The following is a 56,705-nucleotide window of genomic DNA, read 5'->3' on the forward strand; positions in this document are numbered from 1 at the left end:
CGGCGAGCACACCCGACTTGTCGCGGGGATGCAGGGGCAGAACGGTTCCGGGATCGAAGAAGCGCTGCAACCGACCCAGCGGGTCACGGGGATCGGTCGTGGTGTCCGCGTGTGCGGGGGCCATGATGGTCATCGCAAACTCTCCTGATAGGAAGGCGGTCGCTGAGAGCGGCTGCGAATGTCGTTGTCCCAGGCGGGGTCTCGGGTGCGGGATCTACCCCATCCGAGACCCCGCCTGGGTCGCTTGTCTACTGACCGGTGCTTGCTGTAGCTATTGCCAGCTCGCTGGCGTGCGTGTCAGTACCGGCCGAAGGCGAGCGCGACATTGTGCCCACCGAAACCGAAAGAGTTGTTGATCGCGTACTCGATGTCCTGCCGGCGAGCATCGCCGTGCACCACATCGAGATCGATCTCCGGATCCTGGTTGTCCAGGTTCAGCGTGGGCGGAACGATCCCGTCCCGGATGCTGAGAACCGTGAGCACCGACTCGAGCGCGCCGACGGCGCCGATCGAGTGGCCCAGGGCGGACTTCGGCGCGTACACCGAGGCGTGGTTGACACCCGCCTTGTGAATCGCGTTCGCTTCCGCGCTGTCGCCAATGGGAGTGGCGGTCGCGTGAGCGTTCACATGGGTCACGTCCTTGGCGGACAGACCCGCGGTCTGCATCGCGCGCTGCATGGCGCGAGCCGCACCGCTACCTTCCGGATCCGGCGCCACCAGGTGGAAACCGTCGGAGGTGATACCAGCGCCCATCAGGCGGGCGTGGATCGTGGCGCCGCGCGCCTTGGCGTGCTCTTCGGTCTCGATGACCATGAGCGCGCCCGCTTCGCCGAACACGAAGCCGTCGCGGTCCTTGTCGAACGGCCGGGAGGCCGCCTTCGGCGCGTCGTTGCGGGTCGACATGGCCCGCATCATCGAGAACGCCGCGATCGGAATCGAGTCGATGTAGCCCTCGACACCGCCGGTGACCACCATGTCGGCGTCACCCATGACGATCATGCGCCACGCGTTGGCGATGGCCTCCGAACCCGATGAGCACGCCGAGACCGGAGTGACCACTCCCGCCCGGGCCTTGAGTTCGAGACCGACGACGGCAGAAGGACCGTTCGGCATGACCATCTGAACAGCCAGCGGCGAAATCTTGCGATAGCCGCCGTTCTTCAGCTTGTCGACCGAGTCGATGAGCGCATCGCCGCCGCCGAGGCCGGTGCCGATGGCCACACCCAGCCGCAGCGGGTCGACCTCGGGGGAACCGGCGTTCTTCCACACCTCGCGGCCCAAAACCATGGCCAGCCGCTCGACATACGCCATACGGCGGATCTCGACGCGGTCGAGGAGGGAATCCGGCGACACCTTCAGGTGCCCGCCGATGCGAACCGGAAGGCCGTACTCCTCGATGAAATCGTCCTCGAGAGTGTCGATTCCGCTCTCGCCATTGAGGAGGCCCTTCCACGTCGCATCGACGTCACCGGCGATCGACGTGGTCGCCGCCATGCTCGTGACGACGACGTTGGGGAAGTTCCCGTTCAAGGTGGAAGGAGTGGTCACAGTGTCGGTCCTTATTCGCCGTCAGCTGCGAACTTGGCCTTCATCGCCTCGGCGGCCTCGGAGTTCTCGGCCTCGAGCTTCTGGATGTACGCCACCGCGTCGCCGACGGTCTTCAGGCTCGCCAGGTCCTCATCGGGGATCTTGACGCCGTACTTGTCCTCGGTCTGGACGGCGATCTCGACCATCGACAGCGAGTCGATGTCCAGGTCGTCGACGAAGGACTTCTCGATGGTCACCTCGGAGGGCTCGATACCGGTCACCTCTTCGATGATCTTGCCGAGCTCTTCGACGATCTGTTCCTGGGTCAGAGCGGCCACTTTGGTGGCTCCCTTCTTGTTTCCTGTAGTGGGTTGGGATTCTCGGTCCGGGGTCGCGCCGTCGCCGTTGACGGTGCGGGACCGCGAGTCAAGCTAGCTTGCCGACGTGAGTTCGGCGAGCGCGGGGAGGTCCGAAGGAGTCTTCAGCGCCAGATTCGGGGTGCCCTTGAGCTCCCGCTTGGCGATCCCGACCAGGGTTCCGGCCGGCGGCAACTCTGCCACCGCGGAAACACCCGCAGCACGGACGGTTTCGGTGCACAGGTCCCAGCGCACTGGGCTGGTGACCTGGTTCGCCAGCTTATCGATGGCATCCCTGCCCGACGTTACGGCCTTGCCGTCGAAATTCGACAGCAGAACCCGGGTCGGGTCGCTCGGGGCGATCTGTGCGATCGCCTCCGCCACGGCGTCCCGGGCAGGTGCCATGAACGCGGTGTGGAAGGCGCCGGCGACCGGAAGAGTACGAACACGTGCCTTTTCCGGCGGGTTCGCCGCGAGTTCCGCGAGGGCCTCGAGCTTACCCGCGGCCACGATCTGGCCCACCGCATTGCGGTTGGCCGGAACCAGGCCGAGTTCCTCGAGCCGCGCGAGCACGACGGCTTCGTCACCGCCGAGCACCGCGGACATACCGGTCGGCTCGATTGCGCAAGCCTTGGCCATCTCCGCTCCGCGGATGGCGGCCAGGGTCACCGCATCGTCGGCGGAGATGACTCCGGCGACGGCAGCGGCGGCGAATTCGCCGACCGAGTGTCCGGCGACGATGGTATCCGCGGGCAGTGAATCCTGCGGGACTTCCGCGAAAGCCAGAAGGGCAGCCGCGACGACGAGCGGCTGCGTCACAGCCGTGTCGACGATTTCATCCGCTGTCGCTGTGGTGCCCAACCGCAGCAGGTCCAGCCCCGCGGCCTTACCCCACAGCGCGATGCGGTCCGCAGCGCCAGGGAGTTCGAGCCAAGGGGTGAGCATGCCGGGTGTCTGAGAGCCCTGTCCAGGGGCGAACAACGCGATCACGCTCATAAGAAAACACTGTGGTGGCGCTCTCACGAGATGTCGGCGCGAATGAAGCTTGCTCGGCAGTTTTGTGGGGAGTCCACAAACGGCCTAGTGGCTTGCCCCGATCGCCCGGTTCCGGGGACGCGTTACATCCCGTCTTTCGGATCTGTGACAGGAGTGGCGTCTGTGGCCGGAGTAGGTGTTTCGTTACGGGTTCGTGTCAGCCGACCTACTGTGGCTGCGATACGTAACACATACGCATCGCGCGGGTTCATCGGATCACGTCCGGTGATATCGGCGATGCGCTTCAACCGGTAACGGACCGTATTTGGATGAACGTACAGCTGGCGGGCGCAAGTCTCGACGGCTCCGCCGCAGTCCAGATAAGCATCCAGAGTGTCCGAGAGGTCGGCGCTGGCGGCGGCCAACGGTAGCACGAGATGTTCGTTGAGGGCGTCTATCGCGGCCCGGTCACCGAGCAGGGCGCGTTCGGGCAATAACTCGGAGGCATGCACCGGCCGCGGCGCCCCGCGCCAGCCCACCACGGCCTCCATACCGGCCATGGCTTCCACCGAGCTGACATGCGCCGCGGACAGCGTGCGCATGGTCGGCCCGATCACCACCGGGCCGTCCGAGAAGGCCTCGCTCAATAGCTCACCGAGGAACGGCGACGGATACATGGTGTCGCCCAGATGACCGCTCACCACCATCACCAGCCGCGAACCCTGCACCACCGCGAGGGCATTGCGGCCGTGCCGGGTGGCGGCGCTATGTACGGAACTGACAACGGCCACCTGGTCTTTGGGGGGAGTTCCCACCAGGACCGTGGCCGGGGCGGTCGCATCCCAGTTCAAAGTGGCCGCGCGGGACAGCATTTCGGGGCCGGTATCGCCACGCACCACGGCGTCGACGACCAGCGCCTCCAATCGGGTGTCCCAGGCGCCGCGGGACTCCGCGGCCGAGGCGTACACCGAGGCGGCCGCGAAACCGAGCTCCCGCCCGTATCGCAGCACCGCCTCGGTGAGCGCCACCAGCTGCCGGTCGTTGCGCGCCAGCGCCGGCAGCCACTGCTCGAAGAACTCCATGGCCACCCGGACCATGTCCACCGTCTGGCGCAGCGTCAGCCGCCGCGCCAGATCGTCCGGAATCACCTGGAAGGCGTCCAGGGAGAACCGGATATCCGATTCCGGATCCTGCAGCCACTCCAGGAAGTTCACCACCGCCGTCTGCACCAGCATCTGCACGCCCGCGCGTTGCGCGGCATCCAGATTGGCGAAGAACGGCAACCGATCCTGCATCGACGCGACAGCCTCGGTCGACAAGCGACCCGAGAACTGCTTCACCCGCTTGAGGAGAGTGTCCGGAAGCGGATCACGCGTCTGCCGATTCGGGGAGAGCGCGCCGGTCGGCAGGTACACCTCGTTTTCGGAAGTGCCCTCGTTGATCCGGCGCGGCTTCGGCGGTTTACGGTCCACGGTGTTAATCGTGCGTTATGCGTCGCCGCCTTCGGAACCTGGTGCCGCCTTCGGCGCGGCGTTCACATCGTCGATGCGGTAGCGCGCGGCCGCCTCGGCGACCTTGGCGGGAGCGATCTTCCCGAGTTCGGCCAGCCCCGACAGGGCCGCCACCACGATGGACTGCGCATCCACGTTGAACACGCGGCGCGCGGCCGGACGGGTGTCGGAGAAGCCGAAACCGTCCGTGCCCAAGGTGATGTACTTGCCCGGCACCCACTGGCGGATCTGATCCGGCACCGCCCGCACCCAGTCCGAGGCGGCCACGAACGGGCCCTCGGCACCGGACAGCACCTGGGTCACATACGGCTGACCCGGATCCTGTTCGGGGTGGCGCAGTTTCGCGATCTCCAGGGCGAGCGCCTCCTTGCGGAGTTCACCCCAGCCCGGCACCGACCACACATCGGCCTGCACGCCCCACTCCTCGGCGAGCAGCTGCTGCGCGCGCAGGCCGTCCGGCATGGTGACGCCGGAGACCAGGATCTGGGCGCGCACGTCGCCCGCGCCGCCGCGCTTGTAGAGGTAGATGCCCTTGAGCAGGCCCGCCACATCCAGCTGCTCCGGCTCGACCGGCTGCTGCTGGGGCTCGTTGTAGAGGGTGATGTAGTAGAAGATGTCCTCGCCGCCGAACTCGTGGTGCTGCGAGTGCGCCTCGGGATCGGTGCCCGGCAGGGCGTTCTGGAAACCGTGCGCGAGCCCGCCGCCGTACATGCGCCGCAGGCCGTCCCGCACGATGTGCGCGATCTCGAAGGCGAACGACGGATCGTAGGACACCACAGCCGGATTCGTGGACGCCAGCAGCAGCGAATGACCGTCGTTGTGCTGCAGGCCCTCACCGGTCAGCGTGGTGCGGCCGGCGGTGGCGCCGAGCACGAAACCACGCGCCATCTGGTCCGCCGCCGCCCACAGGCCGTCGCCGGTGCGCTGGAAGCCGAACATCGAGTAGAAGATGTACAGCGGGATCATCGGCTCGCCGTGCGTCGAGTACGAGGTGCCGACCGCGGTGAAGCTCGCGGTGGAACCGGCCTCGTTGATGCCCTCGTGCAGGATCTGGCCGACCGACGATTCCTTGTACGCCAGCATGAGTTCCGCGTCGACCGAGGTGTAGAGCTGGCCGTTGCGGTTGTAGATCTTCAGCGACGGGAACCACGAGTCCATACCGAAGGTGCGGGCCTCGTCGGGGATGATCGGCACGATGCGCTTGCCGATCTCCTTGTCGCGCAACAGTTCCTTCATCAAGCGGACGAACGCCATGGTGGTGGCGACGCTCTGCTTGCCGGAACCCTTGCGGACCGAGCGGTAGGGCTCGTCGCCCGGGAGCACCAGCGGCTGTGCGGCCGTGCGGCGTTCGGGCACGAAGCCGCCCAGCTGCTTGCGGCGGTCCAGCATGTACTGGATCTCCGGGGCGTCGGCGCCGGGGGTGTAGTACGGCGGGCGGTACGGGTCGCGCTCCAGCTCGGCGTCGGTGATCGGAATGCGCTGCACGTCGCGGAACGCCTTCAGATCGTCGAGGGTCATCTTCTTCATCTGGTGCGTCGCATTGCGCGCCTCGAAGTGCTTGCCGAGACCGTAGCCCTTGATGGTCTTGGCGAGGATGACCGTCGGTTGTCCCTTGTGCGCCATGGCCGCCGCGTACGCCGCGTAGATCTTGCGGTAATCGTGGCCGCCGCGCTTGAGGTTCCAGATGTCGCCGTCGGAGAGGCCTTTGACGAGTTCCTTGGTGCGCGGGTCGCGGCCGAAGAAGTGCTCGCGGACGTAGGCGCCGTCATTGGCCTTGTACGTCTGGTAGTCGCCGTCGGGGGTGGTGTTCATCAGGTTGACCAGGGCGCCGTCGCGGTCGGCTTGCAGCAGGGCGTCCCACTCGCGGCCCCAGACGACCTTGATGACGTTCCAGCCGGCGCCGCGGAAGAAGGACTCCAGCTCCTGAATGATCTTGCCGTTACCGCGGACCGGGCCGTCGAGGCGCTGCAGGTTGCAGTTGATGACGAAGGTCAGATTGTCCAGGGCCTCGTTGGCGGCCACCTGGATGAGGCCGCGCGATTCCGGCTCGTCCATCTCGCCGTCGCCGAGGAACGCCCACACATGCTGGTCGGACGTGTCCTTGATGCCGCGATCGTGCAGGTAGTGGTTGAACCGGGCCTGGTAGATGGCGTTCATCGGGCCGAGACCCATTGACACCGTGGGGAATTCCCAGAAGTCCGGCATCAGCCGCGGGTGCGGGTAGGAGGACAGGCCGTGGCCGGGGCCGCCGGCGCTGTACTCCTGCCGGAAACCGTCCAGCTGGTCTTCCGTCAAGCGGCCTTCCAGGAAGGCGCGGGCGTACACGCCGGGAGAGGCGTGACCCTGGATATACACCTGGTCACCGCCGCCCGCGTGGTCCTTGCCGCGGAAGAAGTGGTTGAAGCCGACCTCGTACAGCGCCGCTGAGGACGCGTAGGTCGAGATGTGGCCGCCCACACCGACTCCCGGCCGCTGCGCGCGATGCACCATGATCGCGGCGTTCCAGCGGATGTAGGCCCGGAAGCGGCGCTCGGTCTCCTCGTCGCCGGGGAACCAGGGCTCGTTCTCGGTGGGGATGGTGTTGACGTAGTCGGTGGACGTCAGGGCCGGGATCGCGACATGGCGTTCGCCGGCGCGCTCGAGCATGCGCAGCATGAGGTAGCGGGCCCGGCCCGGGCCCTCACGGTCGAGCATCTCGTCGAAGGAGTCGAGCCATTCGCTGGTTTCTTCCGGATCGATGTCCGGCAGGTATGACGCCACCCCCTCGCGGATCACTCGGACCCGGCCCCCTGCCGGGCGCTTGGCCGCCGAGCCATTGGTGGGGTTCGACGAAGAAATCGGGTGCATCAGGTCGGTCAAGACGTTTGCTCCTCGTACAGGGGTGGGGACATCTGATGGCGTCATTACCCCGGGTCACCGCTGGTGGGCGGCATACCCGTAACGATCGGTTCGGGTCGCACCTCACATCCTTGCCGAGGATGCGGCCCAGGTCATCATGTCAGCCGTAAATCCAGTACCGTTCTCCAGGGAACCGGCCGAGGCATGGAACGGGGAGGAACAGTGAAACTGAACCCGCGGGGGTTCGGGGTGATGTGCACGACCGTTGCGCTCGGCATCGGACTCGCGATCGTCGCAGGCTGCTCGAACACGGTCGAGGGTACCCCGACCGCGAATTCGGCTCAGGTGACCTCGTATCGCGCGGACGTCTCCTCCTCCTCGGCGGCGGCTTCCTCTTCCAAAGCGGCAGCGGCGCAGAACAAGGCGATCGCCGACAACTGCGACCCGTTCCGCACCACCACCGGCACGGCCGTGAACAGCTACAACGACTATGTGGACGCCCACGACAAGGGCACCGACGACCAGACCGCGAAACGGGACGCGGCGGCCGGCGCGCTCGAGGACGCGGCCAAGACCGTCGAGAATCAGGTCAACACTTCGGGTTCGGACCTGCCGGCCGATCTGGGGCAGAAGTTCACCGACTACGTGAACGCGGCGCGCACGCTGGCGGCGGAAGTTCGGAAGATGACGCCGGCGGCCGCCGTTGCCCCCTTGAACGACGCCAGTCACAAGGTCAACGACGCCCTGGATGCCGTCCGGACGGCCTGCCCATCCAAGTAAACGGGTCTCAACTACGACATTCTGGGTGCGAATTCGGCCGATCGGCTTGCGCTCGAGGCTTTAACCATGTTCGCTTGCATCTACCTACTGTCGGGAATAAGAGGAGGACACCACCGTGGTCGCCGCGGCGGACGCGCAGAACTACGCTCAGAAGCTTGGCATTTCACATGGCATGGCCGTTCAGGAGCTGGGCTGGGACGAGGATACCGACGACGACTTGCGGGCCAACCTCGAAGAGACGATCGGCTCGGAACTGCTGGACGAAGATACCGACGAGGTTGTCGATGTCGTCCTGCTGTGGTGGCGCGACGGGGATGGTGACCTGGTCGACGAGCTGATGGATGTGATCTCCCCGTTGGCCGACGACGGTGTCGTCTGGGTGCTCACCCCCAAGACCGGTCACCCCGGCCATGTCGATCCGAGCGAGATCGCGGAGTCGGCGGTACCCGCCGGCCTCAATTCGACTACCCCGGTAAGTCTCGGAACCTGGACCGGAACCAAGCTGACCCAGCCCAAGACGCCCTCGAAGCAGCGCTGAACCGCGTCTTCGCTAAGGTTTTCGAGTGGGTGATGCGCGAGTGACTCATGCGTGAGCGCGGTCCGTTCATGTGTGAGCACTGCGTCGTGTCGCTTGCTGCTGCCGACACGATGGAGGTTCCCGCATGCCGTTAGAGGTGGGCACGGTCGCACCGGACTTCACTCTGAAGGACCAGAACAACCAGGAAGTCACCCTCTCGGCGTACCGCGGCGAGAAGAACGTCCTGATCGTCTTCTACCCGCTGGCGTTCACCGGCATCTGCCAAGGCGAACTCTGCCGCGTCCGTGACGAACTCCCCAAGTTCCAGAACGACAACGCAGAGATCCTCGCCATCTCCGTAGGCCCCCCGCCCACCCACAAGATCTGGGCGGCCGAACAGGGCTACACCTTCCCCCTGCTCTCCGACTTCTGGCCGCACGGATCGGTAGCCCAAACCTACGGCGTCTTCAACGAAAAATCCGGCTACCCCAACCGCGGAACCTTCGTAGTAGACAAGGACGGCATCATCCGCTTCTCCGAGATGAACGGCCCCGGCGAGCCCCGTGACCAGGCAGCTTGGGAAAAAGCGTTGGCCACACTAGATTCATAACCCGTCGCCCGCGGATCCCCGGATCTGCAGGCAACATCCGACCCCGGCCCAGCCGGGCAGTCCGGGGCGTATAGCTCAGTGGTAGAGCACTGGTTTTACACACCAGCGGTCGGGGGTTCGAAACCCTCTGCGCCCACCCATCGTCGAAAACCCAGGCTACGCCTGGGTTTTCGGATAGCTGTGGTGACGGCCCGCATCTAGCTTTGGGTATGTCCTAGGTCCCATATACCGATTTCGCGGCGCCAACCCTCCACCGCCCGTTGCAACGGTGCCAGGCGGTCGTAGATGCGGAACAATTCGGTGCGGGCTGTCGAGCTCTCGGTTTGGACTTGCACGATTGCCCCGCGGACCTGGGCGAGCTTGTCGCGGAAAGCGTCCCGCTCGTGGGGTAGGAGTGCGCGATCCTGCGGTTCCATGCCTGAATCGTCCAGGAGTTCGAGGTATCTGCGGGTGATGGTCGAATCGACGTCGGCGCTTATTTCCAGCAATCGTTGTTTGATCGTATCGGCAGGCATCCGCGCGGTATCCCGAACGAACGGGATCTGCCAGATCTCGTTCAAAGCGTCCTCCAGATCGCGGTTCACTCGCCGCCAGCGGATCAGGTCACGGCATGCTCTTGCTGCCTGGCCTTCCGATTCGAGGTTGGCCATGCGGAACAGGAATGCCTCGGCGGCGGCCTGATCGTGCCCGGACAGCTCCTCGATGCGACGCCGCAGCGAGTGCAGGTTTTCGTGGAATCGGCTCGGCGGAGGTTCCAGATATCCCTCGATGTCCGCGGATTCGAAGAGGCGGCCCAAGAGGGTCTCGGTCTCCAGGAGCAGATGATGCGCCTTGGCCGGATCCCGTTGTTGGTGCAGCAGCGGCAGAATCGTGGTCAGTCGCCGGGTGACGTCCGGCTCGGCCTCGGCTACCTCGGCGCTGTGCCCTTCACGCTGTGCCTGTTTCCAGTCGTCCTCGAGTTTGGTGGCGCGCTGTTGCATTTCGGTCCATCCGGGTACCTGCCGGGTGGGTACCTCGATGATTCCGGTGGCGGATCTGTTCAGGCCGGGCAGGTCGACATCGACATGAATGGTCCAATCCGCGGCGAATTCGAAGGCCACTTCCACATGGCTGCCGGGCGGGAGGTCGGCCGGGAGGTCGCGGATCTGCACGAAACCGATCGGGACCAAGCCCTCGTACAGCCTGACCGTCAGTGTCGAACCGGTCGTCGCCGTCTGCAATCGCTGTAGCTCACGATGTGGAATTGTGGTGCCCGCCTTGGCGATCGGCAGTAGTTTGCGGTCGAGTCGTTCGATCGCGAAGTCGTGTGCGAGCGCGTCCTTGACCGAGGTCGCATCGGTGGGGTCTTCTCGCGAGATTGTAATGACCTCGCTGGCGACCTCCACGTCGTCGCGGAGCACCTGGATGGTAAAGGTCGCCCTGTCATCCAGGGGAACGTCGAGGAACTGGAAACTTCCGTCGCCGTCGACCGGCTCGCGTTGGCCGCCGGGCCGCAGCACTACTACAGTTTCGCCGGTTGCTCGCGCGTCCGGAAGCACTCGACCGCCGATATCCACGGTTGTCTCCATCGGGATCGGGCGATCGATTTCCAGTACCTTGCTGCGGCGATCGGTGAGACTTCCGGCCTTCAGTGCGGCACCGATGGCGACCACTAATTCGGGATGGAGACGGCGCGGCGTTTTGCCGAAATGACGCTTCAGCAAGGTGGATACGAGCGGAATGCGTGAGGAACCTCCGACCAGCACCACTTCGTCGAGTTGGTCCGGTTGCACGCGACCCTTACGAAGAGCCGAGTCGCACTGCTCGATCGTGTCCCGGAGATAGGCACCGATCTTGGTCTCGAAATCGGTCCGACGGATGGTCAGATTGATGTTCATCGGCTGCCCGGATCGATCTTCGAGGTTGTCGTCGACGATCTCGGTTTCGGTGTCCTGGGACAGTTCGTGTTTTGCTCGCTCGGCCAGCGACAGCAACCGCGCTTGCCGCTCGCTGTCCTGTGCGTTGCCCGGCTCCGAGGCGAGATCGTAGGCAGGCAGTTTTTCGATCATCCAATCGACGATGGCTTGATCGAAGTCGTACCCGCCGAGATACCTGTCGCCGTCGAAGGACTTGCTGGTGAAGCCCTCCTCGGGGTCCCACAGAACTACCGAGGTGTCGAAGGTTCCGCCACCGAGGTCGTAGACCAGCAATCGGTGTGGGCCCTGCACGGGCTGCTCGTCCAGATATCGGTGTGCCAGTGCGGCGGAGACCGGTTCTATGAGCGTCTCCGCTACCTCCAGCCCGGCGTGCTGACCCGCCTCGGCCGTACTGGTTTTGGCGCTGGCCTCGAAATAGGCCGGCACTGTGATGACGGCGCGATCGATCGTGACACCGAGGGCGTCTTCAGCGGTCTGCCTCAGGTGTCGTAGCAGCATCGTTGATGCCTGTATCGCGGTGAGTTCGGAGTGTCCGGCGCGGACGGTCTGGTCGGTGCCCATGATGCGCTTGAAGAACATGGCGGGCGGGGCGCCCGGTACGCGGGCCTTTCGTTTGGCGGGCGCACCGACCAGCGCTATGCCGTCGTGTCCGACCCAGACCGCGGACGGAGTGGTCAGCGAGAGATCAGGGTTGGTGACGATCAGGACTCCGCCGAGCGGCCGCAGCCGACCACGTTCGATCAGCGCCGCCTTGTCCGGAATATTGGCGTCGGCGGGCACGGCCACGCAGCAATTGGTGGTGCCGAGGTCGATTCCCACGGTCACGGTCATGACAACTCCTCGTCTTCGTCGAGCATGGGGAAGGTGGCTATGGGCGGCAATAGCTTCGGCAAGACCTGATAGTCGACCAGTGCCGTGCGGTATGCCGGTTCGGTCAGGGCGAACTCGGCCAACTCGCGAAGGATCGCCAACTCGTTCGGACCGTCCATTGGTGGTTCGGGTCGGTGCGTGCGCAGCTCTTCCGACAATCTCGCCGAGGCGGAATCGAGTCTTTGCGCTGCCGAATTGATTTGAGCGAGGCTGAGGATCTGGCCGAACAGCGGGAAGCGCTCCGCGCTGCGCCGGATTCGGGTGCGACGGGCCTCGATGCGTGCGCGGGCCGTCGCCCGATCGGAGCCCGGATCCAAGTCCAGTAGGTGAAATGCGGTGCCGTAGTACGGATTTCTATCGTTCCATGCCCAGGGATTCATTGTGGTGTTCACTCCTGCTTTGTCAGGCGGTGCGGGCGTCCATCTCGCGGACCTTCTGTCCCGCCGTTTCGACGGCGCGCTGTAGCTTCGAGGCTTGGTCGTATGGGGAGACCGGAGGTAGCCCGAGCAGTAGTGCCCGGGAGAAATGCGAAGCGGCGGCCAGGAACTCGTCGGCGCATTCGTTGATCCACTGCGGGGTGCCGTCTGCCAAGTCGCCGAGATACCGGCCGGCCACCTGCTGGCGTAGTAGGCCGAGCCAGTATTCGTGCTTCGCCAGTGCCGCCATACATGCTCGGCGATCATCGGTGTGCATCTCGGTCAGTAGTAGGCCGGTTCCGTCGAGACAGCGGAGGGCTGGACGGGTTTGATACTCGACATTGTTGAGTACGGGATGTGCTCGTGCGATCCAGTCCGAATCTGTGGAGAGGCTCTCCAGAAAATCATTGGAGGTTTCCAGCAGCAGTTCGGCGAACCGGAGACTGGTCGGGTCGATCTGCATCCACCGTTGTGCTTCCGTGAGCGCACTATCCCAGTTCTTTTCGCGCGATAGCCGTCCGACCTGTACCGCGGCGGCACCGATCAGGGAGTCGAGTGTCTGGCGTCGCGCCGCGGTGGGAAGCGGCGCGTGGAGGATGATCTCGTAGTGCGTGCGGGCTCGCTGCAGCTGGGTGCCGCGAAGCTGATGAATTCTGGTCGCATGGGGCTCTAGTACCTGAGCGGGAAGCGCCGCGCGGGCCGCGGCAATAACCCCATCGATGTCCCCGACGGCGTCCTTCGCGAGCACCTGAGTCAAGTGTGCGCGCAGACCTGCCCAGAACTCGTTGTCGGCGTGCAGCCGTGCCCAACACGCCAAGGCGTAAGTCCAGTAGTCGAAAGCCCGCTTGTCGTTGTCGGATTCGAGCTGGTAGGCCCGCGCATGCAGCGTAATGGCCAGATGGTGGAGGCTTCGCCAATCGCCCGGACCGAGGCTGTCCTCCGAACGCCATATCAGCTCCGCGGCGGGAGACCATGGATGGCACACACCGTTCTGCTGCAGCGCACCGAAGGCGAGGGAGCCCGGTGTTCGGCTCGGGTGCTGCCGACTGCGCTGGGCGCTGACCTCGGTGATCCGATCGATACTGGTGCGGAGCTTGTCGGCGGAATCTCCGGATATGCCTTCGAGTAGTCGTTTTGCTTCCGACAACCGGGCTCGTACCTGTTGGTCGTCGGAAAGTAGCGCCGCGGCTCGAACCAGCGACCGGTGCGCGGCCACGAGTCGGACGTTGGTGACGGTGCTTCCACTGTTGTTGCCGCCCAATAGTGCCGGTTCGATGTGGGCAACCGCGATCAGCACTACGTATGGATCGACTATCGAGTAGGCGGGCCAGCGATCGCCATAGTGGGAGAACAGTTTGCGCGCTCCAGCGGCGATCATCCGATCATCCGATTCGAGCGCACCGAGGAGGATTCGGGCACTGGCATCGACGGCGAGGTCATCGGCCGAACGAGTGCGTTTGCCTAGAATCCGACGGAGCTCCGCGCTTGCACCGGAGTGATCGTCGGCGCGTAATCGCCGCAAGGCGTTGACGAATATGGTTTGACGCCACAGTCTGGTGTCCTCCGAACCCGAGACCTCCGCAGTTGCAGGGAGACCACGGGCGACACCGACCGCAGTCTGCAGCAACCGCAGGTAGCTGCTGGAGCCGGCCATTTCAGGGCCTGGCTCATTTCGGATCAATGCTCGATAGGACATCAGATCGGGCCACCGCGTCAGGCGTTCTCGCGCCTGGGATGACCCGTACTGCTCGGCTAGTGTGTAGCGCTGGTAGGCGGACGGGGTATCGCCACGCAATATGGCGTAATCACCTAGTGCGCAATACCATTCGGCGCTGGTATCGGGACCCAAAGCGAACAACAGTTGCCACACCGGTGCGCCATCTTGCAGAAACCACTCGAAGTCCCGATCGACCTGTGCGGCGAGATGACGTCGGGCGAGCTGTCGGAATGTCGGTGACGCGGTTGAGGACTCGGCTCGGATCTGTTCGCCCATCCAGACCTGTAAGACGTTGGCGCGCAGCAGTTCGTCCGCGATGGGCCAGGTGGACTCGAAGGCCGCGGGGTCCGGCGAGCGCAACCACTGACCCAGCACATACCGAATTGCGTTGCGAGGCACAACCCGACGTCGGTTCAGGGCACTGAGTAGGTAGATTGCTGCATCCGGGGATTGCGGTGCCATGCTTCGAATGTGCGCCAGCACCGATCTCTTGTGATAGTCGAGCGTTCGGTCGTCGGCGTCGTGCAGGAAACTCGTCAGTGCTGATACCAGTTCCGGACCATCCCCGGGCTCCGCTGTCTCGTCGGCCGGCGCATCGGCAGAACCGGGCGGCAGTGGGTTGCCTTTGCGTAAGCGCCATCGCACCGTATCCCCCAGGCGCGGAGTGACTGTGGACGTCACCCCACGACTGCAGAATAGCCTTCGACCGCCGCCATCGGCAGCCGCTCACCGGTATCCGATTCGCTAGGCCGTTCCGTAGGCGGGCCGCGGCCTCGGGAGGCAGGATTGATGGCATGCCGGAGTCCATGGGTCAGTTGACAATCCGCACCAGCGGCAGCACGGATGACCTATTGCACCTGCTCGAATGGTTCAACGGCGACGACGAGCTGCGAGGGCGAATGATCTTGCCTCGAGAGAACATTCGCCCGGGACAGATGGGTGGAGTCGCCGATGTGCTGGAAGTCGCGGTCGCCGCGGGCGGAATAGGCCCGGCACTGGCCAAGTCGCTGACCGCATGGTTCGCCCACCTGCGGTCGGACTTGTCGGTCACCGTCAAGGTCGATGGGCGTGCCGAGATCACCGTCGACGCCAAACGGATCAAGACACCGGAAATCGCTGCGGCACTGCAGGATATGCTCGGGAAACTGGACAACACGCCATGACCGCCGCCGCGGACCGTAGTGGTTGGCGCGCGGTTTTGATCGGGGTGAGTCGCTACACGGATACCGGCGTTCCCGATATCCCAGCTGCCGGCAACAATGTCGTCGACCTGGCTTCCCTGCTGACCTCACCCACTGGCGCGGGATTGGCTGACGACCACTGCACAGTCCTCGTGGATCCAGAACGGAACTCGCAAGTCGGTGCGGCGCTGGCAGGCTCCGCGAAGAGCGCCGAGGACGTGCTTCTGGTGTACTACACCGGGCACGGCCTGCTGGACCAGCAAGGGCGGCTGTACCTGGCATTGCCAGACAGCAATCCCGACCACCCTGCCTGGAGTTCGGTGCGGTTCGAGACGCTGCGCGAGGAGCTGATCGGAAGCCGGGCCCGGGCACGCATCCTGATCCTCGATTGCTGCTTCTCCGGTCGCGCGTTCGAGGCGATGAGCGGGCAGCCTAGTCTCGTCGATGGCCAGTTGGATATACACGGCACCTACACGATTGCGTCTTCTGCCGGAAACGAACCATCAGTGGCACCGGATGGCGACCGCAACACTGCCTTCACCGCAGCGCTGTTGAGCGCTGCGACCAACGCCGACGTCACACTTGATCAGCTATTTGTGCAAATCGACGAGATCCTGTGTCGGAAGGGTCGTCCCCGTCCCCGGCGGCGAACTGTCAATGCTGCCGGTGGCCTTCATCTTTTCGCCGTGCCGGGTGTTCGGCGTAACCCCGATGGCACTGTCGCCACCACGTCGGACGAGGCCCGCCGTCAGGCTGAGCTGTCGTACCAGCGCGGCCAACGGTGCCTGGATCGCGGAGACCTGCCCGAGGCCGAGCGCTGGTGGCGTCAGGCCGCAGCACAGGGGCACATCGTTGCGATGAATACCCTCGCCAATCTGCTCTCGGAAAAAGGAAAAGCCACCGAATCGCGCAACTGGTATCGGATGGCCGCCGAACAAGGCGATGTCTATGCCGCGATGCGCCTGGCAAGCGCATCGTACGAGGCCCAAGGCTTCCGCGACGCCGAACACTGGTGGCGTCTCGCTGCGGAGACCGGCAACGTCGACGCCATGTACAACCTCGCTGTGGTGCTGGAAAAGGGCTTCCGATTCGACGATGCGCTCGCCTGGTACCGCCGAGCTGCCAAGGCCGACTGCACCGATGCCATGCACAACCTCGCGATTCGACTGCGCAACCTCGGCCAACTTCCTGAAGCCGCAACATGGTGGCGCAAGGCGGGGCACGAACAACCACAGCGAAACAACGAGCAGCCACGCGGCCCGCATCCGTGGTCACGCTGAACTCTTAGCTTGGGCTGCTTCGTTTTTTCGTGTCTTCGCTCCGATTTGGGGTGCGAATCATTTTGGGGTGCTAGGGGTTCGGGCTATTCGGGGGCGGCGAGCAGATCGGTCACCAGGTGGTGGGCGTAGGTGGGGTCGAGGCCGTCGGGGCGGAAGAGGATGCGGTACATGATGGGGGCTACTACGTGGTCGAGGATTGTTTCGACGTTGGGGGTTGGTTCGCCTCGGGTGGTTGCTCGGTTGAGGATGAGGGTTATTTGTTCGGCTGCGTAGGTTGAGCATTGGCCGGCGTTGGTGCTGTCGGGGGAGCCGAGTAGGGCGTCGCGGATGTAGGCGCGGCCTACGGGGGCGGCCATTTCTTCCAGGAATTGTTCGGCCCAGGACTCCAGGTCGGACTTCAGGGTGCCCTTGTCCTGGGGGGCGGTGTCGGGGCGGAGGCGTTCTACGGCTACGTCGGAGAGGAGTTCTTGGAGGTCGCCCCAGCGGCGGTAGATCGTGGAGGGGGTTACGCCGGCGCGGGCGGCTACCAGGGGGACGGTCAGGGCTTCGCGGCCTATCTCCGACTCGAGTTCGTGGATGGCGGCGTGGACCGATGCCTGTACCCGGGCGCTGCGGCCGCCGGGGCGGACCATTGCCTTTCGACTCACGGGACCAGATTAAAGCAAAGATGTTGCTTCAAGCCTTTCCGTGTCATGTCATTGCCAGGGGACGTACGAGGTGGGTTTGCTCATAGGCGTGGCCGACTCGCAGTAGGGCCGGTTCTTCGAATGGGCGGGCCAGCAGTTGCATTCCGATGGGCATGCCGTCGGTGTCGTGGCCTACCGGGATGGACAGGGCGGGGATTCCGGTGATGTTGGCGGGGGCCGATAGCCGTACGTAGGCGTCGGAGACGCCCTCGTTGTTGCCGTCCGGCCAAGTGATCGCATCGGTGCCGGACTGCACGGCGGTGAGAGGGACTGTCGGGGCGGCGATTACGTCGACCTCCTCGAAGACGCGCGCCCAGGCCTGTTGCATGAGGGTGCGTGCGCGCTGGGCGCGGAGATAGTCGCCGGCGGGCATGAGCTCACCGGCTTCGAGGAGGATGCGCACGTCCGGCTGGTACAGCTCGGGGATTGTGCGGAGGGTCTTTTCGTGGAAGGCGGTGGCCTCCGGCACCATCAGGCCCCACTGCGTGGCCTGGATGTACCGCGTCATCGGAATCTCGACCTCGACGAGCTGTGCGCCTTGGCTCTCCAGCTCGGATATCGCACGCCGGACGGTGGTCTCGATCGCCGGGGTGACGTGATCGAAGTAGTAGTTGCGCGGGACGCCGATGCGTAGCCCCTTCAGGTCCGGGCCCGCATCCGGCCGGTAGTTCGTGGCGGGGATGGCTCGGGAGGCTGGGTCGCGGGGGTCGTGGCCGGCCAGGGCGGTGAGGACTATGGCCGCGTCCTGGACGGTGCGGGTGATCGGGCCGACGTGGTCCAAGGACCAGGACAGGGATGTGATGCCGTGGCGGGGGATGAGGCCGTAGGTCGGCTTCAGGCCGACGACGCCGTTGAGTGCGGCGGGTACGCGGATCGATCCGCCGGTGTCGGTGCCGAGGGCGAAGGTCGCGGCGCCTGCGGCGACTGCGACCGCGGATCCACCGCTCGAGCCGCCGGCGACGCGGTTCGGGTTCCAGGCATTGCTGGTTTGCGGGGTGGTCAGGCCGTAGGCGAATTCATGAGTGTGTGTCTTGCCGACCAGGATTGAGCCTGCCGCGGTGAGAGCGGCGGCGACTGTGCTGTCCGCCTCGGCGCGGTGATCGGCGCGGACTCGTGAGCTGGCCGTGGTGGCCTCGCCCGCGACATCGATCAGATCCTTCAGGCCCATCGGAATGCCGTGCAACGGGCCTCGCAGGCGGCTCGCGGTGATTTCTTGCTCGGCTGCGCGCGCTGTCCGGCGAGCCTGCTCGGCGGTGACGGTGACGTAGGCGCCCAGGCGTGAGTCGACCTCCTCGATTCGGTCGAGGACCGAGTCCACCAATTCGACGGGGGACAACTCGCGTTCGCGGATCGCGTCGGCTGCCGCGGTGAGTGTCAGTTCATGCGGTCGCATGGTGGTGCTCCTGTTCGGTGCGGTAGGCGGCAGCGGGCGTGGTGTCGGCGAAGTCCAGCTCGCGCAGGACCGACACGACGGAATGAATGTGGTTGGCGGTGGCGGCCACCGCGGCGTGCCGGTCGGCAGGTAGTGGCAGGCCTGCGCGGTCGGCCCAGCGGGCCGCCTGCGAGGGCGTGAGTTCTGCGGCGGACATGAAAAGTTCTCTCCCGATCGGGGTGGATGTGACCTTGCGATCAGCAAAAGCTAACCATTTGCTTTAGGTGACGTTAGGGCCTACGGTCACTTAAAGCAAACGGATTGCTTTTAGTGAATAGAGGCTCGATGCCCACCGCCACGACGGATGTCACGGCGCACCGACCCGACGCCGGTCGCACCCGCACCACGCAGCGCGCTGTCGCCTTCGGTCTCGCCGCGGCGATCATGACCGCCCTCCTGGCGGCCTCGAGTGTCCCGACTCCGATTTACCCCCTCTACCAGGAACAGTGGGGTCTGACGGCCCTGACTGTCACGGTGGTATTCAGTGCCTACTCCCTGACACTTCTGGCTGCCTTGCTCACCGTCGGAAGGCTGTCGGACTACATGGGAAGGCGCCCGGTTCTGGTCGTCGCGCTGGTCTCGGAGGCGGCAGCCATGCTGCTGCTGGCCGCGTCGGACGGCGCCGGCCTGCTGATCGCCGCGCGAATCCTGCAAGGGGCGGCCACCGGTGCGGCCACCAGCGCTGCGGGCGCGGCTCTCCTCGATCTCGAGGATCCTCGGCGCCCAGGACGGGCCGCTCTGACCAACAGCATCGCCCCGGTCTCGGGAATGGCTGTCGGCGTACTGGTCTCGACCGTTCTCGTCCGCTTCGCGCCCGCCCCCACTGTCACGGTGTACCTGCTCCTGGCTGGGCTTTTCGCTGCGGCGGCGATCGCGGTTGCCTTCACCCCGGAGACCGCCGACCCGCGTGCCGGGGTGCTGCGTTCCTTGATTCCTCGGATATCCGTGCCGTTATCGGCGCGTCGTGCTTTGTTGGCCGCGGGCACCGGCGTCGTCGCGACCTGGGCGCTGGGCGGCTACTACTCGTCGCTCGGACCGGCGCTCGTTCGCCTGGTGGGCCCGGCTGTCCCGCGGGCGTTCGCCGGGATGGTCTTCTTCATCGTCACCGCGGCGGCCGCGCTCACCGTATGGACGCTTCGCCGGACCGCGCCGCTCGATGCCGCGATCGGCGGGAGCCTCATGGTGATTCCCTCTGTCGTACTGAGTCTGCTTGCGCTGCACGGATTCGGTCTGATCTGCGTCTATCTCGGAGCTGCGCTGGCAGGGATCGCCTTCGGCGCCGTTTCCCAAGGCGCGCTGCGCATGATGCTCGCGTCACTCGAGGAACGAGAGCGCGCCGCCACTTTGGCCGCCTATTACGTCCTCAGCTATGTGTCGATGAGCCTGCCCGTCATCGCCGCGGGCGCGGCCATCCGGCACTACGGGCTGTCGACCACATCCCAGACCTATGCCGTGGGTACCGCTGTGCTGGGTATGGCGGCCGTGGCGGTACTCACCGTGTCGCGGCGTGCGGCAATCTTTCGCTGATAATCACTGAGAAACCAAGGGAGACAAAGGCAATGAACACCTCGCTAACCGGCAAGACCACTTCGATCCCCACCTGGACCGTGGGCGAAGTGACCGTCCATCGCATCGACGAGGTTCCCCTGCCGCCCGCGACGGGCGCGTGGCTGCTGCCGGCCGCCACCGCGGATGTGGTCAAGCAGCAGGACTGGCTGTTTCCCGATTTCGCCGACCATGAGGGCGTGTTGCAGCTCGACAGCCACAGCTTCGCCTTCGTTCTGGGCGGGCAGCGCGTCCTGGTCGATACCGGCATCGGTAATGGCAAGGAACGCGCCAATCCGGCCTGGCACAACCTGGAAACCGACTACCTCGAACGTCTCACTGCCGCAGGGTTTTCCCCGGACGCAGTCGATCTGGTCATCCTCACCCACCTGCACACCGACCATGTCGGCTGGAACACGCGGGAACTGAACGGTAAATGGACCCCTACCTTCCCCAATGCCCGCTACCTCACCTCTCGGACCGAGCGGGAGTTCTGGAGCGCGTATGACATGGACGAGGCGCGTCAGCAGATGTTCCGCGACTCCGTGACCCCGGTCGAGCAGGCGGGTCTACTCGATCTCGTCGATGTCCCCGCCGACGGTGTCGAGATCGTCCCCGGCCTGCGTCTGATCCCCGTGCCCGGTCACACCCCCGGCCATATCGCGGTCCAGGTGACCAGCCAGGGGAAGTCGGCGTTGATCACCGGCGACTGCATCCACCATCCCGTTCAGTTCGCCCACCCGTCGATCGGTTCCTGCGTCGACATCGATCCGCGGCAGTCCGAGGCCTCTCGTCGCGCGCTGCTCGCTTCCCTCGCCGACACCGGGACTCTGGTGCTGGGCACTCACTTCCCTGTGCCCACAGCCGGATTCGTGATCGCCGAGGGTGACGCGTACCGGTTCGGTGTGGTTCACGCCGGCGATCGTCAGTAGTCGAGAGCGTGTTCCGGTTGGCAGACATCGAGAGGGGACGGGAGGTATCGGAGGACGGCGTTGAGGAGTGGGCCGATGTCCTCGCTGTCGAGTGCGGGAGTGCACAGGACCGGAACGACGTCCCCCACTCGGGTGAGCCGGCGGATGTGGTGGTGAAGTCGTTCGAGGGGGATCTCGCGCAGGTTGCGGAACGCCGCTGATGCCGAGGGGTCTTGTTCCATCACCGTCCGGACGAGCTCGCGGTAGTGGTGTTCGGCGACTTTCCAATGGCGCCCGTAGAACTCGATGACCGCTGGTTCCAGCGCCCACATCGAGAGCAGGTCGATGACCCCTTCGAATTCGGTGCCCGTACCGATCGGAATCTGCAGTGGCAGGGCGACAGCACCGCGGGTCTCGGTGATGGTGTGCAGGCAGCGGGTGAAATCGGCGGTGAGGTGGGCTGTTTCGGTGATGAGGCAGAGGCGGGCGACCTGGTGGTCGTCGGCGGTGCGGAGGATTGTTTCGAGGCGGGCGGCGTGCTGGCTGGTGGTGTTTCCGAGGATGATCACGCCGTCGGCGACGCGGATGGCGCGTTCCAGTGTCGCGGTGGGTGCGCCGCTGGATAGTTCGGCGATGCGGATCGTGTGGTCGATACGGCTGGTTGCCCGCTGGATGGCGGGTGTCAGACGCGTCGTCTCGCCGGGGTTGCCGATGAGGGTGACGTTGCGGATCGACTGCGGGTCAATGGCTTTGGTGCCCATCGTGGTGTGGTGCTCCAGGTCGGCTGGAGGGTGGCGGCGCATCCTCGATTCGGTTCACCGTACCGCCGGGCGGTGGGCGGTGGAGGGGATTCCGGCCCAAAAGTAGAACGTGTTCCTATATGGTCGGGTGGTGCAGAAAGAACAACGCCCCGCCGTGGCAGGCTGGTTCACTGCGGACGACGGTGTGGTGCGTCTCGTGGGCAGCCGCTGCAGTGCGTGTGGCACACCGTATTTCCCGCGGAACTCACTGGCCTGTCGCAATCCGCAGTGCACGGGTCCGCACGACGGCTCCGAGCTCGACGAGTACCTGTTCTCGACGCGTGGCCGGATCTGGTCGTATGCGGATGCCCGGTACAAGCCGCCCGCGCCCTATGTGTCGGCCGATCCGTTCGAGCCGTATGTCGTTGCGGCGGTGGAGCTCGAGGTCGAACAGATGGTGATTCTCGGGCAGGTCGTGCGCGGGCTGACCGTGGATGACCTGGCCGTCGGCATGCCGGTCGAGCTGACCGTGGGCACCCTGTACGAGGACGACGAGGCGGAGCACACGGTGTGGATGTGGAGGCCGGTCAATGACTGACACGAATGATCGCGACATCGCCGTCCTCGGTGCGGGCATGCACCAATGGGGTAAGTGGGGGCGGAATTTCGTCGAATACGGGCTGGTCGCCGCGCGTGCCGCGCTGGCGGACGCCGGCGTGAACCACCTCGATGTCGGCTACATCGCCGGCGCGGACACCATCCGCAACGGCTATCCCGGGTTCGTCTCGGGTGCGACTTTCGCTCAGGCGCTGGGCTGGTCGGGTGCGCGGATCTCCAGCAGCTACGCCGCCTGCGCGTCCGGTGCCCAGGCCATTGCCAACGCACGTGCGCAGATCCTGGCCGGCCTGACCGATGTGGCGCTGGTGGTCGGCGCGGATGCCGCCCCGAAGGGTTTCTTCCAGCCCGTCGGCGGTGAACGCCGCGACGATCCGGACTGGTTGCGCTTCCATCTGCTCGGCGCCACCAACCCCATCTACTTCGCGCTCTATGCCCGCCGCCGAATGGCATTGCACGGCGCCACGCTCGACGATTTCGCTGCGGTCAAGGTGAAGAACGCCCGCCACGGCCTGAACAACCCCTACGCCCGCTACCGCAAAGAGGTCTCCGTCGAGGAGATCGCCGCCTCCGCCGTAGTCGCGGACCCGCTGCGCCTGCTCGATATCTGCGCCACCAGCGATGGCGGCGCCGCCCTGGTTCTCACCTCGATGGACTACGCCCGCCGCCACGGCATCACCGACCCGGTCCGCATCAGCGCGTTGTCCACAGTCACCCCCACCTTCCCCAAAACCGTCCTGGATCTCCCTGATTTCGCAACGGATTCCGCGGTAGCGGTAGAACCCCCCTCCCGCGCCTTCCGCTCCGCCATCGCCTACGCCGCCTACGAGGAGGCGGGCCTGGGCCCCGAAGACCTCTCCTTCGCCGAAGTCTACGACCTCTCCACCGCTCTGGAACTGGACTGGTACGAGGACATCGGCCTCTGTGAACCGGGCACCGCCGAACACCTATTGCGCAGCGGCGCAACAACATTGGGCGGCCGCATCCCCGTAAACCCCAGCGGCGGCCTGGCCTGCTTCGGCGAAGCCATCCCCGCCCAAGCCATTGCCCAAATCTGCGAACTCACCTGGCAACTCCGCGGCCGAGCCGACGGCCGCCAGGTGGAAAACCCCCGCGCAGGTATAGCGGTGAACCAAGGCCTCTTCGGCCACGGCTCAGCCATAATCGCCACTCGCTGACTCCTGGAGCTACCCAGCTCCCTTCCGAAACCCGGGCAATGCCCGGGTTTCGTTGCGTAATCGCCGATAACCGGTGATTTGCGTAGCCTCCAACCCTGGAGCTCGTCGCGCAGGCGCTGAGTGAATAGCGAGGGTGTGAGGCTGTCCCGGTCGCCCTGATATGGTCAGGTCGATTGCTGGGAGGAAGCTATGGGATTCAAAGTCACTCCGGCGTCGTTGACCGACGCTGCGAATTCCATCGGGAAGCTGGGCGACACCGTCAACGAGGTGAAATCGACGCCGCAGTTGAATGCGAGCCGAGGTGTGGACGGTATGAAAGGGTCGGCCATTGCGGCCGCGCTCGGTGGTGCCGATCCGGCGAGCAGCATGGCCAAGCGGGTCTTGGCCGGCCGGTTCCAGCAATTCTCGAACGCCCTGTCCACCGCGGCGAAGACTTTCCATGATTCCGACGTGCAGGCTGCCGATCGACTATGGGCGATCGGTGATCTGAATTCCGGACAGATCTAGATACCGTGGGAACGCCGACCCGCGACCAGGTGGTGGCCTGGAATCCGCAGTCGCTGGCCGATGTCGCCACCGCCGCCGAGGGCATCATGACCTCGTTCGACACGTTGGCGGACACGATGAACCGCACCATCCATGATCTGGACTGGTCCGGAGCGGCTGCCAAGGCGGCACTCGGTCGTGCCGACAACGAGAAGCAGCAGATCCGGACCGTCGCCACTGCCTATTCCAACCTGGCTGATGCTTGTTCCGGCGCATACGCCGCCATGCAGCCGGGAATCAGTGATTTGCAGTCGAGCATTCGTGCGCTGGAAAACGATCGATTCACCGTCGATCAGGATTTCACCGTTCATGACAGCCTGGGTGACGAACAACGCCGGGAGGATGCGAAGAACGACACCGCCCGGCTACAGAGCATCGCCCGGTCACTGGGCGAGAGTGACGACGCCTGGTCGGCGAAGATCGCCACGGCCGTCGGTGAGATCGAGAAGCTGGCTCCGGTCACGAAGCTGAACAATCCGCTGATCGGGTTGTTGACGGGCGGTATGGGCGGGGCCAACCAGGTACCTGACTCGTTGGATCCGCTGTCCATGATGTTGAAGCTGAACAACGGTGTTCCGGTCACGGTTGACGAACCGGATGGTTCGAAGAAGACGATCACCCCGAATCCGGACGGTACGGTCACCGTCGCGCAGGCGACGCACGGACCGGACGGATCGACGACGACTACATCCAGCACGAATGGCGGACCGGCAACCACCACGGTGATGACTCCCCGGGGAGACGGTTCAGGGATAGTCGACGTCGCGGTAACGGGACCGGACGGCAAGACGCAACGCTTGCAAACCGTGCCGCAGGCAGACGGGCATAACGCCACTTTCGCGGTGAACGGTGACGGGACGCTCGGGGCCAAGATGTCGGAGTCCTATCGTGCGGCCGACGGTGGCGTGATCACCGATATGGTCGGGAAGGACGGTGTTCTCGACCGGTCCTGGCAGCGTCCGGACGGTTTTGTCGCCAACGAGCGCTATCTCATCGGGCCGGACGGTCAGCGGCAGTTGGTGGGTACCTCGAACTCGGCGCGTATGCATTCGGAGTTGCAGGCCGACGGAACGATCAAGACCACATATCCGGATGGTCGCACTGCGCAGACGGCTCAATTGCCGGACGGCCGGGTGGTCACCAAGTTCGAGGACGGTTCGATGCTCTCGTACGATCCGGGTCGTGCGGCGCAGGGCGTGCCGCATCAGTCCATGTGGGACAACGTCAAAGCATTCACCGGTGGTCACTGGGACGGTCTCGTTTCCTCGACGCAGGGCACGGTCGATCAGCATCCGATCGAGACCGGGCTGGGCGGGGCCGCGAGTGCGGGTGGTGAGGCCGCTAACCGAGCTGGTCAGACGATGGCGGGTCGAGCCGCGGCAGCGGCCGGTGAATCGGCGGCGAAACAGATTCTCGCGAATACGATGCTCGACAACGGTACTCCCGGCGCGGGGCGTGCCGCTGTTCAAGCACTCGATGCCTCCACCGATGCGGTGAACGGATACGCCGCCGCCGATGCTTTGAAAGCGGGCGGTAAATGGCTGGGCTGGCCGGCGACAATCGGCATCAATTCCTACGTCAACTGGGATGATTGGGCGCACCACGACAAGCCGATGGGGGAAGCGATCGGCAATGCGATAGGTAGCTCGGCAGGTGGAATGGCGGGCGCGTGGATGGGTGCGAAGATCGGAGCGGTGGCGTGTTCGCCGTTCGCGGAGGTGCCGATCGTGCCGGTGTTGTGTGCTGTCGGTGGCGCTGCGGTCGGCGGGTTTCTCGGTGGTTCGGCCGGGGGCTACGCCGGTGAGCAGCCTTTCAAATGACTTTGGGAGAGAAGGGATCTGGGTTGTCCGATGCCGGAGCGGTCGCCGTGGCTCCACTGTTGCCGTGGCCCGATGCGTGGGGAAGGGCGCGGCCGCGGCCTGTGATGGTTGCCGCGGTTGTCTTCTTCGGTGTGGTGTTTCTGGTTTTTGTTCCCTTCACGGTCGATGCTGTGCGGTCGGGGAATGGGGTACGGGTTCTTTATGGGGTGGTTGCGGCATTGGCGGCGGCTACTTTCGTGGCGATGGCGTTGCCGCAGTTGCGGGTTCGCCGGCCGCAGTTGCCGCGGGATTTCGGAGGGGGTGGTTCGGGGCTGCGGTTGTCGCTCGGGCGGTATCGGCGGCTGATCTTGGCGGCTTGGTTCGTGGCGGGGATTGCGTTTCTGGTTGTTCGGGTGGTTTTGGTTGCCGGGCATTTGTTCGCCTTTGATTACGACGGTCGAACGGGACGAATTGCGCTCGACGTCGTGCAGCTGGTGGTGGCTCTCGCGGCGATCGGGGTGCTCGGTTTTCTGGTGATGCTGACCGTCGGTGGGCGGCGGGCCAACTATGTGGAGCTCGGCACGGTCGGGGTGGTGCGGGTGGCGGGTGCGATCACGAAATCGGTTGCCTGGGAGGACATAGCGGGTGCCTCGCCGCTTGTGGTCAATGAGGTGGCGGTGGTTCGGATCGTGCCGGTGTCCGAGGCGGCGGTGCGGATCGATATCGGTGACGGGAGGGGCCGGCGGTGGCGGCGGCTGCAGGTGCGGCCGCAGATGGAGTTGCCTGCAGCGGTTTTCGGTGTGGACCCTGCGTTGTTGCTGTATTTGGTCGACTTCTACGGGCGGCATCCCGAGGCTCGGCACGAACTGGTTTCGGATGGCGTTGTCGATCGGGTTCGGCGGGGGGATCTGCTCGGCTGATCGGGTTCGACGGGGATGAGTGGCGGGCGGGTCAGAGGCTGACGAAAACGGTCGGGGGACTGATTGGTTCGGCCTTCGGTGTCGGTGGTTTCGGGATTCCGGCGTTGAATTTCTGCAGGTCGCGAGGGCGGCTGGAGGATTCGCTGGAAGGAATGATGATGACCGAGTTCGTGGTGTTGGAGGGTGGGCGGTTGGCTTGTGATGTGGTGGGGGAGGGGGCGTTGGTGGTTTTGTCGCATGGGATGGGGACGTTGCGGCAGGATTTTCGGCATTTGGTGGGGCCGTTGGTGCGGGCGGGGTATCGGGTGGTGAATGTGGATATGCGGGGGCATGGGGAGTCGAGTGGGGGGTGGCCTTCGGTTACCGGGAAGGAGGCCATCAGTCGGGCTGATGTGGCGGGGGATTTGCTGGGGGTGGTGCGGCACTTCGGGGGGCCGGCGGTGATTGTGGGGCATTCGTTGTCGGGTGGGGCGGCGACTATTGCTGCGGCGGAGGCGCCGGAACTGGTGTCGGCGATTGTGGAGGTCGAGCCGTTCACGCTCACTCAGACTGTGCATGTGGGGGCGTTGTTCACGAATCGGCGGTATCGGCGGGGTGGGATTCGGCTCGGTCTCACTTCTGGGTTGAAGTCGCTGGCCTGGTGGCGGCGGTATTTGGACGTCGCTTATCCGACGAAGCCTGCTGATTACGACCAGTACATGGCGGAGCTCGAGCGGGTGTTGCGGCGGCCGGAGCGGTGGGCGGAGTTCATGAAGACGGGGGTGACGACGCCGGCGGATGCGGAGGCTCGGCTGGCGGATGTGCGTTGTCCCGCGCTGGTGATCATGGGGACGGCGGATCCGGATTGGGCGGATCCGGAGGTCGAGGCGAAGGCGATCGTGGCCGCTATGCCGGCGGGAGCGGGGCGGGTGGTGATGGTCGAGAACGGCGGGCATTATCCGCATGCGCAGTTCGCGGATCGTATTGCGGCAGTGGTTGTTCCGTTCCTGGACGAGTATGCGGTGCGATGATGGTGGCATGCCCGCTCCGCGCACCATCGTCTTCGTTGTCTACGAGGGCATGCAGTTGGTCGAATTGGCCGGGCCCATGGATGTTTTCGGGTTCGTCAACGCGGTGACCGAGAAGCCGCTCTATCGGCTGGTGACGGCGTCCCCGCAGGGCCGGCCGATCAAGGCGGACGGCGGGCTGACCCTCTCCGTCGAGCATTCGCTGCAGGAACTGGCCGCCTCGCCCGAGGAGATCGACACGCTGCTGGTGGTCGGCGGCTGGATCAATGGGCCGGTGTCGGCGGAAGTGGTCCGCGAATTGCCCGCGCTGGCCCGCAAGTCCCGCCGGGTGACCTCGGTGTGTTCGGGCGCCCTGCTGCTCGCCGCGGCAGGGCTGCTCGACGGATATCGGGCGACCACTCATTGGGGCACAACGGATCTGCTGGCCCGCACCTATCCTCGCGTCACGGTCGAGCCGGACCGTATCTACGTTCACGACCGCAATCGCTGGACTTCCGCGGGCGTGTCCGCGGGCATCGATCTCGGCTTGGCCCTGGTCGAGGATGATCACGGCCGCGAGCTGGCCCAGGAGATCGCCCGGGCATTCGTCGTCTACACCCGCCGTGCGGGCGGGCAAGCCCAGTTCAGCGCGCAGATGCGCGCGCAACCGGCCCGCACTCCCGCGATCCGCGCGGTCCAGCAATGGCTGCCCGATCACCTCACCGATGACCTGGCGGTCTCGGCCCTGGCGGCCCGCGCCGGCATGAGCGAACGCCATTTCGCCCGTGCCTTCCGTCTCGAAACCGGCACCACCCCGGCTGCTTTCGTCGAGGATCTCCGCATGGAGGCCGCCCGCCGCCTTCTCGAATCGACGGAATTGACCATCACCGCCATAGCCCGAGCGGTCGGCTACCGGCACGGTGAAACCCTCCACCGCGTCTTCACTCGCCGCCTCGCCACCACCCCGGAGCGTTACCGCCAGCACTTCGCGCCTGGTGTTGTGACCGATCCGGACAACCGGCTTCCCGTGAAATCGAGCCGATAGGGCGAAACGATCATCTGAATCGGGGATGTTCCATATGCTCTGGGCGGCGGAGCGGGAGAGTGCTGCGCCTGATATGGCTCGAGATAGAGGAACAGCTTCATGAAACGGATCATTCTCGTCGGCGTTGCTGCGTGCGCCCTGCTCGGTGGGGCCGCGGGAACGGCTGGGGCGCAGGGGATTCCGCTCACCCCCTCGGATGTCGACGTGTCGGCCGGGTCGGCGGAGGCGCTGGGGAATGCGGTGGGGACCGGGTCGGTGAATATCGGGGTGCCGCTCGCGGGGCTCGGCGCGGCCTTCGGTAGTGGGTATGCGAACGGTGTGCTGAGCACTCTGTCCGCGCAATAATCTGTCTGGGACAATTTCCCGGGTCTGCTCACGCCCGTTCCGGTCCGGCGTTACCGTGGTCGCAATGGCCGGATCGGGTGAGAGGAGACGCCATGAGCACGCCGAGTAGGGCTGGGGCCGGGGTGGTTTCGGTGGGGGCGCGGTTCGATATCGGGCCGGCGCAGTATCCGGTGGTGCATCTGGACGCGACCGTCGGGATTCCGATGTCCGACGGGGTCGTGCTGTGCGCGGATCTGACGCGGCCTGCCTTCCGGCGGGCCGAACCGGCGGCAGGGGCGTTTCCGGTGGTCGTGAACTTCACGCCCTACAACCGGTTGGGGAATCGGTATATCGGGCGGATGGCTCGGATCGCACGGTGGATCGGGCGGGCGGTGCGGGGGTCGGATCGGCGGCGGTTCGTCGGACGGGATCTGCTGCATACACCCGCGAGTGGCGCGGTCGATGTGTTCGCGACCAATCGGACGCTGGTGGAGCGCGGGTACGCCGATCTGGTGGTGGATGTGCGAGGGACCGGATCCTCCACTGGCGCTTGGGATTTCTTCAGTCCGCGAGAGCATCGGGACTATGTCGAGGTGATCGACTGGGTGCGGGAGCAGCCTTGGTGCGACGGGCATATCGCCGTGACCGGGATTTCGTACGGGGCCATCGCCGCGCTCGTTGTTGCGGGGGAGCGGCCCGCGGGGCTGGACGCGGTGTTCGCCATTGTCGCCGGGGAGGACCCGGTTCGCGAGCTCGGGCTCACCGGCGGGGTGCCCACGCCGGGAATGGCGGTGTGGATGGCGGTCGTCAATGCGGGGAAGTTCGTGCCTTCGCCGCGCGGGCTGATCCGGAACGGACTGCTGGGGGCGTACCTGCGCGATCGGCTCGGGGACCCGGTCAGCGGGCTGGGGAAGGCGGCGCGCATCGCCGCGACGGAGGGGCATCCCGACCGCTTCCTCAATGATCAATGGGCCGAACGTCTTCCGAAGTTCGAGGACATCGCCGCGCCGACCTGGATCCTCGGGGCGTGGCACGACGTGTACAACCGCTCCAACTTCCGCATGTTCGATCGCCTCGGACTGTCGGGCGGTAAGAAGCAAGTGCTGGTCGACGACGGCTATCACCTCAGCATCGGCGCAGGCTTCGGCGAGCCGGATAATCCGCCCGCACTGGATGAGTTGCAGTGCGCGTGGTTCGACAAGTGGCTCAAGGGAATCGACAACGGAATCGACGATTATGGCCCGGTCACCGTGCGCCGCCAGGGCGGCGGAGGCTGGGTCGCGCGCCCGGAATTCCCCGACCCGGCTGCCACTGTGCGGCGGCTGTACCTGACGGGCGACCCCAGCGGTTCGGCGGCGCACTCGGCTCTCGATGCCGCACTGAGTGATACGGCTCCCGGCGAGGGCATGCGGCTACCGGTGCCGACGGGACGCCGTCGCGCGGCATCCAACAATGCCGCGCTCATGAGCATGGGCGTGACCACGGTGCTGGGCAGGCGGTTCGGTTCCGATGACCGTCTCGCGGAGGCCACCGCGGTCACCTTCACCACCGCGCCCCTGGCAGCCGACCTGATCCTGTCGGGTCCGATGAACCTGCGCCTGTGGGTGGAAGCCGGTGGCACGGAGGCATTTTGGTCTGTCACCGTCACCGATGTCGAACCCGATGGGGCGTCGGCGACGCTCACGCGCGGGGCGTTGCTGTCCTCGCTGCGCGCCGTCGAGGAGAAGGGCAGTACCTATCTCGATGGTGAACTGGTCTTCCCGCTGCATACGCTGCGCGCCGAGTCGGTCCTGCCGGTGACACCGGGCGAGCCGTTCGACATCGATATCGAGATCAACCCCACCGAGGCGGTGCTCCGGGCGGGCCACCGGCTGCGGGTCACGGTTGCGTCGGGAAGCTTCCCGCGCCACTGGCTGCCACCACACCTGAGCCGAAAGATCAACGGGCAGACCATCGTTCTCGATCCGGAGCACCCGAGCTACCTCACCTTCGCGGGAGCGGAAGGCTGATCAACGCGCCGAGAAGGGCGAGGGCGGCCGCGGTAGTGATGGCATCGTGGAAGCCCGGGAGGAAGTCGGCCGTGGTGTTCCGGGGGTTCGCCGCGGTGAAGACCGCGACCGTCAGGGCGATGCCGAAGACGCCGCCGAGCTCTCGCATGGTGCTGTTGGCGCCCGCGGCTTTACCCATCGCCGCCGGTGTGACGGCATTGACCGCGGCGGTTTGGGCCGCGGGGACGGTCATGGCGGTGCCGATGCCCGCGACGATCAGCGGAAATATCAAGGGTGCGTAGGAGATTCCGGGCCGGGCGGTAGCGGCTGTCCAGAACATTCCGACGGCCATGAGGGCGAGACCGGTGACGATGATGGGTCGTTCGCCGAGCCGGTCGGCAAGAGTGCCGGCGAGTGGAGCGCAGAAGAGCAGAGCGAGCGTCCACGGCAGTAGCCGGATGCCGGTTTCCAATGGCGTGTAATGCAGCGCCGCCTGGAGCAGTTGGGGGTAGAAGAACACTGCGGTGAACAGGGCCGCGAAGGTCAGGAAGATCGCGGTATTGCCGATGGTGAAGCCGCGCGCGGTGAAGAGCCGGATCGGCAGCATGGGGTGGGGAGTGCGGGCTTCCCAGCGGGCGAAGGCGAAGCACAGCGCCAGACCGGCTGCCGCACTGAGCAGGACTTCGGGGCTGGTCCAGCCGATGGGATTGCCGCGCACCAGAGCCCAGACGATGCCGAACGAGCCGCCGGTGATCAACGCCGGTCCCGGCAGATCGAGCTTCGTGTCAGGCCCATACGTTTCCGGAATTCTGCTGAGGGACAATGGTATTGCGATCAATCCGATCGGCACGTTGATCCAGAAGATCCATTCCCAGGTAAGTCCCTGAGTGATGGCGCCACCGACGAGCGGTCCGCAGGCGGTGGCCAGTCCGGTCGCCCCCTGCACCGAACCCATTGCGCCGCCACGGCGTCCGGCGGGAAACGCCGCGGCGACAATGGCCACCGCCAGGCTGAGAATCATTGCCGCACCGGCGCCTTGGATCGCGCGGGCCACGATCAACGTCTCGGCGGACCGGTCCAGCCCGCACGCGCCGGAGGCGAACACGAAGATCCCCAGCCCTACCGCGAACATCCGCGTCCGCCCGAATCGGTCGCCGAGTGCCGCGGCCGTCATGAGCAGGGTGGCGAAGCTCAGGTTGTAGGCGTTGACCGTCCATTCCAGGGTGGTCACCCCGGCGTGCAGGTCGCGGTGGATGGTGGGCAGCGCGGTGGCGACGACCAGGGTGTCGAGGGCGGTCATGATCGACGCCAGCGCGGCGAGGACGAGCACCCAGCGTTGGGTGGCGGGTGCGACCGAGGTCGCGGATGTCATTGCTGCAGTTCGGGAATGGGTTGTTCTTCGAGGACGGTGATCTCGCAGTCGTCGGCCCAGTGCAGGTGATGGTGGTCCTGGACCATGGCGAGGGCGTCGTCCATGGTTTCGGCTTGCAGGATGGACATGCCGATGATGCCGCTGTCGGTGGGGTCGATGGTGGTGGGCGTGACGCGGCGGGCGTTGCCGAGGGGGCCGCCGGCATCCACGAGTCCGGCGCCGATGCGGTCGCTCCAATCCGCCCACAGTTGCAGGCCTTTCGCGGCTTCTTCGGGCGTGGCCCGGGCGAATCGTTCGGCGACGGAGAGGGGTGCGCGGTAGAGGACTATGTATCGCTTCATGACCCGAAGATAGGTGACCAAAAGGTCACATGTCAATGGATATGTGACCTCTGGGTCTCGTATAGAGTGGGGGTGTGGAGGAAGACGCGGTGTTCAAGGCGCTGGCCGATCGCACCCGGCGGCATCTGCTGGACGCGCTGTTCGCCCGCGACGGGCAGACCCTGACCGAGCTCGAATCCGATCTGGACATGACCCGATTCAGCGTGAGCAAGCATCTGCGCCAGCTCGAGGAGGCCGGCCTGGTGGTGGCGGTCCGCAGCGGGCGCAAGAAATTGCACTATCTCAATCCCGTGCCCATCCGGCTGATCCACGACCGGTGGATCGACAAGTTCACCGAACAGCGGATCAGCGCCCTGACCGAGTTGAAGAAGGACCTGGAATCGTGAGTCTCGACGACATCCTCGCCCGCGCCCGCCGCGAGACGACACAGATCCACCGCGTCATTATCGCCGCCCATCCCACCCGGATCTGGGAGGCCATCACCGATCCGGAATGGACGGTGCGCTACGGATTCGGCGGACGCAGCGTGATCGAACCGGAGGTGGGCGGGGCCTTCACGGTGTATGCGCCCGCCGGGCCGAAGCCGGTCGGCAGCGAGTTCGAGGTGCTCATCACCGGGACGGTCACCGATTACGACCCGCCGGTGCTGCTGGGTGCGCGCATCCGTTTCGTCGGCGACCCGAATCTGGCCGGAGAGCCGGAAACCTCGCTGCGATACGAGATTCGCGATCGCGGGGACGGCACCTGCGCGCTGACCGTCGTGCACGAGGTGGCGGGCGCGCCGCTCATTTCGATCATCGGCTCCGGCGATCTGGAGTCCGAAGGCTTCGGCGGCGGTTACCCGTTCATGCTGAGCGACCTGAAAACCCTGCTGGAGACGGGACGTTCATTGCCGGTCAGTCGTCCGGCGCGGAAGGACTGAGCGACGCCGACATGGCGGTGGCCTCGAAAGGCCACCGCCACAGTGTGTTCGGCTTACTCGGTGTTCGGTTCGATCAGTTGGCCGGTGCTGCGGCCGGGGCAGCCGGGGCCGGCGGGGTCAGGAGATCGCCGGCGAACTGGAACAGGCCTGCGACGATGATCGGTCCGCCGATGAAGATGGTGCCCGCGACAACGCCGATGGCGGCCGCGGCAGCGCCGGTGACCAGGCAGCCACCGATAGCGCCCGGCACGGTCAGGGTGCCGATGGTGGCGACGGTGGCGCCGGCGCCGAGGATGGCACCGCCCGCGATACAGCCGATGGCCGCGCCGATCACGGTGCCGACCAGGGTGCCCACGGCCACGGCGACGGTGGCCACGCTGGACAGATTGCTCAGCGCCTGGTTGAGGTTGGGGTTGGCGGTGGCGTCGATGTCCTTGATGGTGGGCGCATCCGGGGCCAGCGGCTGACCGGCGGCCGGATCGGTGTTCGGGGTGAGGGTGGCGGTGTCGCCGTCGATGGTGGCGGCGATCGGGTAGGTCTTGCCGTCGCGCTGGTAGCTCAGCGGGAAGGTCGCGACGGTGGCGCCGGTGTTGTCGGCGATCTGGAACTGACCGTCCTTGACGGCCATGGAGCCGGCGTCGGTGGCGAGCACGACGGAGTGGTCGACGACGTTCGCCTTGTAGTGGATGCCGGGCGCAACGTCGGCGGTTACCGTGCTGTTGCCGGTATCGGCCGAGGCGGTGTTCGCGGTGACGGCGGTGATCGACAGTGCGGCGACGGCGATGGTGGCGGTCGCGGCGATATTGCGGAACTTCATCAGGGATCTTTCTTCGGATACTTCGGAATCACAAGGGGGAATGCGAAATTGCCCGGCGCTGAGCGCAGGCGTCGGCGCGCGCAGGCACCACAGATGCGGGGCATACGCCACAGCGGCTTTGCTATTCGCTCGGAATCCCCGCTTTGCGAGGGCGTTGCCGACAGCGCTCGGGGGTACCTGGTTGCCGGCCGCTGCCAATCATGTGGCGGCGATTCCTGGGATGTCAATCCGCGGTCTGAAAGAGTGACGCGCGCCGCAGTCGAGAGCCGAAGCGCACCGCAGCGTCGGCTGTTCGGGGGCGAAAAAGGTTGGCCCGTAAAGGTTCCGCATGAAACCCGTAAATGCGTCGATAGGGATTTGACTTCGGTCGATGGGTGATCGACGCTAGGTCGGGTTGCCCCCGTGTGGAGTGGGGTCTCGGCAGCAAGGAGGTGAGGGACGATATGAAGTCCGGCGACAGTCCGTATCCGAGTCCGGATCGACCACATTCGTACCCAGCTTGCTGCCGCGTCGTGAACGTCTGACATCCCGAATCCAGGTATCTGCCGATGCTGTGCATTCGGTGTCTCCGGGGTGCCCGAATGCGCTGTGGCGGTTCACCTTCAGTAAAAAGGAATCCGCATGCGGACCCGCTTCCATGACAATCTCGACGAGCTCGCCACGCGTCTACACGCGATGTGCGTTCTCGATCGCACCGCGGTCGCCACCGCGACCCAGGCTCTGCTCGACGCCGACCTGGAACAAGCGCAGAACGCGATCACCCTCTGCGGCCGGATCGCCGAAATGCGTGAATGCAACGAGCACGCCGCGGTCACCCTGCTCGCCCTGCAAGCTCCCGTCGCCAGTGAACTGCGCCAAGTGGTTTCGGCTTTGCAGCTGGTCGCCGATCTCGCCCGGATGGGCGGGCTCGCGGGTCATATCGCCCGGGTCGCCCGCATGCGGCATCCCGCGCGTACCGTGCCCGAATCGGTGCGGCCGATCGTCGCGCGCATGGGCGCCGCGGCGATCGCCATGGCCACCAGCGCCGCCGCCGTCCTCGCCTCACGCGATCCGGACGAGGCCACCCACCTGTGCGCTCAGGACGACCTCATGGACGAGCTGCACCGTGGTCTGCTCGATGCCGTGGCCGCCCCCGAGTGGACGGACGGCGTAACTCCCGCGGTGGACCTCGCCCTCCTGGCCGGATATTACGAACGCTTCGCCGATCACGCCGTCCGGGTCGGCCATCGAACCATCTTCATCGCCACCGGCCACTCACCCGACCGTCTGACAACTCGTCTCTCTGCCTGACTCGCCGTAATACGGTCCCGGGCGGGACCGAGCTCACAAGCAGGTAGCGGCCATTTGTGAAAGTGCCGGCCTCTATAACATCGGTGGACATCCAGATCTAGGAAACCCCGAGGACTTGTGTTGACTACCGACCACCTTGACCGCTGGAACGCTCACGAAGCTTCGGCGGAGGCGATGATTCCGATTATTGGGAGGCTGTATCGCGAGAAGGGGGTGACCATCCTGCTGCACAGCCGGTCGCTGGTGAACAAGTCGGTGATCAGCATTCTGCGGACGCACCGGTTCGCACGGCAGATCGAGGGGGAGGAGCTGTCGATCGAGGAGACGCTGCCCTTCCTCGAGGTGCTCGCCGGGCTGGATGTGGGTCCGTGCAAGATCGATCTCGGGCGGCTGGTGATGGCGTATCGCGCCGATGAGCGCGGGCTGTCGGTGCCGGAGTTCACGGCCGCGGTGCTCGCGGATGTCACCGATGGCAACAAGGCGGAGTCGCAGGGTCCGCGGGATGTGGTGCTGTACGGGTTCGGGCGGATCGGCCGGTTGGTGGCCCGGCTGCTCATCGAGAAGACCGGTTCCGGCAATGGCCTGAATCTGCGTGCCGTGGTGGTGCGCAAGGGCGGCGAGGGTGATCTGGCCAAGCGCGCGTCGCTGTTGCGGCGGGATTCGGTGCACGGCAAGTTCAACGGCACCATCAAGGTCGACGCCGGCAATGACACGATCATCGCCAACGGCAATGTGATCCGGTTCATCTACAGCGACGATCCCGCGGCGGTCGACTACACCGAGTTCGGTATCCGCGACGCGATCCTGATCGACAACACCGGTAAATGGCGTGACCGCGAGGGCCTTTCGAAGCACCTGCGGCCGGGCATCGCGAAGGTGGTGCTGACCGCGCCGGGTAAGGGTGATGTCCCGAATATCGTGCACGGCGTCAATCACCTCGGGCTGGATCTGTCCGAGGAGATCTTCTCCTGCGCCTCGTGTACGACGAATGCGATCGTGCCGCCGCTGAAGGCGATGGACGACGAGTTCGGCATCGTGCGCGGTCACGTGGAGACGGTGCATTCGTTCACCAATGACCAGAATCTGCTGGACAACTATCACAAGGCCGATCGCCGCGGCCGTTCCGCGCCGTTCAATCTGGTGCTGACCGAGACGGGTGCGGCGTCCGCGGTCGCGAAGGCGATGCCGTACTTCAAGGCGAAGATCACCGGTAATTCGATTCGCGTTCCCACGCAGGATGTTTCGGTGGCGATCCTGAATCTGCAGCTGGAGCGCGAGACCACGCGGACCGAGGTGCTGGAGTATCTGCGGCAGGTGTCGCTGGCCGGCCCGTTGAGCCGCAATCTCGATTACACCGCGGCCAACGATGTGGTCTCGAGCGATTTCATCGGCTCCCGCGCGGCGTCGATCGTCGACGCCAATGCCGCCATCGTCGATGGCGACACCGCGATCCTGTACCTCTGGTACGACAACGAATTCGGTTATTCGTGCCAGGTTGTGCGGACGGTGCAGTACATCTCGGGCATCGAATATCCGACGTATCCGCAGTTGGGCGTGCCCGACGCGGTGCCCGCGGCGGTCGCCGGGTAGTGCGGACAGCCGTCGTGAGGGCTGCGCCCCCTTCGCACAGCCCTCACGGCGGGATTGCCATCAGAACATGACGGGATCACGGGGGTAAAGGTGCGCGAGGCACGCTGTGTGGAGGGACCTCTGGCCAGTGGTCGATCGGATGTGCGGCGGGATCGGCTCTGCCGCTTGGGCTTCCAGGGTGGCGGGCGTCACAGTTGGACAGGCCGCGGCGCGGCCCGGAGAGTATCGTGCTGGCGGTGAATGCTGGCTACGCTTGCCCGGGGGGAGTCGAGGCCGACCAACTGCTTGCCCCCAACCTCGCTGATTTCGTCCGGACCCATCGCACGATTCCGCGGGGCCCGGATCATCCGCGTGGCTTCAGCCGGCCCGCGCTCGCGGCGCTCTGTGATGTCAGCGCCAGTTATATCGCGCAGATCGAGCAGCGCGAGAAGATGTCGCCCAGTCCGGAAGTGGTGGACGCGATCGCTCGCGCGCTGGAGCTGACTCCGGCCGAGCGGCAGCACATGCACAATCTGGCCGCCCCGAAAACGCCCGGCCCGCGCACGCACGCGCCGTTGCCGGTGGCGCGCATGCGCGAGCGGATCAGTGATGACCTGCGCGCCGCCGCCGGCGATCTGGCTCCGCATCTGTCGGGTTATGTCGACGAGCGGTGGAATGTGTTGTGGGCCAACCGGGATTACGACCGGGCCTATCCGCGACTATTGGAAGTCGAGAACATCCTGGTCTGGTTCTTCCTGGTCCCGGAGTCACGTCGGGTGATGATGGAGTGGGAGGACGAGGCGCGGCTCACGGTGAACTGGTTCCGCTGGCACATGGGCCGCTACCAGAATCCGCAGTGGGCGCTGGATCTGCTCGGCCGGCTCAGTGAATGCGAGGCGTTCCGGGCCATGTACTCGGCCGAACGCGTCGATTTCGAACGGCATCAGCCATTGATGCATCTGCGGGATCCGGACACGCAGCAGCCGTACAGCGTGCGGGTCCGGATCACCGATGTGCCCGGGGTGGATGCGCCTTTCCAGTGGTTCATCGGCCTCCGGCAGCCGTTCAGTGGTCCGGAGAACCTGTTGTCCGAGTGAGGAATTCGCCGATCGCCTGATTGACCGGTTCCGGATCGGTCCAGTTCGCCGCGTGCCCGGAGCCGAGGATGGTGACCACCGGACCGGAGTTCGGCAGCCCGGCCGCGAGCGCCGCGGACTTCTCGGCGGTGCTGGACCCGTCGTGTTCGCCGCGCATGACGAGGGCGGGGCAGGTGATCTCGTGCAGTCGTTCGACGACGGAATCGCGTTCGATCAGATTGTCGGCGGCGCGCTGGATCGCGGGCCGGTCGCTGGCCGCCCACTTCGCCCGCCACGGCGCCTGATCGGCGGCCGTACCGCCGATGAGCTGCGGCGCCAGGTTGTCGGACAGGGCCGAGATCGGCACTTCGGTATTCGTCCAGGCGCCGAACAGCTGGCGGTATTCGTCCTTCTGTTCCTGGGAATTGGCGGCGGCCTCGGTGTCGAGCAGGATGAGCGCGTCGACGCGTTCGGGCGACAGCAGCGCGGCCCGCAGGACCGCGAAGCCGCCCTGCGACATGCCGCCCAGGACAGCGTGTTCGACGCCGGCGGCGTCCATGACGGCGAACAGGTCGCGGGCCGAATCCCAGTAGGTGAACGGCTCGTCCGTCTCGCTGACGGTGCCGCCGTGGCCGCGGGCGTCCCAGCACAGCACCCGGAAGCCGTTGGCCTCCAGGTATTCCACCTGCGGTGCGAACATCGAGAGGTCCATGAAGAACCCGTGTGCGAGCACCACGGTGGGACCGCCGCGTTTACCTGAGTCGGTGTAGAAGGTGCGGGCCCCATCGGTTTTGACGTACGGCATTGCCGTAGCGTAGCCGTGCTCTCACCCGGCTGTCGCGGCCCGGGGTGCACTCTGTGCAGAGGTGCTCACGGGCCGGGACAGGATGGTGAAAACGGCTCCGGCGCAAGTGCGCTCAGAAGTACCAGGGGTAGGGGGTCCAGTCGGGGTCGCGTTTCTGGAGGAAGGCGTCGCGGCCTTCGACGGCTTCGTCGGTCATGTAGGCGAGGCGGGTGGCTTCGCCGGCGAAAAGCTGTTGTCCGACGAGGCCGTCGTCGGTGAGGTTGAAGGCGTATTTGAGCATGCGGATGGCCTGGGGGGATTTGCCGAGGATTTCGGCGGTCCATTCCAGGGCGACGTCTTCGAGTTGTTCATGGTCGACGACGGCGTTGACCGCGCCCATCCGGTGCATTTCCTCGGCGGTGTAGGGGCGGCCGAGGAAGAAGATCTCGCGGGCGTTCTTCTGGCCGACCATTTTGGCGAGGTAGGCGCTGCCGTAGCCGGCGTCGAAGCTGCCGACATCGGCGTCGGTCTGCTTGAAGCGGGCGTGTTCGCGGGAGGCGAGGGTGAGGTCGCACACGACGTGCAGGGAGTGCCCGCCGCCGGCGGCCCAGCCGTTGACCAGGGCGATGACGGGTTTGGGCATGAAGCGGATGAGGCGCTGGACCTCGAGGATGTGCAGGCGTCCGGCGCGGGCGGCATCGATGGTGTCGGGGGTGTCACCGGAGGCGTATTGGTAGCCGTTGCGGCCGCGGATGCGCTGGTCGCCGCCGGAGCAGAAGGCCCAGCCGCCGTCCTTGGGGGAAGGTCCGTTGCCGGTGAGCAGGACCGCGCCCGCATCGGGGGACATGCGGGCGTGGTCGAGGGCCTGGTAGAGCTCGTCGACGGTGTGGGGGCGGAAGGCATTGCGGACTTCGGGGCGGTCGAAGGCGATGCGTACGGTGCCTTGTTCGATGTGCCGGTGATAGGTGATGTCGGTCAGGTTCTCGAACCCGGGCACCGCTTTCCACAGATCTGCTTTGAAGGTCACCGGTCCACCATAGTGACTATGCATCATGTCAGATCGTTGGCCCCCATTTTCTGCACATAATGCGGCGAATAGGGAAACGTTGGCGGGCAGCACTTTTCGAGCTAATCGCGTTCGGGCTGTATCCAATGCGGATGCGCGGCTGCGAGATGCGCGTCGATCACCGCCTCGACCCGTTCCCGCCAGCGCGGATTGTCCAGCGTGGTGTTCTCGTCGTGGAACCACCGGCAGCCCGGCGTCGGGCAGACGAACCGATAGGTGCCGAGGTTGTCGATGCGGCCGCCGGGGCTGATCCGACGCCTGCGGATCTCTCCGGTGTCACCGTGTTCGGCGAATGCCGAAAGTTCGTCTCCCACCGGGATACTCGATCACAGTTCGATACGCGGGCGACACTTACGGACCATCCGGTACCCGATCTTGTGACAAGTCCCACCGCGGAATTCCCTTTTCCGCGTTCGACTTGCGCGATGGCGGGGGTTTACCCCTAAAATTCGTTGCGGGCCGACCCGTATACCCCCCAACGGTGTTGGTCCACTGCACGGTAGCCTTTCGACTTCGGTTGTCAGCTGCCGATGATGTCGATGTCGCCGGGCCAACTCCCCCCTTCGCCCGGCGGCATCGCGCAGATTACGGGGAGTTCGAATCCCGGCCGGCCGCCGAGGAGAAGCAATAATGCGGCGGCGGGAGCTTCGATGTCGCGGCCGTCGCCGGCGGACCAGTCCGCATCGGTCGCCACGAGGCGGTAACCGGCGAACTTCTCGCGGGACTCGAAGGTATCCGCGGTCCAGACCCGTTCGAGGGCCACTCGGGTTGCGGCGGTGGGCATTTCGCGGCGGATGCCGAGGGGGATCGCGATGTCCTGGCCGTGGACCAGCAAGTCCATCAGGCGATCGGCGGGAGTAGTGCCGAGCACGGTCTTGCGCAGCGTGATGCTGTCTCGCAGTTGGTCGAGCAGCTGGGCCGTCGTGGTGTCGCGGGCGTGGCGGATGGCGGTATCGCGAATCATCCTGTGCAGGTTGCCGCGGGCGCGGACCAGTTCGAGCAGAATCGTGCTCGCGCTCGGGTTTCCGGACAACACGATATGCGCGACGACATCGCGGACTCGCCACCCGGTGCAGAGCGAGGGGTGATTCCATTGGTCTTCGGACAGTGTCCGCAGTAGTTCGCCGAGGGTGGTTCGTTCGGTGGCGACGGCTTGCCAGATCTGTTCGGGCGTCATGGTTCGCTACGGTAGGAATTCCACCCGGGTGGAGGTGCAAGGGATTGTGACCGGCGACACACGCGGCAGGCTGATCGGCATCGGAGAACTGTCGCGATCGACCGGGGTACCGGTCCGGACCATCCGGTTCTATTGCGATGAGGGAGTGCTGGGCTCCAGCCGCAGTTCCGTCGGGCATCGGGTGTTCGACCCCGTCACCGCCGTCGGGCAGTTGCTGATGATCCGGCGGCTGCGGGCGCTGGGCATCGGTCTCGATGCGATCGTGGCCGTGCTCAGCGGTGTCTCGACGGTCGCGGAGGTGATCGCGGCCGAACGTGGCGCGCTCGAGGACGAGCTGGCCGCTCTGGCTTGGCGGCGTGCCTCGCTGCTGGCGGTCGAGGACGCAGCGCCGGAGGAGCGGGCCGAGCGCTTGGAAGTGCTTGCCGCGGTGCAGGATCGACATCGCGTGTACGACTCGATGGTGGCTTTCTGGCGCGAGCTGCTCGACCCGTTGTCGCCCGAACTGCTGGACGGCTTCATTCTCATGAACGTGCCGGATCTGACGACCGATCGGGATCCGCGTCATATCGTCGCGTACGCCGAGCTCGCAATGCTGGTCGCCGATCCCGGATTTCGCGCGGTCATGTCACGGCAACTCTGGCGGTCGGACGAAACGCGGATCCGGCACAAGCGGCCACTCCTGACCGGAGTGGCCGAGGCGTGCGAATCCGCCGGTCATCTGATCCTCGCGCGGCAACCGCCCCGGCCGGGGCCCGAACTGGACCGGTTCGTCGACGCGCACGCCGCCGCCCGCGGCATCCGCGATACGCCACGGTTCCGGAGGCAACTGCTCAGCGGCGCAACCGATTCCGATCCCCGCATTCATCGGTATTGGAATCTCACGGGCGAAGTCATCGGGGCCATGACCACGGGCGCCGCGCAGGACTGGCTGTATCGGGCGCTCGAGCAATCGGCCGGGTCGTCCGGTCATCCGCGCGCTTCGGCGCGGCGCTCGTAGCGGGTGCGGGCACGGTCGTGGGCTGCCCGCAGGAGGTCCCTGGCCGGGCCGTCGGTGCGGGCGCCCGGGTTCACGACCGCCAGCCATGCGGCGCTGCCGTAGACGGGGTGCGGGAACAATGTGTCGGGGACGCTCGGGTCGGTGGGGTGGTCGGCGATTTCCTTCGGTGTGTATCCGGTCCGTTCCAGGAAGCCGTCCCGGCCCGCGTTGATGTTGAGGCGGAAGGTGTCCGGGCGGTTCAGCCGCGACAGTGTGTCGTCGGGGTAATCCTTGGTCACGAGGGTGGCGAAGGGCTGGACCGTGGTCGGGACCGCGCCGTCGGGGGCGTAGTAGAAGAACTTGTCGCCCCAGGCGATCTCCGGGGTGCCGTCGCCGGGACCGGGTCGCAGGGTCAGGACGCCGCCGAGGGATTCGATGAAGGTGACGATCTCGTCGATGTTCATGAGTTCCAGCGTTACATTCAAGTTCTCGTGTGGACTTTTCCCCCGAGACAGGAGGTGGAGGCGTGGCAAGTCGCAACTCGGGGCAGCTGCGCACCGTCGATGTCGCGCGGCTGGCCGGGTACTCGGTTCAGCAGATACGCAATCTGGAGCAGGCGGGGGTGCTGCCTCCGGCCGTGCGAACCGATGCGGGGTATCGGGTGTACGACGAGTCCCATGTGCTGTCGGCACGCGCTTATGGAAGTCTCGCCGCCGGCGCGGGTCCGGTCGAGGCCAGGAAGATCATGCGTGCGGCGCAGACGCCGCCGATCTCGGGGATGCTCGCCCTGCTCGACGCGGCCCATGCCCGGCTCGATCAGGAGCGGCGTGATCTGGAATTCGCGAAGACGGCCGCCCGGGTGATCGCGGACGAACCCATCGCGGATGTGCGGCGGTCGGACGATATGAGCATTTCCGAGCTGGCGAATGCGCTCGGCGTGCGGACCTCCGCGTTACGGCATTGGGACGCGGAGGGTTTGGTGATGCCGGGGCGGGGCAGCAGTCGGGCGGTCCGCCGATATACCCCCGACGATGTGCGCGATGCGCGGATCGTGCATCAGCTGCGGTCGGCGGGCTACCGGATCGGTCAATTGCGGGAGTTGATGCCGCAGTTGCGCGGGGCTCGGCGGTGGGAGGCCGTCATGGCGGGGCTGGCCGCCCGGGACACGAGTATCGAAGCGCGGTCCCGGGCCTTGTTCGAGGGCGGCGCGGCGCTCAGTGCCGCGATCGCAGCGTCGAATTCCGATGGGTTGCAGTCTGTTCCGATGTGATGCTGGGTGCAGGCCGATCCGGCGGGGTGGCACGGCAAGCGTCGATAATGATCTTGCGGGCCGCGCGGCCCTCGGGGGTCGGCATGAGTGGGTAGTTGTGCGGAAGGCCCGGCCCCTCGTGATAGTCGACCGGAACGCCCGCGGCCGCGGCCCGTCGGACCAGGGCGCGGGCGTCGACCACGGGTAGTTCGCGGCTGCCGGAGAAGAGGGTGAGCGGCGCCAGCCCTTCGAGCCGGCCGAACAGCGGACTGACGCGCGGGTCCCGGGTGTCGAGGGACCCGGCGTAGAGGCGGCCGATCTCCCGCAGCCCCGCGATCGCGTGCATCGGATCATCCGGTTCGAGCGCGGGCAGCGCCGGATCGGACACGGTGACGTCCAGCCACGGGCAGATCAGCACGATCCGGGACGGTTGCGGACCGCCCTGTTCCAGCAGGGCCTGGGCCGCCGCCAGCGCCAGGGTGCACCCGCGGAATTGCCCATCACCACGGTCTTTCCGGGCCCGCGCTCCTCGATCGTGCGGGCGAGCAGCGCGGCCGTGGTGGCCACCATGCCGGCGGCGTGACCGTGCGGGATGAGCGGATAGATCGGCACCACGCTCTCCGCCGGCACTCCGGTGCCCAGACCGGCGAGGAAAGTCCAATGCGGGCGCACGATTTCGCGAATGAATCCACCGCCGTGCAGAAAGAACACGGTGACCTCGGCCGGCCCGGCATACGGCGCCATCCGGAATACCGGCCAGCCGTCGAATTCTTCGCGGGTGACGGTCGTGGTCTTCCGCAGGGAGGCCGGGGGCCGAACCGGTTCGATGCGCCGATCGCGCTTCTCCAGTGACGCGCGAACCCCGGCCGCACTACCGAGCATCTTCTTCTCGCCACCCGCCGCCAAAAGCGCTGTGACAGCCCTGGTCTGCCAGCTCGGCTTCCCGGCCACTCCCTCGATGGTCATCTCCCGCTCATCTCCTGTGTTCGCGCCCTGTCCCGGCACCTCCGCACCGGACACCGTCAGCCTGGCGAACACGAACGCACGCCGCTTCCACAAACGTGCGCCCTGTGCGTCGGCGGCTATCCGGCCGACGAGCTGCCGGCCGACCCGGACGAACTGCCCGCGGAGCCGGAACCGGTCGAGCCCGGGGCGAAAGTCCAAGTGGTGCAGCCGAAGGTGACGGTGCTGATGTAGGACTTCTCGGGCGTCGCGGAGGTGCCGAGGTTGATGCCGTAGGCGGTGATGCGGGCGTTGGGGTTGGCGGCGGTGATGGTGGCCAGTGAGACCGGCTGGGATTGGCCGCCCGGGGTGCCGGCGATCGGGCGGGTGCTCCACCAGAGGCCGTTTTCCAGGGCGGTGGCGGTGGTCCATTGCCGGGTGGTGGCCGTGCCGTTGCGGTGGGGCTGCCAGACGAGGGTGGTGAAGCCTGTCGGGTCGTCGTCGGTTCGGTTGGCTCCGGTGAGGCGCAGCTGGAAGGCGGGTTCCAGGCCGTGGTCCACGTACATCGTGTAGGCGAGGTTCGGGGTCTGGCGGAGGGGAGTGGCGGTTGGCTGGAAGTACTGGATCTTGGGCGCTACCGGGTTGGTTTCGAATTTCAGTGCGCCCGAACCGGTTCCGGGCGCGGAGTCCGGGCCGTCGACGTAGCGGGGCGCGGCGATTTCGTACGAGCGCCAGCCGCCGGGATTGAACGGGGTGGCGACGGCCGGGCCGCACGGGCCGCTGCCCGCGGAGCTGCCGGCGCTGCCGCTCGAGGAGCCCGCGCTGCCGCTGGAGGAGCCGGCGCTGCCGGACCAGCTACCGGTCGATGCGGCAGCGGAGCCGGGCAGGCCGAACAGCAGGGAGGCGGCGCAGACGGTGACGGCGCCGGAACGGGTGGCTCGAATGGTCATTCGGAGTTCCTCGCTTGCGGAGTGGAATGTCGTGTGGACGACTCCGATTGGACCGTTCGAGCGACGCGGGCCGTAAGGGCCGGCCGGTACCTATCGGCAGGGCCGGGTGGCCGAGCCGGGGGGTCAGTGCAGCAGGTCGTCGAGGGCAGGTGCGACGAGGCCGAAGAGATCGGAGATGGTGGTGAGGGAGGCGGCCTGCAGGGCGGCGGGGGTGAGGACCGTGCCGTCCGGGGCTTCGAGGGCGCGGGTGGCGGTGGCCTCGGCGAGGATGGTGGGGCGGTAGCCGAGGTTGAAAGCGCCCTGGGCGGTGAAGGTTACGCACATATGGGTCATGAAGCCGGCGAGGACGAGGTCCGGTCCGGCGCCCAGGCGCTGCAGGATGGCGTGCAGGTCGGTGTCGTGGAAAGCGTCGGGGAACTCCTTGATTACGGTCGGCTCATCGTCGACCGGGGCGAGTTCCGCACTGATGGAACCGATTTCGGCGCGGATGTCATAGGGGGTGTCCGGTCCGCCGTCATTGATGACGTGGATGACCGGCCGGGACAGTGCGCGGGCGGCGGCCAGCAGGCGGGCGCCGGCGGCGATCGCGGGTTCGGCCTCGGGGAGCGCCATGACGCCTTCGCGGTAGGTGTTCTGGAAGTCGATCAGGATCACGGTGGCGTCGGCCAGCCGGGGGAGCTGGTTGTCGAGGCCGATGACAGTGCGCAGGGTGGTCGAGGCAGTCGTCATTACTGTTCCTTACTGTTTCGGGTTGCGTCAGACAGTGGTGCGGAAGCGGCGGCGGTAAGCGCCGGGGCCGGTGGCCAGTTGGCGGTGGAAGGCGCGGTGCAGGGTTTCCACCGAGCCGAGGCCGACCGTGCGGGCGATCTGGAGCAGGGGATGGTCCGTGGTTTCGAGGAGGCGGCGCGCGGCTTCGACCCGGGCGGCCTCGACGTACACGGCCACCGTGGCGCCCATCTCCTGGCGGAAGACCCGCGTGAAATGCCGTTCGCTCAAGCACATTCGGCCGGCGAGTGCGGCGGTGGACAGGTCGGCGTCGAGGTGTTCGCCTATATAGAGGCGTAATTCGTCGATATCGCGCCGGGCGGGGGCGGGCCGGCTCAGCGGCACGCTGAACTGGCTCTGGCCGCCTTGCCGGCGCAGGTAGACGACCAGCTGCCGGGCGACCGCGAGGGCGAGGTCCTCGCCGTGGTCCTCGGCCACCAGGGCGAGGGACAGGTCGAGGCAGGCGCTGATGCCCGCGCCGGTCCAGACCCGGCCGGAGCGGACGAAGATCGGATCGGGGTCGACCGTGATCTCCGGATGCTCGGCGGCCAGCTGATCGGCGGTGGACCAGTGCGTGGTCGCGGTGCGGCCGTCCAGCAGTCCGGCCGCCGCCAGCAGATGCGCTCCCACGCAGACCGAGGCGAGGCGTCCGGTGCGCGGCGCGATCCGCCGCAGCCAGGTGACCACCTCGTCGTCGATGCGCGCGAGCGGTCCGGCGGGCGAGAGATCCACCGCGCCCGGCACGATCAAGGTGTCGATGGGCCCGTCGAGGTCGTCGAAGGCGAGGTCGGTGAGCAACCGCACACCCGCGGAGGTGGTGACCGGCCCGCTGCCGGGCCCGGCGAGCCGCACGTCGTAGCCGGCCTGTCCGTCGCTCTCCTGGTTGGCCAGCGCGAACACTTCGGCCGGCCCGGTGACGTCGAGCAGGTCGACGTCCGGGAAGACCGCGATGATGACGCGATGGCTGGATGGCATGTCACCTATCCTCTGGCCCGCCGGGCGCGTCCGCAATGACGGATAACTGTCACATCCGGCCATGGCCGGATGTGATGTTCGCCGGCGGCGACCGGCCGGGTTGCCTATCTCTTGACTGGTATTGACCAGGGAAATTAGCATGTTCCGCATAGGGGAATTCTTTTTCCGCATTGTGGAAAACAAATGGGAGGAAATCGTGGGCCATTCGCTTCGGTACGCCGTCAACTGCTCGATCCTGTTCACGGAACTGCCGCTGCTCGAGCGGGCCGGAGCCGCGGCCCGCGCCGGATTCCGGGCCGTCGAATTCTGGTGGCCGTTCGATACCTCGGTCCCCGGCGACGAGCAGGTGGACGAGTTCGTGGCCTCCGTGCGGGACGCCGGCGTCGCCGTGGTGGGCCTCAACTTCGCGGCCGGCGATATGCCCGCCGGCGACCGCGGCCTCACCTCCTGGGTAGGCCGGGAACAGGAATTCCAGGACAGCACCGCCGTCACCGTCGGCATCGCCGAGCAACTGGGCTGCCCGCAGTTCAATGTGCTCTACGGCAACCGGCAACCGGACAGCACGCCGGAACAGCAGGACGAACTGGCCGTGGCGAACTACGCGTTCGCGGCCGAGGCGGTCGCGCGCATCGGCGGCCGGATCCTGGTGGAACCGGTCAGCGGCATCGACAGCTACCCGCTGAAGACCGCCGCCGACGTACTCGCCGTCATCGACCGGGTGCAGCAGTTCTCCGGCGCCGAGAACATCGGACTGCTCGCGGACCTCTACCACCTAGCGGTCAACGGCGACGACGTCGACAAGGTGATCGCCGAGCACACCGGCCGCATCGCCCACGTACAGCTCGCCGACAGCCCCGGCCGCGGCGAACCCGGCACCGGCAAGCTGCCGCTCGAGCGGCAGGTCGAGGACCTCGAGGCGCGCGGATACCGCGGCTGGGTCGCGCTCGAGTACAAGCCGTCGAGCACCACCGGCGAGAGTCTCGAACGGCTTCCGCGCGAGCGTCGCGCGCTCGGCGCCTGATCCACTGCCACACAACGAATTTCAGGGACTTCTCATGACAGACATCGCATTCATCGGCCTGGGGATCATGGGTAGTCCCATGGCCGTTCACCTGGCGCGGGCGGGACATCAGGTCACCGCCTACGCGCGCACCGAGGCCAAGGCCGCGCCACTGGTCGCGGCGGGCGGGCGGGCCGCCGCCTCGATCGCGGACGCGGTCAAGGGCGCCGAGGTCATCTGCCTCATGGTGCCGGATTCACCCGATGTGCAGGACGTGCTGGCCGGTGAGGGCGGGGTGTTCGACAGCGCCCAGCCGGGCGCGCTGATCATCGACTTCTCCAGCATCCGGCCGGATGTCGCCGTCGAGCTCGGCAAGCAGGCCGCGCGGCGCGGCTTCCGGCTGCTGGACGCCCCCGTCTCGGGCGGGGAGGCGGGTGCGGTCGCGGCCACACTGTCGATCATGGTCGGCGGTAGCGCCGGGGACTTCGCGGAAGCGCAGCCGATTCTCGGCACGGTCGGCAAAACCGTTGTGCACGTGGGCCCCAGCGGTTCCGGGCAGACGGTCAAGGCGGCCAATCAGCTCATCGTCGCCGCCAATATCCAGGCCCTGTCCGAGGCCGTGGTGTTCCTCGAGGCGTACGGAGTGGATACCGAGGCGGCCCTGCGTGTGCTGGGCGGCGGACTCGCGGGATCCAAGGTGCTGGATCAGAAGCAGGGCAATATGCTCTCGCGCTCCTTCACCCCCGGCTTCCGGATCGACCTGCACCACAAGGATTTGGGGATCGTGACGGCCGCGGCGCGTGAGGCCGGTGTCGTCGTCCCGCTCGGCGCGCTGGTCGCGCAATTGATGGCCGCCGCCAAGGCGAACGGCGACGGCGGACTCGATCACAGTGCCCTGTTGCGCGGGGTGGAGCGCCTGAGTGGGCGCGCGAAGAAGGAGAACTGACCATGGCTCGGATGCGCGCGGTCGATGCCGCGGTCCTGATTCTCGAAAAAGAAGGCGCCACCCAGGCTTTCGGCCTGCCCGGCGCCGCGATCAACCCGTTCTACAGCGCGATGCGGGCGCACGGCGGGATCAAGCACGTGCTGGCCCGGCACGTGGAAGCCGCCTCGCACATGGCCGAGGGCTACACCCGCGCGAAGGCCGGAAACATCGGCATCTGCATCGGCACCTCGGGCCCGGCCGGCACCGATATGATCACCGGATTGTATTCCGCCAGTGCGGATTCCATTCCTATCCTGTGCATCACCGGTCAGGCGCCGGTGGCCAAGCTGCACAAGGAGGACTTCCAGGCGGTCGACATCGCCTCGATCGCCGCGCCCGTCGCGAAGTGGGCGGTCACCGTGCTGGAGCCCGCGCAGGTGCCGGGCAGCTTCCAGAAGGCCTTCCAGCTCATGCGGGAAGGCCGTCCCGGGCCGGTGCTGATCGATCTGCCGATCGATGTGCAGCAGGCCGAGATCGAATTCGATATCGACACCTACGAACCGCTCGAGGTGCACCGCCCGGCGGCCACCCGGGCGCAGGCCGAGAAGGCGCTGGCCATGCTGGCGGCGGCGCGGCGGCCGCTGATCGTGGCCGGTGGCGGCATCGTGAACGCCGACGCCGCGGCGCTGCTCGTCGAATTCGCCGAGCTGACCGGGGTTCCCGTGGTGCCCACGCTGATGGGCTGGGGCACCATCGCCGACGATCACCCGCTGCACGCGGGCATGGTCGGTTTGCAGACCTCGCACCGCTACGGCAACGAGACGCTGCTGGAATCGGATTTCGTGCTGGGTATCGGCAACCGGTGGGCGAACCGCCACACCGGCGGCGTCGAAACCTACACCAAGGACCGCACTTTCGTGCACGTCGATATCGAGCCGACCCAGATCGGCCGGGTGTTCGCCCCCGACTTCGGCATCACCTCCGACGCCGGGGCCGCACTGCGTGTGTTCCTCGAGGTCGCGAAGGAGCAGCGGGCCGCGGGGACCTTGCCGGACCGCGGCACGTGGGCCGGGCAGGTGCGGGCGCGGAAACAGTTGGGGCAGCGCAAGACTCACTTCGAGAACGTGCCCATCAAGCCGCAGCGCGTGTACGAGGAGATGAACCGGGCCTTCGGGCCGGACGTCCGCTACGTCAGCACCATCGGCCTGTCGCAGATCCAGGCCGCGCAGATCCTGCACGTGTACCGGCCGCGGCATTGGATCAATGCCGGTCAGGCCGGGCCGCTGGGCTGGACGCTGCCCGCCGCGCTCGGCGTGGCGACGGCGGACCCGGACTCGACGGTGGTCGCGCTGTCCGGTGACTACGACTTCCAGTTCCTCATCGAGGAATTGGCCGTCGGCGCGCAGTTCAACATCCCGTATATCCATGTGGTGGTGAACAATTCGTATCTGGGCCTGATCCGGCAGGCGCAGCGCGCGTTCAGCATGGACTACTACGTGCAGCTGGACTTCGAGAACATCAACAGCCCGGAGGTCAACGGCTACGGCGTCGACCACCTGAAGGTGGCGGAAGGGCTGGGCTGCAAGGCGATTCGCGTGTTCGAGCCCGACCGCATCGGTGCCGCGCTGGAGGAGGCGAAGAAGCTGATCGCCGAGTTCCGGGTGCCGGTGGTCGTCGAATGCATCCTCGAGCGGGTGACCAATGTGTCCATGGGTCTCGAGATCGACAATATCGTCGAGTTCGAGGAGCTCGCGGTGAGCGCGGCCGACGCGCCCACCGCAATCGCCCTGCTGGACTGAGGGTTCCGGCTCCGAGCCGTCCGCGGGTGCGGGCGGCTCATCTCATCCGGGCGGTGAGCGCGGCGGCGGCCGCGCTCACCGCTTCGGCGAAAACCGGCTCCGATTCCGCGGTGAGCCGGCTGAACGGAATGTTCACGCTCAGGCTGGCGATGGGCTGCTCGTCCGCGCCCAGCACCACCGCGGCGACCGCGCCCACGTCCGAACGCCATTCCCCGCGATTGACCGCGTACCCGCGCTTGCGGATGTCGGCCAGTTCGGCGCGCAGCTCGCCCGGATCGGTGATCGTGGTGTCCGTATAACGCGGGAGTTCGTCGGTCAGTAGCTGCCTGATCGCCTCGGGATTGCTGTGCGCGAGTACGGCTTTCCCGTTGGCGGAGGCGTGCAGCGGCAGCGAATGCCCCAGCGCCATATTGGTGCGCACCGGCTTGTCCGTCTCCAGCCGCTCTATCAGCACCATCTTGCCGTCCTCGGGGACCGTCAGATGGATGGTCTCCTCCGTGCGCCGGCGCAGGTCCTCCATGATCGGCAGCGCCGCGCCGCGCAGGCCCAGGTCGCCACCCGCGCGACTGCCGACGGCCAGGGCCTTCGTGGTCAGTGCCCAGCGCGTGATCTCGCCGCGCGCGGGCCGGATCCAGCCCGCCTCGTCCAGGGTCACCAGCGCCCGCTGCACGCTGCTCTTCGGCATGTCCAGGATTCGGGCCAATTCGCCGACGCCGACCGGCTGCCGCGCGGCGACTTCTTCCAATACTCGCAAGGTATTCAATACATTTCGCAATGCCTTGACTCCTTCGTCACACATCCCTAACCTTGCTGCACCTTCTCACGGAACAGTGTGCCACCTCACGGCACGGAATGGAAACAAGTCTGATGACCGCCCACAGCGGACGACACTTTCTGCAGATTCCCGGTCCCACCAATGTCCCGGACCGCGTGCTCCACGCCATCGCACAACCCACCATCGATCATCGCGGCCCCGAATTCGGCGAATTCACGCTCGATCTGCTGCGGCGGGTCAAACCGGTATTCGGCACCGCCAATCCCGTTGTCATCTATGCCGGTTCCGGCACCGGCGCCTGGGAAGCCGCGCTCGTCAATACCCTCTCGCCCGGAGATCGCGTATTGGCTTTCGAGACAGGACATTTCGCGACCCTGTGGCGAGATATGGCGTTGAAGCTCGGTCTGACGGTCGAATTCGTGCCCGGCGACTGGCGGCACGGCGCCGACCCGGCCGCCGTCGCCGAACACCTCGCCGCCGACACCGAGCACGGCATCAAGGCCGTCATGGTGGTGCACAACGAAACCTCCACCGGCGTCACCAGCCGCATCCCGGAGATCCGCGCCGCCATCGACGAGGCCGACCACCCCGCGCTGCTGTTCGTCGACACCATCTCCTCGCTCGGCTCCATCGACTACCGCCACGACGACTGGGGCGTGGACGTCACCATCGGCTGCTCGCAGAAGGGGCTCATGCTGCCGCCCGGCCTGGGCTTCAATGCCATCAGCGACAAGGCGCTCGCCGCCTCCGCGCACGCGACAATGCCCAAGTCGTACTGGGATTGGGCGCCCATGCTGCGGGACAACGAGCGCGGTTTCTACCCGCACACGCCCGCCACCAACCTGCTCTACGGGCTGCGCGAGGCCCTCATCATGCTCGATGAGGAGGGCCTGCCGAACGTCTTCGCCCGGCATCAGCGGCATGCCGAGGCCACCCGCGCCGCCGTCCGCGGCTGGGGGCTCGAGGTGCTGTGCGCCAACGAGCGCGAATACTCCGGCGTCCTCACCGCCGTGCTCGTCGGCGCGGAACACGACGCCGACAAGGTGCGCCGCATCATCCTGGACCGCTTCGACATGTCTCTGGGCACCGGACTCGGCAAGCTCGCCGGCCGTGTGTTCCGCATCGGCCACCTCGGCCATTTCAATGATCTGGCGCTGGCCGGAACTCTCTCCGGCGTCCAAATGGGGCTCGAACTAGCGGGCGTGGACATCGATCCCGCCGGCCTGCAGGCCGCACTCGAGGTACTGCGCGCACCCTAAAAATAAGGATTCACCATGTCCGATCGGACGTCCCCGGTCCGGCGCTTGTCCGAAATGAAGCGCTGGACATACATCCTGCCGATCGTCGTATTCATTTACGTCATCTGTTATGTCGACAGGACCAATATCAGTTTCGCGCTACCGCACCTCGAAACCGATATGCATCTCAGCAAGTCCCAGCAGGGTCTGGCCAGCGGCATTTTCTTCTGGGGATATCTGCTCCTGCAGATTCCCGGCGGCTATATCGCCGAACGCTGGAGCGCCAGACAGTGGATCGCGATTCTCATGGTGCTGTGGAGCATTGCCGCCATGGCCTCCGGCTTCACCCACAGCGTCGGCCAGCTGCTCCTCGCCCGGTTCCTCCTCGGCGTCGCCGAGGGCGGGGTGCAGCCCGCGCTCATGGCCACCATCCGCAACTGGTTCCCGTTCGCCGAAAGAGGCCGGGCCTTCGCGATATTCAAGCTGTACACGCCCATCGCGGCGATCGTGGCCGCACCCTTCTCCGGTGTCATCCTGACCTACTTCGACTGGCGCTGGATGTTCATCATCCAGGGCGGCGGGCCGCTCGTGGTGGGGCTCATCGCGTGGCTGGCCGTCGTGCGGGACACCCCCGCCAAGGCCAAATGGCTGTCCGCGGCCGAACGGGACTACATCGAACGATCCCGGCTCGAAGAAGGCGAGCCGCTCGAACACCACGGCACCCTCAAGGCCGCCTTCACCAGCAAGATCGTCTGGCACTTCGCGCTCATCTACACGCTCACGCAGATGGGCCTGCTCGGGCTCACGCTGTGGCTGCCCAGCGTGCTCAAGAAGGCGTTCCACAGCGATCTCTCGGTGGGTCTGGTCGCCATTCTGCCGCAGATCGCGGCCGGCGCCGCCATCATCCTGGTGGGCCGCTCCGCCGATAAACGCGGCGGGCACATCAAACACATGTCGCTGGTGCTCGGCTCCGCCTGCATCATCCTCGTCGGCGCGAGTTTCGTTTCGGCACACCAGAAATGGCTGGTGCTGATCGCCCTGATCCTCGGCACGGCGGCCTCCATCGCCTGGTACGGGCCGTTCTGGGCGACCGTCACCAAACTCACGCCGGTGGCCGCGGCCGGCGCGGGCATGGGGCTCATCAACGGCGTCGGTAATCTCGGCAGCTTCGTCGGGCCCTATGTCGGCGGCTGGCTCAGCCAGGTCAGCGGCGGCGGATACGCGCTCACCCAGGCGTTCTTCGGAATCGTCTTCGGCGTCGCGGCGCTGCTCGTGCTCACCCTGCGAAAACAGTTGCGGGCGGCCACCGATCCCACTCTTGTCGCCGAGCCGGAAACGGTGACAGGACGGCCCGTGTCCGACCCCTCCCCGGCCTGATCCAGGTCACCGCGGCGGCCGACCACCCGGCCGCCGCGAAAAACCAACGACTCGAAGAGGATTCGTGATGACCTTCTCCCTGAGCGAAACCGAAGTGGACGACCCGGAAACACTTGCCGCACTGCTGGAGAGCGCGCTGCGCACCAGCATGGACGGCGATGTCGCCTTCGACGACTACAGCCGGCACATCTTCTCCCGGGACGCCAGCATGTACTCGATGATGCCGCTGGGCGTCGCGTTCCCCCGGCACGCCGGGGATGTCGCGGCGGCGGTGGAAGCCTGTGCGGCACTGGGTGTTCCGATCGTGGCGCGCGGGGCGGGGACGAGTCTCGCGGGGCAGACCATCGGGCCCGGGCTGGTGCTGGACATGTCGCGGCACATGAACCGGATCCTCGAACTCGATCCGGTCGCCCGCACCGCGCTCGTCGAGGTCGGGGTGGTGCAGGATCAGCTCAACAAGGCCGCGGGCGTGCACGGGCTCATGTTCGGGCCCGACACCTCGACCAGTAACCGGGCCACCATCGGCGGCATGATCGGGAACAATTCCGCGGGCAGCGGATCGCTGACCTACGGCATGACCATCGATCACGTGCTGGCGCTGGACGTCATCCTTTCCGATGGTTCGCGCGCCCGGCTGGAATCCGTCGACGAGGCCGAGCGGCTCGTGCGGTCCGCCGAGCAGTCGCTGGAAGGGCGGATCTACCAGGAACTTCCGCAGCTGGTGCGGGACAACGAGCAGGCCATCGAGGCCGGGATGCCGATCTTCTGGCGGCGGGCCGGCGGGTATCGGCTGGACCGGCTCGCGGGGTTCGGGCATCGGAAACCGTTCGATCTGGCCAAGTTCGTGGTGGGCGCGGAGGGGACGCTGCTGGTGGTCACCCATGCGCTGGTGTCCCTGGTGCCCAAGCCGGCCCGGACCGTGTACGCGGTCGGGCACTTCCACGACACGCCCAGCGCGATTGCCGCCACCACCGATGCGCTCAGTTGCGAACCGGCGCAGGTCGAGTTGATGGACCGGACCATTCTCGAACTGTCGCGCAAGCAGATCGAGTACGCCTCGCTCGGGGAGATCCTCGTCGGCGATCCCGGTGCGCTGCTGTTCGTGTCCTTCAGCGGAGACGACGAGGCGGCGCTGGTCGCGGAACTCGATCGGCTGGAACGACTCTGGAAGCAGAACGGGCACGGCTATCACACCCTGCGCGCGGTGACGTCCGCCGATCAGACGGCGCTGCTGAAGGTGCGCAAGTCCAGCCTCGGGCTGCTCATGGCGGCGGGGGAGGGCACACGGCGGCCGCTCGCCTTCGTCGAGGACACCGCGGTGGATCCCGTGCATCTCGCCGAATACACCAAGCGGTTCAAGCAGATTCTCGACGACCATCAGATGGAGGCCGGATTCTACGGACACTGCTCGGTCGGCTGCCTGCACATCCGGCCGTTCGTCGACCTCACCAAACCCGACGAAGTCGCCAAGATGCGGGCCGTGGCCGAGGCGGTCAAGGATCTGGTGGCCGAATACGGCGGCGTGAACTCCAGCGAACACGGCGACGGGCTGGCACGCAGCGAATTCAACCGCGAGATCTTCGGGCCCGAACTGTACGAGGCCATGCGAAAGGTGAAGCGGCTCTTCGATCCCGGCAACATCATGAACCCGGGCAAGATCGTCGACGCGCCGTCCATGACCGAGAATCTGCGCGATCGCGACATGCTGCCGCCGGCGCCACTGCTACAGACCAAGCTGAACTTCGAAGTGGTCGGCGGCATGCGCGGCGCGGCCGACCGATGCATGAATATCGGACTGTGCCGCAAGGCCGGGTCCGGGGTCATGTGCCCGTCGTATCAGGCCACCTTGAACGAGGAGCACGCCACCCGCGGGCGGGCCAATGCGCTGGTGAAGGCGCTGTCCGAACCGGATCCGCATGCGGCGCTGGGCGGGGAACGACTGCACGAGATCCTCGACCTGTGCCTGATGTGCAAGGCGTGCAAGAACGAATGCCCGATGAGCGTGGACATGGCGGCGCTCAAGGCGGAGACGCTGTCGCATCACCACGAGATTCACGGAATCCCTTTCCGCTCCAGAATTTTCGGTTCGATCCGGACGCTGAACCGGCTGG

The 56,705-nt window shown here is 66.2% G+C and carries 55 protein-coding genes and 1 tRNA gene (1 of these 56 running past the window's edge); 30 read left to right on the forward strand and 26 right to left on the reverse strand.

Annotation, left to right across the window (positions count from 1 at the left end; translation table 11 throughout):
• Window positions 1–297: 297 nt before the first annotated feature.
• The 5 genes from ACH438_RS40140 to aceE all read right to left on the reverse strand — a co-directional run bounded on the left by ACH438_RS40140 (window position 298) and on the right by aceE (window position 7,216).
• On the reverse strand, window positions 298–1,548 hold the full coding sequence (locus tag ACH438_RS40140) for a KasA/KasB family beta-ketoacyl-ACP synthase (protein WP_397015342.1): 1,251 nt from the start codon (window positions 1,546–1,548) through the stop codon (window positions 298–300).
• A gap of 11 nt (window positions 1,549–1,559) precedes the next feature.
• Window positions 1,560–1,865, reverse strand: a complete 306-nt coding sequence (acpM, locus tag ACH438_RS40145) for a meromycolate extension acyl carrier protein AcpM (protein WP_397015344.1) — start codon at window positions 1,863–1,865, stop codon at window positions 1,560–1,562.
• A gap of 93 nt (window positions 1,866–1,958) precedes the next feature.
• Window positions 1,959–2,873, reverse strand: coding sequence for an ACP S-malonyltransferase (locus ACH438_RS40150; protein ID WP_397015585.1), 915 nt, complete (start codon window positions 2,871–2,873; stop codon window positions 1,959–1,961).
• 128 nt (window positions 2,874–3,001) lie between these two features.
• Complete coding sequence (locus tag ACH438_RS40155) at window positions 3,002–4,300, reverse strand: PucR family transcriptional regulator (protein ID WP_397015587.1); 1,299 nt, start codon at window positions 4,298–4,300, stop codon at window positions 3,002–3,004.
• A gap of 45 nt (window positions 4,301–4,345) precedes the next feature.
• Window positions 4,346–7,216, reverse strand: a complete 2,871-nt coding sequence (gene aceE, locus ACH438_RS40160; RefSeq protein WP_397015589.1) for a pyruvate dehydrogenase (acetyl-transferring), homodimeric type — start codon at window positions 7,214–7,216, stop codon at window positions 4,346–4,348.
• Between the two features lie 213 nt (window positions 7,217–7,429).
• On the opposite strand from aceE, the gene ACH438_RS40165 reads away from it, so the two are divergent.
• The 4 genes from ACH438_RS40165 to ACH438_RS40180 all read left to right on the forward strand — a co-directional run bounded on the left by ACH438_RS40165 (window position 7,430) and on the right by ACH438_RS40180 (window position 9,250).
• On the forward strand, window positions 7,430–7,987 hold the full coding sequence (locus tag ACH438_RS40165; RefSeq protein ID WP_397015346.1) for a hypothetical protein: 558 nt from the start codon (window positions 7,430–7,432) through the stop codon (window positions 7,985–7,987).
• A 115-nt stretch (window positions 7,988–8,102) separates the two neighbouring features.
• Window positions 8,103–8,525, forward strand: coding sequence for a DUF3052 domain-containing protein (locus tag ACH438_RS40170; protein ID WP_397015348.1), 423 nt, complete (start codon window positions 8,103–8,105; stop codon window positions 8,523–8,525).
• 124 nt (window positions 8,526–8,649) lie between these two features.
• The gene (locus ACH438_RS40175) at window positions 8,650–9,114 is read left to right on the forward strand and encodes a peroxiredoxin (RefSeq protein WP_397015350.1); all 465 of its coding nucleotides are present in this window, start codon (window positions 8,650–8,652) and stop codon (window positions 9,112–9,114) included.
• Between the two features lie 64 nt (window positions 9,115–9,178).
• Window positions 9,179–9,250 (forward strand) — tRNA-Val (locus ACH438_RS40180).
• 61 nt (window positions 9,251–9,311) lie between these two features.
• Here ACH438_RS40180 and ACH438_RS40185 read toward each other — a convergent pair.
• The 3 genes from ACH438_RS40185 to ACH438_RS40195 are packed head-to-tail and all read right to left on the reverse strand — an operon-like array spanning window position 9,312 to window position 14,432.
• A complete protein-coding gene (locus ACH438_RS40185) occupies window positions 9,312–11,861 on the reverse strand; it encodes an Hsp70 family protein (protein WP_397015352.1) in 2,550 nt (849 codons plus the stop codon).
• Window positions 11,858–12,280 (reverse strand): hypothetical protein, encoded by a 423-nt coding sequence (locus ACH438_RS40190; RefSeq protein ID WP_397015354.1) that lies wholly within the window; start codon window positions 12,278–12,280, stop codon window positions 11,858–11,860. The genes ACH438_RS40185 and ACH438_RS40190 overlap by 4 nt, the downstream gene beginning before the upstream one ends.
• 22 nt (window positions 12,281–12,302) lie before the next feature.
• A complete protein-coding gene (locus tag ACH438_RS40195; RefSeq protein WP_397015356.1) occupies window positions 12,303–14,432 on the reverse strand; it encodes a hypothetical protein in 2,130 nt (709 codons plus the stop codon).
• Between the two features lie 395 nt (window positions 14,433–14,827).
• On the opposite strand from ACH438_RS40195, the gene ACH438_RS40200 reads away from it, so the two are divergent.
• Window positions 14,828–15,196 (forward strand): hypothetical protein, encoded by a 369-nt coding sequence (locus ACH438_RS40200; protein WP_397015358.1) that lies wholly within the window; start codon window positions 14,828–14,830, stop codon window positions 15,194–15,196.
• Complete coding sequence (locus ACH438_RS40205) at window positions 15,193–16,494, forward strand: tetratricopeptide repeat protein (RefSeq protein WP_397015360.1); 1,302 nt, start codon at window positions 15,193–15,195, stop codon at window positions 16,492–16,494. Before ACH438_RS40200 ends, ACH438_RS40205 begins: the two co-directional genes overlap by 4 nt.
• 83 nt (window positions 16,495–16,577) lie before the next feature.
• Here ACH438_RS40205 and ACH438_RS40210 read toward each other — a convergent pair whose 3' ends face one another.
• The 3 genes from ACH438_RS40210 to ACH438_RS40220 are packed head-to-tail and all read right to left on the reverse strand — an operon-like array spanning window position 16,578 to window position 18,769.
• Entirely contained in the window at window positions 16,578–17,141 is a 564-nt protein-coding gene (locus ACH438_RS40210) for a TetR/AcrR family transcriptional regulator (protein WP_397015362.1), read from the reverse strand.
• A 43-nt stretch (window positions 17,142–17,184) separates the two neighbouring features.
• Complete coding sequence (locus ACH438_RS40215; protein WP_397015364.1) at window positions 17,185–18,573, reverse strand: amidase; 1,389 nt, start codon at window positions 18,571–18,573, stop codon at window positions 17,185–17,187.
• Window positions 18,560–18,769, reverse strand: a complete 210-nt coding sequence (locus ACH438_RS40220) for a hypothetical protein (protein WP_397015366.1) — start codon at window positions 18,767–18,769, stop codon at window positions 18,560–18,562. Before ACH438_RS40220 ends, ACH438_RS40215 begins: the two co-directional genes overlap by 14 nt.
• A gap of 128 nt (window positions 18,770–18,897) precedes the next feature.
• On the opposite strand from ACH438_RS40220, the gene ACH438_RS40225 reads away from it, so the two are divergent.
• The gene (locus tag ACH438_RS40225; RefSeq protein ID WP_397015368.1) at window positions 18,898–20,139 is read left to right on the forward strand and encodes an MFS transporter; all 1,242 of its coding nucleotides are present in this window, start codon (window positions 18,898–18,900) and stop codon (window positions 20,137–20,139) included.
• Between the two features lie 32 nt (window positions 20,140–20,171).
• On the forward strand, window positions 20,172–21,089 hold the full coding sequence (locus ACH438_RS40230) for an MBL fold metallo-hydrolase (protein ID WP_397015370.1): 918 nt from the start codon (window positions 20,172–20,174) through the stop codon (window positions 21,087–21,089).
• On the opposite strand, the gene ACH438_RS40235 is transcribed toward ACH438_RS40230, so the two are convergent.
• Window positions 21,083–21,829, reverse strand: coding sequence for a hypothetical protein (locus tag ACH438_RS40235; protein WP_397015372.1), 747 nt, complete (start codon window positions 21,827–21,829; stop codon window positions 21,083–21,085). The genes ACH438_RS40230 and ACH438_RS40235 overlap by 7 nt on opposite strands.
• A gap of 154 nt (window positions 21,830–21,983) precedes the next feature.
• Here ACH438_RS40235 and ACH438_RS40240 point away from each other — a divergent pair, with 154 nt between their 5' ends.
• From ACH438_RS40240 to ACH438_RS40280, 9 genes are all read left to right on the forward strand, one after another.
• The gene (locus tag ACH438_RS40240) at window positions 21,984–22,406 is read left to right on the forward strand and encodes a Zn-ribbon domain-containing OB-fold protein (RefSeq protein WP_397015591.1); all 423 of its coding nucleotides are present in this window, start codon (window positions 21,984–21,986) and stop codon (window positions 22,404–22,406) included.
• Window positions 22,399–23,601 (forward strand): lipid-transfer protein, encoded by a 1,203-nt coding sequence (locus tag ACH438_RS40245; protein WP_397015374.1) that lies wholly within the window; start codon window positions 22,399–22,401, stop codon window positions 23,599–23,601. Before ACH438_RS40240 ends, ACH438_RS40245 begins: the two co-directional genes overlap by 8 nt.
• A 189-nt stretch (window positions 23,602–23,790) precedes the next feature.
• Entirely contained in the window at window positions 23,791–24,108 is a 318-nt protein-coding gene (locus tag ACH438_RS40250; protein WP_397015377.1) for a type VII secretion target, read from the forward strand.
• A gap of 5 nt (window positions 24,109–24,113) precedes the next feature.
• Complete coding sequence (locus tag ACH438_RS40255) at window positions 24,114–25,967, forward strand: hypothetical protein (protein WP_397015379.1); 1,854 nt, start codon at window positions 24,114–24,116, stop codon at window positions 25,965–25,967.
• The gene (locus ACH438_RS40260; RefSeq protein ID WP_397015381.1) at window positions 25,964–26,866 is read left to right on the forward strand and encodes a hypothetical protein; all 903 of its coding nucleotides are present in this window, start codon (window positions 25,964–25,966) and stop codon (window positions 26,864–26,866) included. Before ACH438_RS40255 ends, ACH438_RS40260 begins: the two co-directional genes overlap by 4 nt.
• 158 nt (window positions 26,867–27,024) lie before the next feature.
• Entirely contained in the window at window positions 27,025–27,876 is an 852-nt protein-coding gene (locus ACH438_RS40265) for an alpha/beta fold hydrolase (protein ID WP_397015384.1), read from the forward strand.
• A 7-nt stretch (window positions 27,877–27,883) separates the two neighbouring features.
• A complete protein-coding gene (locus tag ACH438_RS40270; protein WP_397015386.1) occupies window positions 27,884–28,897 on the forward strand; it encodes a GlxA family transcriptional regulator in 1,014 nt (337 codons plus the stop codon).
• A gap of 99 nt (window positions 28,898–28,996) precedes the next feature.
• A complete protein-coding gene (locus ACH438_RS40275; RefSeq protein ID WP_397015388.1) occupies window positions 28,997–29,242 on the forward strand; it encodes a hypothetical protein in 246 nt (81 codons plus the stop codon).
• Between the two features lie 92 nt (window positions 29,243–29,334).
• Complete coding sequence (locus ACH438_RS40280; RefSeq protein WP_397015390.1) at window positions 29,335–31,230, forward strand: CocE/NonD family hydrolase; 1,896 nt, start codon at window positions 29,335–29,337, stop codon at window positions 31,228–31,230.
• Here the strand turns inward: ACH438_RS40280 and ACH438_RS40285 are convergent.
• A complete protein-coding gene (locus ACH438_RS40285) occupies window positions 31,205–32,581 on the reverse strand; it encodes an MFS transporter (protein ID WP_397015392.1) in 1,377 nt (458 codons plus the stop codon). The two genes, ACH438_RS40280 and ACH438_RS40285, sit on opposite strands and share 26 nt — an antisense overlap.
• On the reverse strand, window positions 32,578–32,922 hold the full coding sequence (locus tag ACH438_RS40290; protein ID WP_397015394.1) for a hypothetical protein: 345 nt from the start codon (window positions 32,920–32,922) through the stop codon (window positions 32,578–32,580). Before ACH438_RS40290 ends, ACH438_RS40285 begins: the two co-directional genes overlap by 4 nt.
• A gap of 74 nt (window positions 32,923–32,996) precedes the next feature.
• Between ACH438_RS40290 and ACH438_RS40295 the strand changes: the two genes are divergently transcribed.
• Together ACH438_RS40295 and ACH438_RS40300 are read left to right on the forward strand one after the other, a co-directional pair.
• Window positions 32,997–33,308, forward strand: coding sequence for an ArsR/SmtB family transcription factor (locus ACH438_RS40295; RefSeq protein ID WP_397015396.1), 312 nt, complete (start codon window positions 32,997–32,999; stop codon window positions 33,306–33,308).
• Entirely contained in the window at window positions 33,305–33,844 is a 540-nt protein-coding gene (locus ACH438_RS40300) for an SRPBCC domain-containing protein (RefSeq protein ID WP_397015398.1), read from the forward strand. The genes ACH438_RS40295 and ACH438_RS40300 overlap by 4 nt, the downstream gene beginning before the upstream one ends.
• 73 nt (window positions 33,845–33,917) lie before the next feature.
• On the opposite strand, the gene ACH438_RS40305 is transcribed toward ACH438_RS40300, so the two are convergent.
• Window positions 33,918–34,661 (reverse strand): hypothetical protein, encoded by a 744-nt coding sequence (locus tag ACH438_RS40305; RefSeq protein ID WP_397015400.1) that lies wholly within the window; start codon window positions 34,659–34,661, stop codon window positions 33,918–33,920.
• 621 nt (window positions 34,662–35,282) lie between these two features.
• Here ACH438_RS40305 and phoU point away from each other — a divergent pair.
• From phoU to ACH438_RS40320, 3 genes are all read left to right on the forward strand, one after another.
• A complete protein-coding gene (phoU, locus tag ACH438_RS40310; protein ID WP_397015402.1) occupies window positions 35,283–35,951 on the forward strand; it encodes a phosphate signaling complex protein PhoU in 669 nt (222 codons plus the stop codon).
• A 120-nt stretch (window positions 35,952–36,071) separates the two neighbouring features.
• The gene (locus ACH438_RS40315; protein WP_397015404.1) at window positions 36,072–37,541 is read left to right on the forward strand and encodes a glyceraldehyde-3-phosphate dehydrogenase; all 1,470 of its coding nucleotides are present in this window, start codon (window positions 36,072–36,074) and stop codon (window positions 37,539–37,541) included.
• A gap of 236 nt (window positions 37,542–37,777) precedes the next feature.
• The gene (locus ACH438_RS40320) at window positions 37,778–38,617 is read left to right on the forward strand and encodes a helix-turn-helix domain-containing protein (protein ID WP_397015406.1); all 840 of its coding nucleotides are present in this window, start codon (window positions 37,778–37,780) and stop codon (window positions 38,615–38,617) included.
• On the opposite strand, the gene ACH438_RS40325 is transcribed toward ACH438_RS40320, so the two are convergent.
• From ACH438_RS40325 to ACH438_RS40340, 4 genes are all read right to left on the reverse strand, one after another.
• Window positions 38,586–39,401, reverse strand: a complete 816-nt coding sequence (locus tag ACH438_RS40325; protein WP_397015408.1) for an alpha/beta fold hydrolase — start codon at window positions 39,399–39,401, stop codon at window positions 38,586–38,588. The two genes, ACH438_RS40320 and ACH438_RS40325, sit on opposite strands and share 32 nt — an antisense overlap.
• 112 nt (window positions 39,402–39,513) lie before the next feature.
• Window positions 39,514–40,407, reverse strand: coding sequence for a 1,4-dihydroxy-2-naphthoyl-CoA synthase (locus ACH438_RS40330; RefSeq protein ID WP_397015410.1), 894 nt, complete (start codon window positions 40,405–40,407; stop codon window positions 39,514–39,516).
• A 101-nt stretch (window positions 40,408–40,508) separates the two neighbouring features.
• Window positions 40,509–40,760, reverse strand: coding sequence for a hypothetical protein (locus tag ACH438_RS40335; RefSeq protein ID WP_397015412.1), 252 nt, complete (start codon window positions 40,758–40,760; stop codon window positions 40,509–40,511).
• Window positions 40,761–40,966: 206 nt separating this feature from the next.
• Entirely contained in the window at window positions 40,967–41,623 is a 657-nt protein-coding gene (locus ACH438_RS40340; protein ID WP_397015414.1) for a maleylpyruvate isomerase family mycothiol-dependent enzyme, read from the reverse strand.
• A gap of 46 nt (window positions 41,624–41,669) precedes the next feature.
• Between ACH438_RS40340 and ACH438_RS40345 the strand changes: the two genes are divergently transcribed.
• Entirely contained in the window at window positions 41,670–42,620 is a 951-nt protein-coding gene (locus tag ACH438_RS40345; protein ID WP_397015416.1) for a MerR family transcriptional regulator, read from the forward strand.
• Here ACH438_RS40345 and ACH438_RS40350 read toward each other — a convergent pair.
• Entirely contained in the window at window positions 42,590–43,063 is a 474-nt protein-coding gene (locus ACH438_RS40350; protein ID WP_397015418.1) for a DUF6194 family protein, read from the reverse strand. The two genes, ACH438_RS40345 and ACH438_RS40350, sit on opposite strands and share 31 nt — an antisense overlap.
• Window positions 43,064–43,125: 62 nt before the next feature.
• On the opposite strand from ACH438_RS40350, the gene ACH438_RS40355 reads away from it, so the two are divergent.
• Window positions 43,126–43,869: a MerR family transcriptional regulator gene (locus ACH438_RS40355; RefSeq protein ID WP_397015420.1), complete on the forward strand. Its 744-nt coding sequence runs from the start codon at window positions 43,126–43,128 to the stop codon at window positions 43,867–43,869.
• Here ACH438_RS40355 and ACH438_RS40360 read toward each other — a convergent pair.
• From ACH438_RS40360 to ACH438_RS40380, 5 genes are all read right to left on the reverse strand, one after another.
• A complete protein-coding gene (locus ACH438_RS40360) occupies window positions 43,814–44,326 on the reverse strand; it encodes an alpha/beta hydrolase fold domain-containing protein (RefSeq protein ID WP_397015593.1) in 513 nt (170 codons plus the stop codon). The two genes, ACH438_RS40355 and ACH438_RS40360, sit on opposite strands and share 56 nt — an antisense overlap.
• Entirely contained in the window at window positions 44,260–44,814 is a 555-nt protein-coding gene (locus ACH438_RS40365) for an alpha/beta hydrolase fold domain-containing protein (RefSeq protein ID WP_397015611.1), read from the reverse strand. The genes ACH438_RS40360 and ACH438_RS40365 overlap by 67 nt, the downstream gene beginning before the upstream one ends.
• A 116-nt stretch (window positions 44,815–44,930) precedes the next feature.
• Window positions 44,931–45,740: a hypothetical protein gene (locus ACH438_RS40370; protein ID WP_397015422.1), complete on the reverse strand. Its 810-nt coding sequence runs from the start codon at window positions 45,738–45,740 to the stop codon at window positions 44,931–44,933.
• A gap of 123 nt (window positions 45,741–45,863) precedes the next feature.
• Window positions 45,864–46,469 carry an isochorismatase family protein gene (locus ACH438_RS40375; RefSeq protein ID WP_397015424.1) on the reverse strand — a complete coding sequence of 202 codons (606 nt, stop codon included), beginning with the start codon at window positions 46,467–46,469 and terminating at the stop codon, window positions 45,864–45,866.
• A 27-nt stretch (window positions 46,470–46,496) separates the two neighbouring features.
• Window positions 46,497–47,480, reverse strand: coding sequence for a GlxA family transcriptional regulator (locus ACH438_RS40380; RefSeq protein ID WP_397015426.1), 984 nt, complete (start codon window positions 47,478–47,480; stop codon window positions 46,497–46,499).
• A gap of 196 nt (window positions 47,481–47,676) precedes the next feature.
• Here ACH438_RS40380 and ACH438_RS40385 point away from each other — a divergent pair, with 196 nt between their 5' ends.
• From ACH438_RS40385 to gcl, 3 genes are read left to right on the forward strand one after another with little or no spacing between them, the layout of a single operon-like run.
• On the forward strand, window positions 47,677–48,501 hold the full coding sequence (locus ACH438_RS40385) for a hydroxypyruvate isomerase family protein (RefSeq protein ID WP_397015428.1): 825 nt from the start codon (window positions 47,677–47,679) through the stop codon (window positions 48,499–48,501).
• A gap of 34 nt (window positions 48,502–48,535) precedes the next feature.
• Window positions 48,536–49,426, forward strand: coding sequence for a 2-hydroxy-3-oxopropionate reductase (locus ACH438_RS40390; RefSeq protein WP_397015430.1), 891 nt, complete (start codon window positions 48,536–48,538; stop codon window positions 49,424–49,426).
• 2 nt (window positions 49,427–49,428) lie between these two features.
• Window positions 49,429–51,204: a glyoxylate carboligase gene (gcl, locus tag ACH438_RS40395; RefSeq protein ID WP_397015432.1), complete on the forward strand. Its 1,776-nt coding sequence runs from the start codon at window positions 49,429–49,431 to the stop codon at window positions 51,202–51,204.
• Window positions 51,205–51,241: 37 nt separating this feature from the next.
• Here the strand turns inward: gcl and ACH438_RS40400 are convergent, their stop codons facing one another.
• Window positions 51,242–51,979, reverse strand: coding sequence for an IclR family transcriptional regulator (locus ACH438_RS40400; protein WP_397015434.1), 738 nt, complete (start codon window positions 51,977–51,979; stop codon window positions 51,242–51,244).
• Window positions 51,980–52,071: 92 nt separating this feature from the next.
• Here ACH438_RS40400 and ACH438_RS40405 point away from each other — a divergent pair, with 92 nt between their 5' ends.
• From ACH438_RS40405 to ACH438_RS40415, 3 genes are all read left to right on the forward strand, one after another.
• Window positions 52,072–53,238 (forward strand): pyridoxal-phosphate-dependent aminotransferase family protein, encoded by a 1,167-nt coding sequence (locus ACH438_RS40405; RefSeq protein ID WP_397015436.1) that lies wholly within the window; start codon window positions 52,072–52,074, stop codon window positions 53,236–53,238.
• A gap of 15 nt (window positions 53,239–53,253) precedes the next feature.
• Window positions 53,254–54,594, forward strand: coding sequence for an MFS transporter (locus ACH438_RS40410; RefSeq protein WP_397015437.1), 1,341 nt, complete (start codon window positions 53,254–53,256; stop codon window positions 54,592–54,594).
• A gap of 67 nt (window positions 54,595–54,661) precedes the next feature.
• Window positions 54,662–56,705, forward strand: partial view of an FAD-binding and (Fe-S)-binding domain-containing protein gene (locus ACH438_RS40415; protein ID WP_397015438.1) — the 5' portion only. 914 nt of this gene lie beyond the right edge of the window; 2,044 of the gene's 2,958 nt are visible here — the first part of the coding sequence; the start codon lies at window positions 54,662–54,664; its stop codon lies off the right edge, out of view.

The organism is Nocardia sp. NPDC020380, assembly GCF_044386975.1.
Classification (GTDB): domain Bacteria; phylum Actinomycetota; class Actinomycetes; order Mycobacteriales; family Mycobacteriaceae; genus Nocardia.

What these genes read in the sequence shown, in the direction of transcription:
- aceE (WP_397015589.1), bottom strand. Translation starts at nt 7,216, where the DNA reads ATGCACCCGATTTCTTCGTCGAACCCCACCAATGGCTCGGCGGCCAAG.
- ACH438_RS40175 (WP_397015350.1), top strand. Translation starts at nt 8,650, where the DNA reads ATGCCGTTAGAGGTGGGCACGGTCGCACCGGACTTCACTCTGAAGGAC.
- ACH438_RS40185 (WP_397015352.1), bottom strand. Translation starts at nt 11,861, where the DNA reads ATGACCGTGACCGTGGGAATCGACCTCGGCACCACCAATTGCTGCGTG.
- ACH438_RS40190 (WP_397015354.1), bottom strand. Translation starts at nt 12,280, where the DNA reads ATGAATCCCTGGGCATGGAACGATAGAAATCCGTACTACGGCACCGCA.
- ACH438_RS40200 (WP_397015358.1), top strand. Translation starts at nt 14,828, where the DNA reads ATGCCGGAGTCCATGGGTCAGTTGACAATCCGCACCAGCGGCAGCACG.
- ACH438_RS40205 (WP_397015360.1), top strand. Translation starts at nt 15,193, where the DNA reads ATGACCGCCGCCGCGGACCGTAGTGGTTGGCGCGCGGTTTTGATCGGG.
- ACH438_RS40215 (WP_397015364.1), bottom strand. Translation starts at nt 18,573, where the DNA reads ATGCGACCGCATGAACTGACACTCACCGCGGCAGCCGACGCGATCCGC.
- ACH438_RS40220 (WP_397015366.1), bottom strand. Translation starts at nt 18,769, where the DNA reads ATGTCCGCCGCAGAACTCACGCCCTCGCAGGCGGCCCGCTGGGCCGAC.
- ACH438_RS40225 (WP_397015368.1), top strand. Translation starts at nt 18,898, where the DNA reads ATGCCCACCGCCACGACGGATGTCACGGCGCACCGACCCGACGCCGGT.
- ACH438_RS40230 (WP_397015370.1), top strand. Translation starts at nt 20,172, where the DNA reads ATGAACACCTCGCTAACCGGCAAGACCACTTCGATCCCCACCTGGACC.
- ACH438_RS40235 (WP_397015372.1), bottom strand. Translation starts at nt 21,829, where the DNA reads ATGGGCACCAAAGCCATTGACCCGCAGTCGATCCGCAACGTCACCCTC.
- ACH438_RS40245 (WP_397015374.1), top strand. Translation starts at nt 22,399, where the DNA reads ATGACTGACACGAATGATCGCGACATCGCCGTCCTCGGTGCGGGCATG.
- ACH438_RS40250 (WP_397015377.1), top strand. Translation starts at nt 23,791, where the DNA reads ATGGGATTCAAAGTCACTCCGGCGTCGTTGACCGACGCTGCGAATTCC.
- ACH438_RS40260 (WP_397015381.1), top strand. Translation starts at nt 25,964, where the DNA reads ATGACTTTGGGAGAGAAGGGATCTGGGTTGTCCGATGCCGGAGCGGTC.
- ACH438_RS40265 (WP_397015384.1), top strand. Translation starts at nt 27,025, where the DNA reads ATGACCGAGTTCGTGGTGTTGGAGGGTGGGCGGTTGGCTTGTGATGTG.
- ACH438_RS40270 (WP_397015386.1), top strand. Translation starts at nt 27,884, where the DNA reads ATGCCCGCTCCGCGCACCATCGTCTTCGTTGTCTACGAGGGCATGCAG.
- ACH438_RS40275 (WP_397015388.1), top strand. Translation starts at nt 28,997, where the DNA reads ATGAAACGGATCATTCTCGTCGGCGTTGCTGCGTGCGCCCTGCTCGGT.
- ACH438_RS40280 (WP_397015390.1), top strand. Translation starts at nt 29,335, where the DNA reads ATGAGCACGCCGAGTAGGGCTGGGGCCGGGGTGGTTTCGGTGGGGGCG.
- ACH438_RS40285 (WP_397015392.1), bottom strand. Translation starts at nt 32,581, where the DNA reads ATGACATCCGCGACCTCGGTCGCACCCGCCACCCAACGCTGGGTGCTC.
- ACH438_RS40290 (WP_397015394.1), bottom strand. Translation starts at nt 32,922, where the DNA reads ATGAAGCGATACATAGTCCTCTACCGCGCACCCCTCTCCGTCGCCGAA.
- ACH438_RS40305 (WP_397015400.1), bottom strand. Translation starts at nt 34,661, where the DNA reads ATGAAGTTCCGCAATATCGCCGCGACCGCCACCATCGCCGTCGCCGCA.
- phoU (WP_397015402.1), top strand. Translation starts at nt 35,283, where the DNA reads ATGCGGACCCGCTTCCATGACAATCTCGACGAGCTCGCCACGCGTCTA.
- ACH438_RS40325 (WP_397015408.1), bottom strand. Translation starts at nt 39,401, where the DNA reads ATGCCGTACGTCAAAACCGATGGGGCCCGCACCTTCTACACCGACTCA.
- ACH438_RS40340 (WP_397015414.1), bottom strand. Translation starts at nt 41,623, where the DNA reads ATGACGCCCGAACAGATCTGGCAAGCCGTCGCCACCGAACGAACCACC.
- ACH438_RS40350 (WP_397015418.1), bottom strand. Translation starts at nt 43,063, where the DNA reads ATGAACATCGACGAGATCGTCACCTTCATCGAATCCCTCGGCGGCGTC.
- ACH438_RS40365 (WP_397015611.1), bottom strand. Translation starts at nt 44,814, where the DNA reads ATGACCATCGAGGGAGTGGCCGGGAAGCCGAGCTGGCAGACCAGGGCT.
- ACH438_RS40370 (WP_397015422.1), bottom strand. Translation starts at nt 45,740, where the DNA reads ATGACCATTCGAGCCACCCGTTCCGGCGCCGTCACCGTCTGCGCCGCC.
- ACH438_RS40375 (WP_397015424.1), bottom strand. Translation starts at nt 46,469, where the DNA reads ATGACGACTGCCTCGACCACCCTGCGCACTGTCATCGGCCTCGACAAC.
- ACH438_RS40380 (WP_397015426.1), bottom strand. Translation starts at nt 47,480, where the DNA reads ATGCCATCCAGCCATCGCGTCATCATCGCGGTCTTCCCGGACGTCGAC.
- ACH438_RS40390 (WP_397015430.1), top strand. Translation starts at nt 48,536, where the DNA reads ATGACAGACATCGCATTCATCGGCCTGGGGATCATGGGTAGTCCCATG.
- gcl (WP_397015432.1), top strand. Translation starts at nt 49,429, where the DNA reads ATGGCTCGGATGCGCGCGGTCGATGCCGCGGTCCTGATTCTCGAAAAA.
- ACH438_RS40405 (WP_397015436.1), top strand. Translation starts at nt 52,072, where the DNA reads ATGACCGCCCACAGCGGACGACACTTTCTGCAGATTCCCGGTCCCACC.
- ACH438_RS40410 (WP_397015437.1), top strand. Translation starts at nt 53,254, where the DNA reads ATGTCCGATCGGACGTCCCCGGTCCGGCGCTTGTCCGAAATGAAGCGC.